We start from the raw sequence: 56804 nt of genomic DNA, 5'->3' as shown, positions 1-56804 counted from the left end.
GGACGGTCGCGGTCGCCACGCCCCGGCCTGCGACATGCTGCGCGACCCGGTAGCCGAGCTCTGCACTGTGGTCCTCGATGTCGACCAGGTTGAACCTTCCCAGCACCGAGCCGTCGTCGGCGACGAGCACGTGGAAGGCGCAGATGCCGGCCTCCTGCTCGGCCAGCAACGCGTCGTACCGCTCGGTGAACTGCTCGAAGTAGTCGTCGCCGCGGTCGGAGATCGAGGCGGCGAAGTAGGCGCGGTTCGCCAGCTCGAAGGCCAGGACCGCCGGGGCATGACCGGCATGCAGCCGTTTCAGCTCGGGCATCTGCCGACCCTACTCAGGTGGTACGCCGAGGCCACCAGGTTTTCCACCGGCGGCCAACGGCGGCACCATGCGAGGGCGCGGGCGGCCTCAGCCGACGCCGTACGCCCCGTACACCGTCTCCACCGAGCGGTCCCCGGCGGAGTCGGTCACCTCGGAGCGCAGGGCGACAGCGCCGGAGGCGGGGTTGTGGACGGACGCCTGCCAGGTCGAGCCGACGTGCTTGACGGTCGCCGCCTGCCAGGTCCTGCCGCCGTCGGCGGACGACCAGACCCGGACGGACTTGGCGGTCACATTGGTGAACCGCACATCCGGCCCCTGGGACCCCCGCCCGGCACTCACGTCGACCGTCGTGGTGCCGTTGGCCGCGGCCTGGTTGTGGCTGTTCAGCCCGGTGGGCAGGAAACGGGTCAGGAAGACGGGGGCGACGACCGACGCGGCCGGGTCGGCCACCTTGAAATACCAGTCGAGGGTCGCGCGCGACGACAGCATGCCGGCGGGGAAGGTGATGCCCGGACGGTAGCGATGGGCGTCGACGGTCAGGCGGTACCAGCCGGCCGAGCGGATACCCGCGGAGAACTCGGCGTCGCCCGTGCCCCAGTTGGTCAGGGTCTGCTTCTTGACGGTGGTGCTTCCCTTGGACAGGACCACCGTCTCCTTCGTCGGGTCGGCCCCGTTGACGCCGACGTCGGGGTCGCCGATCAGGGCGTCCGGAAGGAAGGTGACGGACTTCCGCCCGAGCAACGGCAGATAGTGCATCGGACTCCACACGGCCCGCCCGAAGGACTGGGTGAAGCTCTGCCCCGCCTTCAGCGTCCTGACCTTCGGGAAGCCGCCGCCGACGTCGTCGCCGTTGCTCGCGATGATGTCGTCACGCGGCTGCCAGGTCCCGGGCGTCACATGGACGGTGGCGCTGTACGGCGCGTTGTCGTCGCGGACCGTGGCCATCAGGTCGGTCGTGCAGTCGTCGGTCTTCGGCTGCGCCTGGAGCGCGGTGTCGTTCTGACCGGCCATCTGTGTACCGCTGCGTACCGAGAAGCGCATCGTCGCCAGACCCGACCGCTTGAACGACCCACCGGGCGCGGCCGGAATACCCGTCGTGTTCTTAGCGGCGACGTAGCTGTCGTTCCCCGACCACTGCGCCAGATACCCGAACTGCAGCAGCCGGGACGAGTTCGGGATGGCGTAGAGGGCCCCCTCGTCGTTCCAGCCGCCCGCACGGAAGGCGGAGGGCATGTTGCTGACGGTGGCGGCGCACACCTGCGCCATGATCCGCGGCGGCTCGGTCACGTCGGCGGGCGTGTCGAGCGACACCTTGACGGCCTTGCCCTTGCGCGCGTCGAGCGTCACCGACTTGCTGCCCGAGACCTGTACGACCTGCGCGCCGATGGTGTCGGTGCCCAGACCCTCCGTGCCCTGCTCCCAGATGTCGGTCATCGCGATGTAGCGTCCCGCCGGCAGGCTGATCCGCTTGCCGGACTTCACGCTGTACGTCTGCCCGGACGGCACGGCGACGACACTGACCGTCGTCGAGACCTTGGCGCCGTGCCGCCCCAGCGTGGTGACGGCCAGCGAGGCCGACGCCGCCTGCGCGGAAGCGGCGAAAGCACCGGAAGCGACCAGCGGCACCAGCGCGGCCACACCGACGAAAGCGAGCGATCTCCGTCGCACCATCATGCTCAAGTCCCCCTCTGACCCCCGAAGTCGGCCAATCGTAGCCATGTCACGGACATGGCAGACCAGGGGGCCCGGATCAGCGTGGTTCGCTGTTCCGTGCGGGGTGGCCCTTCAGGTGGTCGATGAGGGCGGCGAAGGCGGCGGGCGGGAAGGAGAGGGTGGCGCGGGCGGGGGCCTTGGAGTCGCGGACGTCCGTCGGTCGCCGCCAGGAACACTCCGCCTCGGCGCGTGGGACGCGGACCCCGAGCCGCCGGAGCCGCCGCGACCGCTGGACCGCCTCGCCGACGCCGAGAACAGCCGCGGCCTCGCCCTGGTCCGCGCCTGCGCCGACGTATGGGGCTGGCAGCCGCAGTCCAGAAACGGCAACCGCGGCAAGTACGTGTGGTGCGAACTGGCCGCGGTGTGAGCCGGCCACCACGACGAACGCGGTGCGGAAGCCGGAGCCGGTCGCGGAATCGTCCGGGTACGGTGAAAGCGACACTGCGAAAGGGAGCCGACGCCATGACCACGCAACCGGCAGAGTCCGGCCACCCCCACCTCCCCCCCATGCGCACCATCGGGGAGCTCCGCGCCGCCCTGACCATGGGCTACGGCTTCCCCGGCGACGCAGACGACTTCGAGGCCGAGCTGGCCCGTGAGATCAACCATGCCGATCCCGCGGATCTCTCCGGGGTCGTCCGCCTCGTCGAGGAGTTCCGCGGCCGGGTCGCCGCACGTCAGGACCCCGACTTCGACTCTGCCGTCGCCGCGGCCGTCGCCGAAATCCGCACGGCACGGGAAAACGGTCGGTGAGCGACGACCAGCAGCCGGTCGTCGCCGAGATCACTCGCGAGGCTCACGCCCGCTGCCTAGGCATCGGCGGCGGAGCGCTCGAGGCCGTCGAGGCTCTGCGAGCCGAACTGGAGAAGAACCCGACACTCGGCCGACGAGCACAAAGCGCGGTAGGCGACATGAAGATCTACACGACGCGCCTCGAAGGCACGGCCGCCCGCACCGTGCTCACCGTCACCTACGTCTACGACGCTCCTCCTCCCGAGCCCGGCCTGATCCGTATCGCTCTCGTATCCCCCGCACGGTTCGCCGGTGGCGGCGCCGGCTTCTGACCCGGCGGGCACGGACCTGGCTCTCAGCCCGGCGTAACCAGCCGCGCCTCATAAGCGAACACCGCCGCCTGGGTCCGGTCCCGTAGGCCCAGTTTCACCAGGATCCTGCTGACGTGGGTCTTGATCGTCGACTCGGCGACGACCAGCTGCTCGGCGATCTCCGCGTTGGACAGGCCCTGGGCTATGAGGACCAGGACCTCTGTCTCGCGTTCGGTGAGGTCGCCGTAGGCCTGGTGGGTGGAGTGCAGGGCGCGGGGGACCTCGGAGAGTTTGGAGAACTCCGTGATCAGGCGCTTCGTCACCGAGGGGGCCAGCAGGGCCTCGCCGGAGGCCACCACCTTTACTCCGTCGGCCAGTTGGCGGGCCGAGGCGTCCTTGAGGAGGAAGCCGGAGGCACCTGCGCGCAGGGCCTGGTAGACGTACTCGTCGAGGTCGAAGGTCGTCAGGACCAGGACCTTCGCCGTGCTGTTCGCGGCGACGATCTCCCTCGTCGCCTCGATGCCGTTCAGTTCCGGCATGCGGATGTCCATCAGGACCACGTCGGGGGACAGTTCGCGTACGCGGTCGACCGCCTCGCGGCCGTTCACCGCCTCGCCGACCACCTCGATGTCCGGCATCGCGTTCAGCAGGACCGAGAAGCCCTCGCGCACCATCATCTGGTCGTCCGCGATCAGGACACGGATGGTCATGCGTCACCTTCGCCGGCGTGGGCGACCGGCAGGAAAACCGTCACCTCGTAGCCTCCCTCGTCCGTCGCGACCGCCGTCATCTCGCCGTTCAGCATGGTGACGCGCTCCCGCATGCCGGTGATGCCGTGGCCGGCGCCCGGTGAGGGCTTCACCAGGGACGGCTCGGGCGGCGGGCCGTTCACTATGCGCAGGCCCAGGCCGCCGAGGACGTACGAGACCTCCACCTTGGCCCTCGCGCCCGGCGCGTGGCGCAGGGTGTTGCTCAGCGCCTCCTGCACTATGCGGTACGCCGACAGCTCGACGCCCTGCGGGAGTTCCCGTACCGCTCCGGTCAGCGTCTTGTCGACGCTCAGGCCCGTCTCCCGCACATTGGTGAGCAGGGCGTCCAGATCGGCGAGGGTGGGCTGCGGGGCGTCCGGGGCCTCGTAGTCCTCGGCGCGGACCACACCGAGGACGCGACGGAGCTCGGTGAGCGCCGCCACCGCGTTCTCCCGGATCGTGACGAACGCCTTCTCCAGTTCCGGCGGCGGGTTCTCGACCCGGTAGGGCGCCGCCTCCGCCTGGATGGCGACCACCGACATGTGGTGGGCGACCACGTCGTGCAGCTCGCGGGCGATCGTCGTGCGCTCCTCCAGGAGGGTGCGCCGGGAACGCTCGTGCGCGGTCACCGTGAGCTGGGCGGTCACCTCCTGGCGGGCCTCGCGGCGAATGTGCCTGAGGCAGACGGCGAGGAGGAACATGGCGGAGAAGAACAGCATCTGCATGCTGTTCGAGCCGAAGGGGTTGTAGCTTCTGGGGAAGAGCTCCGCCCCGGCGCCGTAAACCCCCGTCAGGACCCACATCCACGCCGCCGTCCGCGGCCTGGTGCGGATGGCCACGATCGTGAGCACCGCCAGGTGGCAGACAAAGCTGCCGGGCAGCCACGGCCACTCGTCGCCCCAGTCGGAGCCGACCACCGCGGCTACCGGCGTCGCCGCCATCGACAGCCAGAACGCGCCGATCGGCCGCACCATGGTCAGCAGGACCGGGCCCAGGGCGAGCAGACTGAGGAAGAGGTTGACGCCCGCGCCGCGGTAGTCGCTGTGCGACGCGATGAACATCGTGAACAGGCCGGCCGCGGTGATCAGGGCGTGCGGCGTCCAGGTCGCGTACTCCCGCCACCGGCCGGAGAATCGGCGGACGAACGGGGCGTCGCCGCTCATGCGCGGCAGCGGACGGTACGCGAAGGCGTCGTGGAACAGGTCCTGACGCATTCCGCGCAGGGCGTCCGCCGCCGCCCGGATCTCCGGGCTGCGCGGCTTGTACGGCTTGAACGCGTTGTCCGGCGGCTCCAGGTATCTGGTGGGCTCCGGTGGCATCGGCTGCGTGTGGGGAGTCTCGGTCACGTTGAAAACCGTAGGCCGTGGCCGAGGTCGCGGTCGTCACCAGTGAGACGGGTCCTTCGGCCTCCCCCTCAGGTACTACGAGTACGGGTCGTGGGACCCACGGGTCAGTAGCCGGACGGGCGCACCAGTCCCGACTCGTACGCGAACACCGCCGCCTGTGTGCGGTCCCTGAGGCCCAGCTTCACCAGGATGCGGCCCACGTGCGTCTTCACCGTCTGCTCGGCGACCACCAGGCGCTGGGCGATCTCCGCGTTCGACAGGCCCTGCGCGATCAGCGCGAGGACCTCCGTCTCGCGCTCGGTCAGGTCCCCGACGCGCTCCTTCAGCGGGGCGCGGGGGCGGTCGTCCAGGCGGGAGAACTGGGCGATCAGCCGCCGGGTGATCCCGGGCGCGAGCAGGGCGTCGCCGGCCGCCACCACCCTGACCGCCTCGGCCAGCTGGTCCACCGACGCGTCCTTGAGGAGGAACCCGGACGCTCCCGCGCGCAGCGCCTCGTACACGTACTCGTCGAGGTCGAAGGTGGTGAGCACCAGCACCCTGATGTGCGGTGTCGCGTCGGTGATGCGACGGGTGGCCTCGATGCCGCCGAGCTCGGGCATGCGGATGTCCATGAGGACGACGTCCGGGGCGAGTTCGGCGACCTTGGCGACGGCGTCCAGCCCGTCGACCGCCTGGCCGATCACCTCGATGTCCGGCTTGGTGTTGAGCAGCACGGTGAAGCCCTGCCGGACCATCTGCTGGTCGTCGGCGATCACTACCCGGATGGGGGTGTTGCTGCTGCTCGTCATGCGGGGTGGTCCTTCGGGTCGGTGGCCAGGTCGAGGGCAACGGGCAGGTCCGGGCCGTCGGCGCGCGGGTCGACCGGCAGGAATGCGGAGACCTGGTAGCCGCCGTTCGACCGGGGGTGTGCGGACAGGTCGCCGCCGAGCATCGCCGCCCGTTCCCGCATACCTAGCAGACCGTGCCCCGCGCCCGGCGAGGACGGAGCCTCGTGCAGCGGACGCGAGTTGACGACCTCCACGCGCAGTCCGTAGGGGACGTAGGCGACTTCGACGCTCGCTCTCGCGCCGGGCGCGTGGCGCAGGACGTTGCTGAGCGCCTCCTGCACGATCCGGTACGCCGACAGCTCCACGCCCGACGGCAGTGGGCGCCGCTCCCCCGTGGTCCGCGTGGTCACGGTCAGACCCGCGGCCCGGGTGTTCTCGACGAGCGCGTCGAGCCGGTCCAGGGTGGGCTGCGGGCTGTGCGGGTCGTCGCCGCCGTCGGCCGGGGTGTCCGTGCCGGGGTCCTCCGAGCGCAGCACGCCCAGCACCCGGCGCAGTTCGGTCAGCGCCTCCAGCGCGTTGTTCCGGATGCCTTCGAGGTTCTCCCTGAGCTCGTCGGGCGGGTTCTCGACGAGGTGCGGGGCGACCTGGGCCTGGATGGAGATGACGGACATGTGGTGGGCGACCACGTCGTGCAGCTCGCGCGCGATGCGGTTGCGCTCCTCAAGGAGGGTGCGCCGGGCCCGCTCCTCGGCGGTGAGCGTGGTCAGCCGTCCGACCTCCGCGCGCGCCTCGCGGCGGCTGCGCAGCGCGATGCCGAACAGGACGGCGACGGCGGACAGGGCGATCGCGGGCGGGCCCGTCGACTGCTGCGGGCCGGCGGACTGCTGGTGCGGCGCCTCCCACACGGCCTGAAGGACAAGGATGACGAGCACCGTCAGGGCCAGCGCCTCCACGGACACACGGGTGCGCACGCGCAGGGCGAGCAGCAGCAGCACCAGCAGTTGGGAGAGGATCCCGGCCGCGGTCCATGGCCAGGTGAAGTCGTGCGCATCGCCGCCGGTCAGACTGAAGTGCACCATGACGGCCCCCACGACGGAGGCCGTCGTCGACAGCCACCAGGCCGGGATCGGCCGCCACAGCGCCAGCGCCACCGCGCCGCCCTGCGCGAGTGCGATCAGGAAGCCGTAGCTGAAGCCCAGACGTCCGTTGTCCGTGAGCTGCGCCGTGCCGCCGAGCGTGATCCCGAACGCGGCGATGCACAGCACGCCGTGCGGGACCCGCCGCAACCGCCCGAAGGCGGGCAACGGGTCCGCGCGGGCCGTCCACAGGTCGGCGCGGAGCACGCGCAGCCAGCGCAGGACGCGGCCGCCGAACACCCGCTGGATCCCCGTTTCCGTCACCCGGCCCACCCTAGGCACGATGGGCGATCCTCGCTCGTGTCCCGTCCGGGCCGCGGTGGCGGCGGATCACCCGGGAGGGGCCGTTGCCTCTGCGCCGCGGGCCCCGGTGTTCGTAGGAGTGGAAGGCCGTCCAGCAGGCCGTGAGGGCGAGGGCGAAGACGGGGAGCCAGGCCAGGCGGAACGCCACCCAGCCCAGGCCGTCGGGAGAGGTGTGCAGACCGGGCAGACGGCCTGCCGGGAGGGCGGCCGCCGTGGTCGCCATCATGGCCGTCTGGTGCCAGAGGAAGATCGTCATCGCGGAGAGGTTCACGAAGGCCACCGCCGCCCAGACCAGGGGCCGCCGCATCGTGCGGCGCAGCCGGTCGCGCAGGAGCAGGGCCAGGCCGCACTGGGCCAGGCCGAAGGTGACGGCGGCCAGGGTCGGCGGGTTGAGGTTCGAGATCGTCTGCCCCGGGACGCCGACCATCGACGCCGGGTAGCCCGCGAAGGCGACCAGCAGGGCCGTCGCCGCCGCGCCTCCGGTCAGCAGGATCCAGCCCGCGCGGGCACGGTCCAGCTCGCCTCGGGTCCAAGCCGCGCCCAGGGTGTACGGCACCAGCCAGCCGGCCGCCAAATTCACCCAGCCGAGACTCTGCGGGGCTCCCAGGCCGAAACGGAGAAGGTCCACGTGAAGGACGACGGCCAGCGGCCACAGGGGGTTGAGTCGGGTGAGGAGCGGGGTCGCCGCGGTCAACGCCGCGAAGACCAGCAGGAACCACAGGGGGGACAGGGCGAGTTTGACCAGGGTGTGGATCGTGTCGAATTCCGCGCCCGAGAGGAGCAGGGCCGTCGCGGCGATCGTCCAGAGGGCCAGTACGGCGGCCACCGGTTTGAACAGCCGTGACAGACGGGCGGTCAGCCACTGCCGGTACGGCGTGCCCTTGGCCCGCGCCGCCGTGTGGCTACGGGTCGCCACATGGCCGCCCACCAGGAAGAACACCGACAGGGTCTGGAAGGCCCAGGAGATCGGCGCCAGCCACGGCATGTGCTGGAGGGGACTTGAGGCACGCAGGGTGCCGCCGTCCGCCACCAGGGCCGTGACCAGCCAGTGGCCGAGGACCACGCCGAGGATCGCGAAGGCGCGCAGGGCGTCCACGGCACGGTCGCGATCGGCGGGGGTGGCGGCGTCGACACGGGTGGCGAACCGCCGTAAGGCGCTGTGCCGTTCGGCGGCCTGTCCGGCGGCGCCCTGTCCCAGGGCGCTTTCTCGTACGGCGCCCTGTCCTGCGGTCCTTTCACGTACGGCGCCCCCTCGTACGGAACTGTGTCGTATGCCGTCCCAAGCGCGGCGCACGCTCGACTCACGCACGGGTCACCTCCTTTGTGTCGCCCAGGACGATGCGGGTGAGATTGGCCAGGGAGACCGAGCCCGGCCTGAAGTAGTCGCTGTGGCCGCCGGGTCCGGCCGCGAAGACGCGGGCGCCGAAGGCCGGTGACACGGGGTCCGTGCCGAAACCGACCGTCCAGCCGAACAGGTCCGCCCTCACGTGCGGGACCTCCTCGATCCAGTCGTCGGCGCCGCGGGCCGCCCAGACGCGGGCCCGTGTGTGCAGGGCCGCCGCCGTGTCCGCGCCGGTGCCGGGGCTGCCGACGAAGGCGATGTCCCGCACGTCCAGGCCGGCGGCGGCGCGGGCGCAGACGACCGTGCCGTAGGAGTGGCAGAGGAGGGAGATGGCCGCCTTCCGGCCTGTTGTGTGGCGCAGTTCGCCGATGAACTCGCGCAGGTGCGGGGCCGCTTCGTCGGCGCGGTCCGTGCTGAGGACCGTGGTGCTGATCGTGCCGGGGGTCTGGTAGCCGAGCCAGGCGACGACGGCGGTGCGGGTGCCGTTCGGGGCCTCCCGGAGCAGGCGTTCGTGCAGGGCGGCTGCCGTCGCGCGGAAGCGGTCGTAGGTGTCCAGGGAGGTGTCCGATCCGGGGACCAGGACGGCGATGCTGGTGGCGGTGGCGAGGTCGCCGAAGACCTCGGTGGCCTGGCCCTCGCCTCGGCCGTCGAAGGAGAGGAAGCGGCGGGTGGGGGAGGCCATGGAGCGGTCCGCTGCGGCGCGCTTGTGGTCACCGTGGGCTGCGGCCATGCGGGCCGCTTGCGTGGCGTTGGAACGGTTGGCTTTGTAGGCCGCGTCGAGGGTGGTCGCCGTCAGGGGGGCGAGGGTTGCCGGGGGCGGGGCGGGGATCCGCGGTCGGGCTGCGCCCGAGAGCGGGGCGACCACGGCGGCGGTGATGAGGGCTGCGAGGGTGGCGCGGCGCCATCTTTGGGTGCGGCGGCGCCGGGGCTGGGGTGGCGGGCTGTCGCTTGCCGGCACTGGCCGGGTGCCGGCTTTCCCTGGGTCGGGAGCCGCCCCAGGCGGCACGAATGCCCGCAAGCCACGTGCCGTATCCCGTACCCCCGCTTCGACCCCCATGGTCGGGTCCCCCTTCCAGTTCGCCCGGCCATCGGGCTTGTCTGGAAGGGAAGTTACGGACGGTGACTTGTCGTCCGCGTCCCGCCAGGGAGCTGTCCTGGGACGTAGCTCTCAGGTACTACGGGTATGAAGGGGGTACAGGTCAGGGGCGGTTCGGGGGCGGGTCACCAGGCCAGTTGGGCGATCTCCTCCGCCACCACCGCGCACGCGTCCGCCGCCGGGTCGATCAGGGGGAAGTGGCCGACGTCCTCCAGGAGCGTGAGGCCCACGACCTCGCCGGCCTTCGCCGCCGCGTCGGCGTACGACTCGGCGACCGCCTGCGGGACGGTGACGTCGGTGCGGCCCTGGACCAGGGTGGTCGCGATACCGCTGGGGAGCAGCAGGGACGGGTCGGCGTACGGGCGCCGCTCGGCGAACTTCTCGTCGCCGCCCAGCAGTTGACGCGAGGCGCCCCCGCACACGTCCAGTTTGTCTGCGACCTCGAAGTCGGCGATCGGGGCCAGGGCGACGACGCCGCGCAGCGGTGCGGGACGGCCGGTGCGCCAGGGGGCGTCGGCGGGCAGCAGATGGCGGGCCGCTCCCCACAGGGCGAGGTGCCCGCCGGCCGAGTGCCCGGTGATCACCATGCGGCGCGGGTCGGCCCCGGGAAGGGACTCGCGTACAAGGGCGGGCAGCGCGTCCAGCGCGGCCGCGACGTCGTCGAAGGTCTCCGGCCACCGGCCCGCGACGGCGCTGCCGCCCTGGGCCGGGAGCTCACTCCCCCGCCGGTACTCGACACTGGCCACCGCGAAACCCCGCCGGGCCAGGAAGTCCGCGAACGGCGAGATGTGCCGGCGGTCGTACGGAGCCCGCCACGCGCCGCCGTGCAGGACGACGACCAGCGGGGCGAGGGCCCCGGGCACCGCCTCGGCGCGCGGGGCGTAGAAGTCGATCAGCTGGTCGGGATGGTCACCGTACGCGGCGGTGGAGTCGGGATCTACCGCCGGGTGCGAGAAGGCCGACTCCTCTTCGGCAGCGGCCCGGGCAGCTGCGGCGTCGTCCGGCATGCTCCAACCTCTCAGCGACGTATGGGTATTGACTTGTGGCGGACCGGGGAGGGAAACCGGCCGTTGGCGGGGACGGTATCAGGCCCGTGACGTGCGCCGACACGGGGATGTCACGCTCGGTGAGGGAAAACGGTTCTGTGGCCCTCGGGCCGGGCGGTTCCGCGGCCACCGAAGCCGCCGCGCACCGCCCGCCCCGCACACCGCAAGCCCCGGGAGTCCCGGGAGCGATCCGGCACGGGCCCCGGGCTATCCGGCGAGATCGCCGAGCGTCTCCGCCAGCACCCGGGCCGCCCGCTCCACGTCCCCGAACCCGACGTACAACGGCGTGAACCCGAACCGCAGGACGTCCGGGCGCCGGAAGTCCCCGACCACCCCCCGCTCGATCAGCCGCTTCATCACGCCCCCGGCATCGTCGCAGCGCAGCGCCACCTGGCTGCCGCGCTCCTCATGGGCGACCGGAGTCAGCGACTCCACCCGCCCCTGGGGGACGTACGCCGACACGCACTCCAGGAAGAAGTCCGTCAGCGCCAGGGACTTGGCCCGCACCGCCTCGATCGAGACCCCGTCCCAGACCTCCAGCGCGGCCTCCAGGGCGAGCATGGAGAGGATGTCCGGCGTGCCGACCCGGCCGCGCAGGGCACCGGACGCCGGTGCGTACTCGGACCGCATGCCGAAGGGCTCCGCGTGGGAGTTCCAGCCGGGGAGGGGGGAGTCGAAGCGGTCCTGGAGGTCCTGGCGGACGTACAGGTACGCCGGTGAACCCGGGCCGCCGTTCAGGTACTTGTACGTGCAGCCGACCGCCAGGTCGACGCCGTGCTCGTCCAGCCCGACCGGCAGCGCGCCCGCGCTGTGGCACAGGTCCCAGACGGCCACCGCGCCCGCCGCGTGCACGGCGGCGGTCAGCGAGGGCAGGTCGTGCAGGCGGCCCGTGCGGTAGTCGACATGGTTGAGCAGGACGGCAGCCGTACGGGCGGACAGCGCGTCCGGCACCTCCGCAGGGGTCACCGGACGCAGCGTGCATCCCGTCAGACGGGCCGCCGACCCGGCGATGTAGCCGTCGGTGGGGAAGGTCGTCGCGTCCACGAGGATCTCGTCCCGCGTCCGGTCCCCGTGCTCGCCGGAGACCAGCCGTACCGCGCCCACAAGTGCCTTGAAAACATTGACACTTGTCGAGTCACCGACGACGATCTGACCGGTCGCCGCCCCGACCAGCGGAGCGATCCGGTCACCGATCCGCTCGGGCGCCGTCCACCAGCCGCTCTCGTCCCAGGAACGGATCCGGAGCGCACCCCACTGCCTGCGTACGACGTCGTCCAGCCGCCCCGGGACCGCCGCCGGAAGGGCGCCGAGCGAGTTCCCGTCCAGGTAGACGCCCGCGGCGTCAGCCGCATGATCAGACACAGCGTCGAGGACGAACTGCTTGCGGATCCCGGCCAGTTCGTCGGCGGCGTCCAGCTCTCCCGCCCTCACGTTCAGTTCGGACACCTCAGACATGAGACCTCGCCGTCCACAGCTCGGGGAACACGTTCTTCTGCGCGCGCTTCTCCAGCCAGGCGACGCCTGCCGAGCCGCCCGTGCCGGGCTTGGCGCCCATCGCGCGGCGGGTGGCGACCAGATGGTCGTTGCGCCATCGCCACACCAGCTCGGCCACGTCGGTCAACGCCTCGCCCAGGCGGGCGAGTTCGGTGGTCTCGTCGCCCGCGTAGACCGCGGTCCAGGCGGCCTCGACGGCATCGGACGGCTCGTACCTGCTTGAGACGTCGCGGCGCAGCACGGACCCGGGGATCGCGCAGCCGCGTCGCGCCATCAGCCGCAGCACCTCGTCGTAGAGGCTCGGCTCGGCGAGGGCCTTCTCCAGCTCGGCGTGGACACGGGGTGCGCCGCGGTGCGGGACCAGCATGGACGCGGACTTCTCGCCGAGCAGGAACTCCATCCGGCGGTACATCGCGGACTGGAAGCCGGAGCCCTCGCCCAGCGCGCTCCGGTAGGCGTTGAACTGGGCCGGGGTCAGCTGCCCGAGCGGCTTCCAGGAGGCGTTCAGCGCCTCCAGCTCCCGTACGGAACGCTTCAGCGCGGCGACCGCGGTCGGCACGTCGTCGGAGCGCAGGGCGTGCGCCGCGGTCTCCCACTCGTGGACGATCACCGTGAACCACAGCTCCATCACCTGGGTGGTGACCAGGAAGACCATCTCTCCGGGATCGTCGGAGAGGGTGTGCTGGAGGTGGGTGAGCACGTCCGCCTTGACGTAGTCCTCGTAAGGCGTCGTACCTGCGAAGTCGAGATGCGGAGTCTCGGGCTCCGAAGCCTCGTGGGGCTGAGCCTGGTGGGACATCGCTGTCTCCTGTTGTTACTCCGGGTAGCGGTCCGCCCCTGCCGTTACCGACACGGGGGCCCCGGTCCCCGCCGGGCATCCTCTTCGATGGTCCGCCCGGTACGCAAGGCCCGCCTGCTCACACAGGGCGGGCCCGTACGAGAGGGCAGACCCCGGGGCCTGTCGGCGGGTCGAACCCGACCCTGAGTCTGGGCCGCCGTCGGTGAGGAGTCCTTCAGGAACTGGGTGCAGCGCTCGTACTCCTCCTGCTCGCCGATGGATCCGGCGGCGCGGGCGAGGGCGCGCAGGGCGCGCAGGGAGCCGCGGTTCGGCTCGTGGTCCCAGGAGGATGGCGGGATACGTAACTGGGAGCATGAGGGACGGTATGACCGAGCAGGAGTGGCTGGGCGATCTCGCGGCCCAGTTGCCAGAGCGCGACCCGGAGTGGGTGCTGGACCTTACCCGGATCTGCTCCACCGAGTGGGCGGGCGACAAGCCGCCGACATGAGATTCGGTCCAGATGGACACCCGTCCGGCTGCTGATATTTGCGCAGGTCAAGGCGTTGGCAGTACCGGCTTTCGCGTGGTTCTGCAGGGGCTCGGGGAGCCGGTCCGCCCTGCGGGAAGACGCCCATCGCCTACTTCAGGATCATGGAGACTCCCCTGAGCGTCACCAACGTCCTGGCCTCATACAGCTGGTCGTCGATGCCGATGACGGACAGGCCGCAGAGAATCCGCCAACGACCATCACCGCCGGCGTCCAGATAGGAATCGGTCAGCGCAGCACCCAGGCAACCAGACCGCCTGTCTCGGTATCGGATGGGGCTGCTGATGTTCGGCACCCACACACGGACCCCGGGACGGGTTCTCTCGTGGGAGTCGAGGGACTCCATCACCACTAGCAACTAGTCACTGCGTTGGCCGTTGTAAAGCAACGCACTCTGGCCACTATGTCAGAGAAGGGGCCGTCGACCCGTTGGCTGCATCCCCCGCCTCATCAATGAATACTAGAACTCCGTGAACGTACCGCATGGGGTGAGAATTTCTCTCGCGGTTTGCAAATTTCTCCAAGAGTTCATAGCCGACGCACAGCACAACTTCATTCCCTCGATATGATTCCAGGTTAATCACGGCAGCCTCTAGAGAGCCAACCTCGGTGACGAGCAAAGGAATGCTGCGGGACCCTTTGATCGATGCCAATCCAACTCGAGCATAGAGCGAAGGTACCAGTAGGTGCCCGCTGGCATTGGCGATCACAGCCCCATCGGCGTCGCTCAATTCAGAAATGCGATCGCGGGCATGCTCGAAAATTTCCACAAGGGCTACTATTTCTTGAATAGTAACCGCAATCACGTCCGAGGCGGCTGGCGCCGGGGGATCGGACTGGCCGCTACGGCGTGGACGCATTTATGCGCTCCCGGAAGTTCTGCAGCAAGGAACGGGCTGCCTCCAATACGCCCAACTCCCTCGTAGCAGAGCTGGGTTACCCGGGAGTCAGGTGATATCGAGAGTACTGTAAGCGCTTTCTCGGCTGGCCATACAGAGTGAATTATGTGACATTCATCACCGCTACGTAGCTGAGGCATCACTGCCAACACCCTCAGTCCGTGCCGTGCAGCCGAAGGCAGCGGCCAACGCTCTTACTGATGACAGCAGGCCGGCTTCGCATGAAGCTGACCCGCTGCGGCTCTTCAGCTACGCGCGACGCCTCTTTCGAGTTCTACGCAGGATGTCCCCCACGTACGTTGCACTTCCCGCCGCAAAGAGAACGGCGAGGATCGTTTCCCCTTGCAAGGCCAGCCACAGAGTAAAACTGGCTAGCAGGATCGCCATCACGGCTTCACCTATTGTTTGGATCTCGCCGGGTCTGAGATTTCTCAACCCGCCTCCTTCACTGGGAAGTACCTCACCTGCCTGAGGAAGCCGCAGTCCGGAGCGGCGTCCCGAACGTCCGCACCCAAGTGGCAGACTGCTTCCATGACGACGCACAAGAACCTGCTCGGCGGCCCGGACCCGACCTACCTGCCGGAGAACGAAGACGCGTACCGCCTGCTGGGTGAGGAGTCCCAGCCCCCGGCCGAGGTCGCGGCGAAGCATCCGACGTTCTCGCTCGCCTGGGCGATGCTCGCGGACGACGCCTTCGAGGCGGGGCGAGTGGTCGAGTCGTACGCCTACGCGCGCACCGGCTATCACCGCGGTCTGGACTCGCTGCGCCGTGCCGGGTGGAAGGGCCATGGCCCCATCCCTTGGGACCACCGGGCCAATCGCGGGTTCCTGCGCTGCCTCGCGGCCCTCGCCCGTGCCGCCGGCGCGATCGACGAGAAGGAAGAGACGGAGCGTTGCTGGCAGTTCCTCAAGGACAGCAGCGCCGAGGCGTACACCGAACTGAAGCGGTAGTCACCGCAGTTGAGACGTCTGTGCCGCCGTCACTCAGGCAGCGGCGGCACGGAATGCGGAAACCGAACGATTACATGTAGCGCCATTCTCCCGGGCACCGGGCCGTGGCCCATCCAGCCGCTGCGGCGCAGGACGTCCAGGCCGCGGTGGTAGCCCGTACGGGCGTAGGCGTACGACTCCACGACGCTGCCCCGCTCGAACGCGTCGTCGGCCGGCTGGGCCCAGGCCAGCGAGGACGTGGGGCACTTTGGCGGCGACGTCCGCGGGCGCGGTCCGGCCCGCGAGGAGGTCGCGGGGCGCGGGGTCGTCGGGGAGGCGGGTCGTCGGGGAGGCGGGTCGTCGGGGAGGCGGGTCGGGGGCGGGCCCCCGAAAAGGTTCTCGTGAACCGACAGGGGTTCCAGCCGTCGGCGGTGGTCTTTCCCGTGAGGGGACATCTGACGCATTTCTGTCAGCGGTCGTCGTCATCGCAGGTCCGACCGCGATCCCCCGGTCAGGAACGCTGGAAGAACTCCACCTCCGCCAGGGCGAGATGCCGGCCCGGTGTCAGGCCGGTGGCCGAGCGCAGGACCAGGCGTACCGTCTTCACGTCGCTGATCCCGGTGACGATCGTCTGGGTGCCCGCCTTGTCGCTGAGGGTCAGTTCCTTGTCGTGCCGGTCGCCGTTCTGTGTGGTCACCTCCAGGTCCATCCGGAGTGCGCGCCCCTCGCGGGCGTACTCCTGCGGGTCCTTGGACGCGCCGTTGGTGATGATCATGTCGACCATGCGGAACGGCTTGCCGAAGGTGTACGTCACCGAGGCGCCCGGTCCGGGCACGCCCCAGTAGCGGTTGGCCAGGCCGTCCGTGGTGTTCGTCACCGGGTGCCCGGGGATCTCGGCGGTGGCCACGGTATGCGACGGGGTCATGGGCTTGGGGTCGGACAGCTTGTCCAGGGTGTCCTCGTACAGGGCGCGTCCGGCCGGCAGCAGCAGGACGGCGCCCGCGCACAGGGCCGCCACCACGGCCAGGATCACCAGGAGCCGCACCAGCCGGCCCGAACTCGCCCGCACCCGGCGGCGGAACGGCCACACGGTCCGCCACCACGGCAGCGGGTCGGCCTTCGCGCTGGGCGTCAGCGGCGCCGCACAGCGCCGGCAGAACCGGCGCTCCGGCGAGTTGGGCGTGCCGCAGGAAGGACAGGGCCTCCCCGCCCCTTCCTCCGCCACCGCCACGGGCCGTACGACGGGGCGCGGGGCCACCGGCTTCGCGGGCAGCACGGGCCCGACGGGGTCCGCCGCCGGTGCCTCGGGGGTGGGGGCAGCAGAGGGTACCGGCGGGGCCTGGGGCGGCCGTGGCGCCGTAGCGGATGCGGGGGGTGCGGGCCCGTCTCCTGCGGCGGGCCTGGAGGGTTGTTCCGGTGTCGCCGTCGACGCGGGTGGCGTGGCGGGGGGTGCGGAGCGGGCGGCGTCGGGTTCGGCCGCCCTGGGCGCAGGAGTCGCCGCCTCCGGCCGGTCGGCGGCGGCGTTCGCAGTGTCCGTCCTGTCCGGTTCTCTCACCTCGCCGCGGGCGCGGCCCGTCAGCCGGGTGCGCAGTGACGAGGGCGCCGGGGCCGGATCCGGGACGGCCGGGGGCTGCGAGGGTGCGGGCGAGGCCGACGGCTCGGCCGTCGGAGGCGCGGACGTACTCGCGCCTGGCGGCTCAATCGGCGCAGGCGCGGGCGCAGGCGGGGCCGACGGCTCAGTGGCCGCGGGAGTGGCTGCGGGCGTGGGCGTGGTCGGCGTCGGCGTCGAGGTCGGGTTCGACGTGTCGTCCGACCAGCCCAGATACGCTCCGCAGTTGCCGCAGAAGTCGTCCGTGGGGCTGTTGGACGCTCCGCACGCGGGACATGCGCGCATCACGTCACCTCCGTTCGTCGGCGGGCGGGCCGGGCAGGACCTCCACCCGGCAGACGCTGTGCACCGGGCACATGGCCCGGACGATCTCGCGGACGCCGGCGACGTCCACGTGCGCCGCGCGGTCCGGCCACACCCGGACCAGGGGCGCGTCGGCGGGCGCCGGCGGCAGGTCGGTTCCGGCGGTGTTCGACCACCACGAGCCCCCGTCGTCGTGCACCTCGGCGCGCACGCCGAGGGCGAGCCGCAGGGCCTCGACCAGGCCGCGCCGGGTGCCGCGCCACCGGTGCAGCTCCACCGCCCGGACGACCGCCTCGCGGCGCAGCTCCACCGGCCACTGCGGATCGTCCGCGGCACCCACCCAGGACGCCAGCCAGGCCAGGAAGTCCGTCGGGGTCACCCGGGGATCGAGGTAGGCGGGCAGGTTGTCGAGGGTCGCGAACACCGGGGCGAGAACGGTGTCGAGACCCGCGGTGAACCGCTGCGCGAAGTCGTCGTCGGCGTACAGCGCGGGCAGCTGCTCGCCGATCGGGTGCCGGCTCGGCAGTCCGGGTACGGCGGCACGGCTCATCCCCGTGCCTCCGGCTCCATCGCCGTGACGACCACCTGGTGCTGGTAGGAGAAGACCAGCGCGCCCGCGGCCAGGTCGATGCGGTCCGCCGGGGCTCCGCGGCGGCCGGTGATCGGGTCGGCGGGGAACAGCCGGATCTCCTCGACCACCGCGTTGCCGGTGGCGCGTTGCAGGACGCCGAAGATCTCGCCGTACTGCACCGGCCGTCCGAACGGCCACCCCGTGCCGTCCGGGCCGCCGCTGAGCGGGTTGAGGTGACGGAACAGGGCCGCGAGTGCCGCTTCGCGCACCTTGTCCGTGTCGCCGGGCGCCGTCGCCAGCCGGGCCACCACCGTCACGCCCTGGTAGACCGGCGGCTCCACCACGAGACGGGTGCCGATCAGGCGGCGTTCGTCGAGGCTCGCGGTGATCGTCTGCAACACCTGGTCGGAGGGGATGAGCTGCTCGAAGCGGAGCCGGTCGTCGCCCTCGTCGGCGACCGCGTCCGGCACCACCAGGACCCGTACCGCGCCCGCGCCGTCCGCGGCGGGCAGACAGCGCACCCGGCGCACCGAGGGCGCCGCCTGGCGGCTGATGATCTCGTAGTCCTCGGCGGTCACCGCGCGTTCCTGCATCCGCAGCGCGTCCGGCGCCCGCAGCTTGGCGTTGTCGAGGGTCTCCCCGGCGACACCGCCGCGCGCCGCCTCCCGGTTGGTGACCCTGGCGATGTACGGAACGGAGCTGAGCAGCACGGAGATCGCGCCGCGGGCGACATTGCCCGCCGGGCCGCCGCCGGTGCGGTAGCGGGCCACCCGGATCTGCGCGCCCTTGGGCGGTACGGCGCCGCACTGGCGCAGCGTGCCGTCGGGCTCGCGCAGCACCGGGGGGAACGTGAACTCGCCGGTGGTGGGCTCCACTTGGACGTGCCGGTCGGCGGGCCCGGAGCGGCCGAAGTGCTCGACCACATCCCAGCGCTGCCAGCCCTCGGCCGAGGACACCTCCAGCACGGGGGGACCGCCGTCGAGGAGGACGGGCGGACGGCCGAGCCGGAACGTCTGTCCCGCGACGCCCTCCGAGGTGCCGAGCGGTACGTCGGTCACGGTCTCGGCGTGCTCGACGGACATGGTGCCGCCCACGGTGAACACCGAGGCCTCGCGCACCGTCGGGGACTCCGAGTAGAACGGCTGGCCCGGCGCCGCCTCGGTGACGCGGCAGCGCAGCCAGCCGGCCCGGGTGCCGCCGATCACCGACGCCGTGTGCCCGGCGGGTACGTAGACGATGATCTCGCCGGGCCGGTTCAGGCCGCCGGTGGTGTCCTCGCCGGTCTCGCACACCTGCCAGCGGCCGCCGTCCCAGGCCTCCCACACCAGCGGGGGCTGGCGCGGGTCCACGCCGACGCCCTCCACGCGGCTGTCCAGTTCCACCGCGACCATGCAGCGCGGCACCGCCGTCGGCAGGCCGAACAGCAGCGCGTCGCCCGGTTCCGGTGCCGCCTGGAAGGCGGGCACGTCGTGGCCCTCCGCCAGGGTCCCGGTCCGGTCGGTCTGCTCACCGGTCCGGGGCGCGGTCACCAGACGTATCAACTCGCTGGGCACGATGCGCAGTTCGTCCGTGGTCGCGAACACCACGGCGTCGTCGGTCCCGCCGTTCTCGCCGCTCGCGGTGGTCACCTCGGTGCCCGCGGTCAGCGTCACCGTGTCGGGCTGCGGCGCCGACAGCCAGAAGTCGACCTCGGCGCCGGCCGCGGCCGGCGGGAACAGGCGGATGCCCAACAGGTCGAGGAACGCGGTGTAGTTCTTGTCCGGGACCCGGTTCAGCCGGTACAGCAGCTGGTCCACGAGATAGGCGAACGTCTCGATCAGGGTGACGCCCGGGTCGGAGACGTTGTGGTCGGTCCACTCCGGGGCGCGCTGCTGCACGTACCGCTTCGCCTCGTCGACGAGTTGCTGGAACCGCCGGTCGTCCAGGTTGGGGGAGGGCAGGGCCATCAGTCGGCGACCATTTCCTCGGCCCCCTCCTCGGAGGGGATCGTGTAGAAGGGAAAGACCAGGTTGCGGCGGTCGTTGGTGGAGCGCAGCGTGTAGTGCACGTCGATGTAGAGGGTGCCGGCCTCGACCGCGTCGAAGGCGACCACCACGTCGTCGACCTGGATACGCGGCTCCCACCGCTCCAGGGCCTCCCGCACCTGCTGTCCGATACGTCCGGCGGTGGCACCGTCGCCCGGGGCGAAGACGTAGTCGTGGATGCCGCAGCCGAACTCGGGACGCATCGGGCGTTCGCCGGGCGCGGTGCCGAGCACCAGGCGGATCGCCTCCTCGATCTCCTGCTCCCGTTCGACCATGCCGATCCCGCCGGTCGGCCCGACCCGCATCGGGAACCCCCAGCCGCGCCCGATGAACCGCTCGCTCATCACACACCCCCGATCAGGACGTTCAGGGCGCCGCCCGAGATCATCGCGCCGCATGTCGTCTGGTCGCGCATCCGCGCAGCCGGCAGCCCGCCGATGAGGACCAGGCCGGAGGTGAGCCCCGCCGGGTTGGGCATGACCACGTTGCCCGGCCCCAGGGCCAGGTGCGGCGGCACCACACAGGCGTGCACGCTGCCCACGACGGCGGCGGGACGGCCGCCGATCAGCACGCGCGCCACCGCCGCGGCGGCGCCGGGCGGCGGGGTGGCGATCACACCGCCGTGGTTCGTGGGGTCACCGGTACGGGCTGCGGCTGGCATGTGGTGCTCCTTCGGAGATCGGGGACGGTGGGCGGGCGGCAGGGGCCAGGTGTCATAGGTCAGTTGATCCGGATCAGCTTGGCCTTGAGGACGGCGAGCAGACCGCCGTCGACCGTGACGTCCGACGAGCCGTTGATGCTCACGGAACGGCCGCCGATCTTCACGCCGACCCGGCCGTTGATGTCCACGTTCCGGCCCGACACGCTCACGTCGCCCCGTCCCGCGTCCAGGGTGATGCCCTTCTTGTCGAGCGTCACGGAGGTGAGGGGCTGTCGACCGCCCTTGCCGGCGAACACCTTCAGCTCGATCCGGTCCCTGCGGTCGTCGAGGAACACTTCGAGGCGCTCGTCGGCGGACCTCAGCCGCACCCCGGACGGACCCGGCGCCCGCGCGTCCAGCAGCTCCACCCGATGCCCCGAACGCGACACCAGGGAACGGCGGTTGACCTTGCCGTTGGTCTTGTCGATCAGCGGGACGTCGTGCTTCGAGGGCTTGTCCACGCCGTTGTAGAGCCCGCCGATGACATACGGGCTGTCCAGCAGGCCCTGCTCGAAGCCGACCAGGACCTCGTCGTTGACCTCGGGGCTGACCACGCCTCCGCCGCCCTTGCCGCCCCACTGCACGGTGCGCACCCAGTCGGTGACGTAAGTGTCGTCCAGCCAGGGGAACTTGAGCCGTACGCCACCGCGCTCGGCCCCGGCCGGTTCGCGTACGTCCGTCACCACGCCGATCGCCAGACCCGGCATGCGCGGGCCGCGGCCCGGTGCGTTGGCCCCGGTCACCAGGCCGGTCAGGGAGCGGTCCGGGCTGGCGCTGACCCACACCGTCGTCCGGTACCCGCCGTGCGGTTCGAGGACGTGTTGCACCGCCGTCGCCGTGTACTTGCCGGAGAACGCCTGGCCCACGTTGCCGAGCGCCACGGGCTTGCCCGCCCGCAGCCGCGGATTCCCCTCGGCCAGCACCTCCAACTCCCCGAAGTGCGCGCTCACCTGGTCGGCCACGGCGTCGGCGACCGCGGTCGTCTCGGCCTGGGTGCGGTAGGGGGTGTCCGTGACGGTCAGCTTCGCCGACTTGCCGAACCGGGAGGCCGCGAGCGCCGGGCTCAGTCCCGGCACCACCGTGTCGCTGGTCACCGACGGCTTCCGGGCCACCAGCGGCTTCTTGGTGGTGACGTCCCAGCCGCGCACCTCCACCTGCGAGGCCCCGTCCGCGGCCGACAGCGAGGCCCGCAGCGCCAGCAGGTTGCGCCCGTACTCCAGCACCATCGGGTTCCGGGTGGCCGGGGTCGAGGGCGCGGGCGCGCCGGACGCCTTGTCCGGCTTGGTGAACTGCAGCACGCCCTTGTCGTCGACGCGCACCTGCGCGCCGCTCTCGCCCGCGAGGAACTGCAGGAACTCCCAGTCGGACACGTTCGCCTGCGAGAGCTGCTTGTACGTGACCGGCGCTGCCTCCACCTTCCCGCAGGTCAGCCCGGCCCCGGCGGCGACCTTGCGGACGATCGCCGAGGCCGTCATGTTCCGGTACGCCACCACCTTGCGGCCCCGCTGCAGACGGTGCGCCTTGGAGTAGGCACGCACCACCGTGAACGAGCCCGTGCTGTCCCGGTCCACCTCCAGGGCCGTCACCTCGCCGTTGAACAGCCGCTCGCGCGCCTGCCCGGACACGGTGACCACCGACACCTTCAGCGGGGTGCCGATGGTGATGCCGGTCGCCTTCAGGAACTCGTGGTCGGGGTCGCGGAAGGTGAGCTGTGCCGCGTCGGGCAGGCCCACGTTCTCGTCCACCACACAGCTCACCAGCTGCGCGGCCCAGATCGGCGGGAGTTCGCCGGGCGACTCCACGATGGGGTCCGCCGCGAACGAGCGGCCGCCCTGTGCCTCGGGTGTGGTCACCGTTCCTCCTCAGCGCCCGCGTCGGGCAGTCCCGGCAGCACCAGTTCGGTGCCGGGTACGAGCGCCATCGGGTCGTCGATGCCGTTCGCCTCCGCGATGACCCGCCAGGCCGTCGCGTCGCCGTACTCCCGCCAGGCCAGCAGCGCCAGGCTGTCGCCCGCCACGAAGGTGTGGGCACTGCGGGCGGTGCGCGAGCCGGACGTCGGGTTCTGGCCCGGCGGGTCGACGCTCGCCTCCTCGATGGACAGCGCGCAGGTGGCCCGCAGCGGCTTTCCGTCCACGTCGAACAGCGTGTACGACACCGACAGGCTCGACAGCACCCCGTCGAACGACGTGGTCCGCGAGGTGCCCCACTCGAACCGCACCCACGGGCTGGCCGGCTTCTTGCGGCCCAGGCTCGCCTTGGTCGGCACGCACCCCTTCATCAGCTTCTCCACCGCCCGCTCCACGGAGTTGTCGTGGGTGGCGGTGGCGTCCAGGAACACCTCGAGGCTCAGCGTGCGCGGCCCGCTGCCGACGAACTCGGGCAACGCCGACTCCCCGGCCATCCGGGACGGGGTGCGCCGCCACTCGGTGGTCTTGCTCAACTGCAGGGTGGAGGGGTTGAACTGGAGGTCGAGCCGGGTGATCGTCCCGCCGGGCTTCGCGCCGACCGAGGCCGGGGGTTCCTTCAGGGTCAGCCGGGCCCTGGTCCGGGTGGAGCGGGTTGCAGGGGACATACCGGGGCCTCCTTTCCGGGGGCGTAGAGGCGGATGAGAAGCGGCTGGCGACAGTTGACGGGGAGGGTCAGGACGGGCGCAGCCCCTGGTGGGCGATCTCCAGGGTCTCCACCGCCGCCTGCGAGTTGCCCGGGTCGAAGGAGGGCCCCTGCCAGCGCACCGGGACGATTCCGGACACCTGCCAGCTGATGATCCGGGTCAGGTCCGGTTTCAGCGCCACGATCTCGCCGTCCTTGGGCTCCACCCGCTTCAGCGTCTCGTCCAGCCAGCGGGCGATCTTCGCCGTGTCGGCGGTGACCGGCCGGGTGAACGTGATGTTCGACCAGCTCACCCGGCTGGGCAGTTGCCAGGTGAAGCCGTTGTTGCCGCCCTCTTCGTAGCTCTCCATCTCGACCTCGGCGCCCATGCCGGAGCAGGTGTGGAAGGCTCCCAGGTCGTTGCCGCCGATGGCGAGCCGGAAGAACACGCTCGTGGCGAAGATGTTGTCCGTCATGCGTCTGTCATCCGTTCCATGGCCTGACGATTCCTGCCCTCACATTGCCTGCCCTGCCCTCAGCGGCGTCCGTCGAAGGGGCGGCCCGTGCGGTCCCGGCCGCGCCGCAACTCGGTGCGCAGCAGCCGGGCCATCGGGTCGAGCAGACGGCGTGCCAGGTCGTCGAGGTCGAGGCCGGGGTCGTCCTGCGGGGTCCCAGCCGCGGCGGGGGTGCGGCCGGACGACGCGGAGGCCGACCGCGAACGACCGCGCGCCGGCACCGCCTTCACCGGTACGCCACCGGGCAGGGCGGTGTCGTCAGCGCTGCCGGAGGCGTACGACGAGGCCTGCCGCGAACGGCTGCGGTCCTTGAGCAGCGCGCTGTCGTCGACGGCGCCGGAGACGGTGCGCTGCACCGGGGTCCCCGTGGTCCGGCCGTTCCCGGCGCGGGCCGGCCGGACCACGGGGACCTGCTCCGCCGGTGCCGTGGGGTTCGCCGGGCGGTCCGCGAGCGGCGGTGCGTGCGGGGCGGTGACCGGCAGGGAGCGCGCCGGGACGGCCGGGGCCACGGCGGCCGCCACCTGCCCGGGCGGCGCGGGCCGGACGACCGGGACGCGCTGAACAGGGCTTGGGGAACCAGTCGTTCCAACGCCTGCGGCACCCGTGGCACCCGATGCGGAGTGCGCGGTCGCGGCCCGTTGGACCTGCGGGGTCGCCAGGGCGGCGGCCTCGGACGGGCCCGGACGGTGCGCTGTCGGCCGCGCGGGCGCCCCGGGCGTCGGTGCGATGGCCGGCGTGATGCCGTCCTGCGCGGCAGCCGGTGCGCCGGGCCAGCGGGCCGCGACCACGGGACGGCCGGCGGCCGGCGGCGCCGTCGTCCCTTCCTGGGCTCTGGTACTCAGGGTGAGCGGGCGGGCGGCGAGCAGTTGGAGGGTACGGGGGGCGGCCGGGGCGGAGTGCCCGGCGTGCGCTGTGGAGCGGGTGACGGTGAGCGGGCGGGTGCCGGTCGCCGGGGCCGAGGAGGTCGCCGGGGCCGAGGAGGTGGCCGGGGCGGCTGGGGCTTGGGACCGCTGACCGCCTGGCCGCACACCGGGCAGTCGTACGTTGCCTGCCGGGCCCTCCGTGCTTACGGCAGGCGCGGCTGCCGCTGCCGTAACGGGCGTCACCACAGGCGTGGCGGGTCCGCTTCCGTGCTCCGCGGGACTCGGCGAAGTGGCGCCCCCGGCCAAGGAGTGGTCCGCGAGACGGCGCTGTACGCCGCCCGCTCCGAGCAGCGGCGCGGCCGATCCGCCGGTGTCTCCGACTGCCGGGGACGGCAGTGGAGTCGACTGCGTCGAGCTCCGGTCCTGGCGTGCCGGGGCTCGCTGGACGTCCGGGGCGGGCGAGCTGCCCGCGGGGCGGGCGCCGGATGGGGTGGAACCTGCCGGGGCGGCGCTCGGGGGCAGGGCGGACAGCGGGGCGCCGAGGCCGCCGCGGGCACGGGCGCCGGTGCGGCCGGGGCTGTCGGGCATGCTGCGTGCCGTGCCCTTCGTGCCACTGTCCTGCGAGCGTCGAGTGTCGGCCGCGTCGGTCGTGGCGTCCGCCTGGCGCTGGACGACGGGCAGCCCGGATCCGGCGGCGGGCGCAGGAGCCGTGCCGGGGGTGCTCGGCCCCGAGGGAGCCGCTGCCGAGGACAGTTCGGTCGTGGGGGCGCCGAGCGGGGCGCGGCTCTCCATGCGCTGAACGGGTACGTCGGCGCTCGGCGGCAGCGCAGGCAGGGGGCCGCCCAGACCGCCGCGGGCGCGAGCGCCATCGGGGGCGGGGGCGCTCGGTGTCAACGGTGCGGTGGTGGACGGCGATTGGCTCGGCGAGGTGCCGTCCGTGTCCCGCTGGACGACGGGGAGGGCAGGGCTGGGCGCGGGCTGCGCGGCGGTGGAGGGCGGTTGGCCCGGCGAGGTGCCGTCCGCGTCCCGCTGGACGACGGGGAGGGCGGGGTCGGGGGTGGGGCGCACGGCGGCGGCATCCAACGTCAACGGTGCGGTGGCGGAGGGCAGTTGGCCCTGCGGGGTGCCGAGCGGCGCGCGGCTTCCCTCGATCGTGGCGGCGCGCTGCACGGGGGCCGTGGTGCCGCTGCCGGGCGCCGGAGGGGTGGCGGGCCGCAGGGCGGGGACGCGGCGCACCGGTACGGACGACGGGCGTCGGGCGGCCGTCAGGGAAGGCCTCGGCGGGACGGGCCGGACGACCGGGCGGGATGTCTCCGGCTGTCCGCCTGCCCGGGCGGGCTGAGCGGCGGTGCGCTGGACAGCCGTACCGGACGGCGCCTGAGAGGCGGCGGGCCGGGGCGCGCCCCCGCCGGCAGCCGCGCTCGGGAGCACCGACACCCGTCGCACCAGTGGAATCTCCGGAGCGGCCGGCGGGCGGCCGGTGTCGGAGGGGGCCACGACCGGTTGCGCTGCTGCGCCCGGCCGCGCGGCCCGCTGGACGGGCGCAGGCGGCGGCGAGAGTGTGGTCCGTGCAGAGCCGGCGCCCGAACGCCCCTTCTCCGTGATCCTGCTGCTGGTGTTGCTGTCGCCCCCGGATCGGCTACGGGAAGGCCGTGCCGCGAAGGGTGCCGGGCCCGCGCCGTCCTCCGGGTCGCCCGCCTCCTCCCGGCGCAGTGCCCGGAGCAGCAGCGGACCCCCGCCGGCGAGGGTGGCCTGCGGGGTGGCGGGGTGGGTGACGCCGTGCACCAGGCCGGTCGGGGCGGCGGACAGCACCGCGTGGCCGAGGCCGGCGTCGAACGACGGGTTCTGCCAGGAGGTGAGGTCCGCGCGGAAGACGAGCCCGTCGCTCACGCCCAACGGGGCACGGGACAAGGTGAGTTCGGGCGGCGCGGCGCGGCGCCAGCCGCCGTCCCAGTCGCCGGGCACGGAGGAACCCCGGCCGCCGCCGGGGACGCCTTGGTCCGGGCTGTCGCCGGAGGCGGCCTGCTCCGTACGCGGACGGTCCGCGGCCTCCTGGCCGGCGGCCCGGCGGCGCAGCCTGTCCCGCCATGCCATGCGCTCAACCGCCTTCGTTCACACGGGTGTTGATACGGGCGATCTCGGCCACCCACTGCCGGCGCTCGTCGTGGGTCAGGTCGAGGATCTCCTCGCGCTGCCAGTGGAAGTGGTAGGCGATGTACGCGATCTCCTCCCGGAGCCGGGGAAGGGCGTACGTCACGATTCCCCCAGGCGCCCACCCGAGAGGTCGACCTCGAAGCCGCCCTCGCAGTGCGGGCAGGTGACCGCGGCGCGGGTGTGGCCCTCACTGTTGACCCGGCGGTAGAAGTCCTGGAGGAAGGCGACGTCGGTGGCGTACATCCGCTCCACGACACCGGCGTGCACATCGGTGATCGAGCCGATCCGGGTGATCACCTGGCTCAGCAGCACCACGCTCAGGTACGCCGGGTTCTCCTTGACCCTGAGGTCGATCTGCGGACGCAGTTCGTCGCGGGCGGTGGCCAGGCGCATCGCACCGTGGCGGTGCACCGTGCCCGCCTCGTCCACGTAGCCGCGCGGCAGCTCGAACTCGAACTCGGTGCGCAGCCCGTGGTCCTCCCGCCGGGGCGGCGGGGCGGCGGCGGGGGCCGCCGCCTCCTGGGCGGGCTCCGTCATCTGGAGGATCTCGTCCAGGTTGCCCGCGGTGACCGTACGGCGCCTCATTCGACCGTGATCTCCTCGAACACGATCGTCACGGACTCGGTGGCCGGAGACGACTCGCCCGCCTTGAGGGAGGGGCCCTCCCACTTGGACACCCAGCCCTGCATCAGCTGGATACGGCGGACCGTGTTGAGCTCGGAGTCCATGATCTCGATGGTGAGGTTCTGCCGTGCGGAGGAGACGGCGCCCTTGTTCAGGGTCTCCTTGATCCACTTGGTGAACTCGCTGCTCTTGTCGAGTCCCCGGGTGATCGTCACCTCGCCGGCCTGCCGGGCGCCGGGCTGCTTGCGGATGATCTGCTTGCCCTGGTCGCTGACCTGCTTGACCTCGACGACCTCCTCCTCGACGGTCAGCCCGCTGACCTCCTGGATCGACTCGACCCGGTAGCCGCCGAGCTGTACGCCGAAGACGTGGGTGGAAAGAGCATCGCCCTCTGCCATGACTGTCTGTCACCTTTCCTTGCTGAGCCGTTGTTCCTGCGGACCCGGGATCACTCGTCGACGAGGCTGGTGCTGTCGGAGAACTGCGCCAGCCGGAAGATCACGAACTCCGCGGGCTTGACCGGCGAGACGCCGATCTCGCAGACGACCCGGCCCTGGTCGATGGACTCCTGCGGGTTGTTGTCGCGGTCGCACTTCACGTAGAACGCCTCTTCGGCGGTGCGGCCGAACAGCGCTCCCCGACGCCACTCCTCGGTGAGGAACGCGGTGACGTTGCGCCGGATGCTCGACCACAGCCGGTCGTCGTTCGGCTCGAAGACCACCCACTGGGTGCCCAACAGGATGGACTCTTCGAGGTAGTTGAACAGGCGGCGCACGTTCAGGTAGCGCCAGGCCGGGTCGGAGGAGAGGGTGCGGGCGCCCCAGATCCGGATGCCGCGGCCGGGGAAGGCCCGCACGCAGTTCACGCCGATCGGGTTCAGCAGGTCCTGCTCGCCCTTGCTGAGCCGGATCTCCAGGTCCACCGCGCCGCGGATCACCTCGTTGGCGGGCGCCTTGTGCACCCCGCGCTCGGCGTCGCTGCGCGCCCACACACCGGCGACGTGACCGCTCGGCGGGACGGTGGTGTTGCGTCCGGCGGCCGGGTCGAAGACCCGCACCCAGGGGTAGTAGAGGGTGGCGTAGCGGGAGTCGTAACCCGCCTCGTCGTTGCGCCAGGTGCGCACCTGCTGGGCGTTGAAGCCCGGCGGGGTGTCCAGTACGGCGACCCGGTCGCCCATCTGCTCGCAGTGCGAGATGACGGCGAGCTGCACGGTGCGCACGCCCTCGGCGTCGATGTCGCCGCGCTGGTAGGCGCCCATCAGGTCCGGCACCGCGACCATGGTGATCTCGTCGATCGTCTCCAGACCGCCGAACCCGGTGCGGGCCAAGGCGTCGCCGACGTACTCGGCGGGGTCGAGGCGGGCGACCTCGCCGGAGCCGTCCGCGGACGGCGCGCTCGGCGCGTCGGGGACCGCCACGGTCTGGGCGGCGGGCTTGGACTGGGTGGCGCCGCGCTGCTCGGTGACCTCGATCAGCTTCGAGGCGCGGGCCTGGTTGACCAGGTAGCCCTTGACGTTCTTGCGGGTGGAGACCTCGTACGTCTCCGCGACCTGCTCGCCCCGGCGGACCAGCAGCTTGAAGCGGTCCTCCGGCGGGTTCTCACCGTCGGCTTCGGCGACCTCCACCGACACTCCGGTCACACCGGCCTTGGCCGCGACGAGGAAGCCGCCGAGCTCCACCGGCTCCGCGGCCCTGCGCTGCCGGGCGCCGTCGGCCGCCGGACCGGAGGCGTTCTCGGGGGCACCGCCGATGCGCACCACGTAGGCCGCGCCGCCGCCGTTGGAGAAGTACCCGTAGACCGCGTGGGCAAGGTAGGTGCCCTCGGTGAAACCGCCGAAGGTCTGGCTGTACTGGTCCCAGCTGGTGACGAGCGTCGGCGCGTGGAACGGCCCGTGCTCGGCGAACCCTACGAACGCGGCGACGGCGGTGCCGACCCCTTCGATCGGTCGGGCACCGGACTGCACCTCCTCCACGTACACGCCCGGGGTGAGGTACGTCGGCATGCTGGCTCCTTCACGTCCTTGCGGGGCACCTGTGTCCAGGGCGAGTCTGCGCGGCGGGCGGGGCGGGCGGGAGGGACCCGGGGACCTGGTCGGGGGCAGGCCTGCTGCCTTTCCGTACCTCGCTCACGGACCGTCCGGACATCACCCACCTTTGCCCTCGCACTGCCCGTGCGGACCTGGACGGCCGGTCGGCGCGCGTCGTCCACTGGGGGCCGCAGCATGGGTGCGCCGAACGAGGAGGCTGTAGATGCAGAGGTCAGGACGGCGTACCGAGGGGACCGAGGCCGAGCAGCCCGTGCGCGGCGCAGCCGCCGCCCGACGGGAGACATCCTCGGCCGGCGCCGCTGTCCCGCCCCCGCTCACCGCCGACGTGCTACGGACAGCGCAGGGCGGCGCAGGCAACGCCGCGGTCACCGGCATGATCGCCCGCCGCGCCCGCACGGCGCCGGCACCGGAGCAGCTCGACACCGGGGTGCCCGAGGTCCTGAACTCGGGTGGCAAGCCGCTTCCCGCACCGGTGCGGCAGGACATGGAGTCCCGGTTCGGCGAGGACTTCTCCGACGTCCGTGTGCACAACGACAGCGCCGCGCGCGATTCGGCCGCCGAAGTCGGCGCTCGCGCCTACACGTCCGGCAGCCATGTCGTGATCGGTGACGGCGGGAACGACCAGCACACGCTCGCGCACGAGCTGACCCACGTCATCCAGCAGCGCCAGGGGCCGGTGGCCGGAACCGACAACGGCAGCGGGCTCAGGATTTCCGACCCTTCCGACCGGTTTGAACGCGAAGCCGAGGCGAATGCCCACCGGGTCATGAGTGCCTCGCCCGCCCGTACGGTGCAGGACGCCGGGCAGGAAACGGCGACGGCCCCGACCGACGGAACGCCCGCGGTGCAGCGGGTGAGCGCGGGGGAAGAGGAGGAGGCGGCATACGAACGGATGCACCGCAACCCCGCGGGGCCCGCCCTGCGCGTTCGCGGCCCGTACAAGTCGAAAAAGGACGGCAGGACCAACAACCAGGTCACCGACCCCGCCGTCTGGGCCGGCTTTCCGGCCGAACACCGCGAGGCCGCCGGCAGAAAACAGCGCATGGAAATCCATGACGACCCCCAGACCCTGCACGAGACGGACAGACCGCTGCGCGACGCGCTCTCGAACGCGGGCCGGTCCATGGAGCCGGACTGGCAAGCCATGCAGCACCCCGAGGTTCTGGAGGCGATGGGCCGCAGGGACCCGCAGACGCGGGGCTACTGGGCACAGCAGGATCAGCGCGACGCGGACCTGACCCGGCAGTCGGCCGAGCGGGTCACCCAGTACTGGAGCTCCCCGGAGGAACAGGCACGGCGGCCGGCCCCGCAGGAGGTGGACGCCACCGTGGCCGACGCGCCGCGCACCGCCGACGGCGCGCCGTCGGCCGCGAACCAGCTGAGGGCTCTGCTGGACAAGCACGAGGGCGTGATCCTCGCGGGTGAGCACGCCCAGTCAAAAGTGTGGGGTTTCGTGATCGACAACATGCAGATGCTCAGGGATGCGGGGGTCAGGACCATCTATCTGGAGAGCATAAAGAGGGACGACGCGTACCAGTCGCTGGTGGATGACTACCTCTCCTCCAGCTCCACCGAACTACCCCCGAAACTTTCCGTCTTCGCCCAGTCGTACGACAGGAGCATGACCCTGGGGGACCGTGGCATGGTCGCACTCCTCGCCGCCGCCAAGCAGCACCGCATGAGGGTGAAGTCCGTCAACGGACGGCCCGCCCGCACCATGGCCGGGGAGGAGATGTACATGCGGGCGGCCAGAATGAACACCTACGCCGAGCCGGTGGTGCGGCGCGAGCAGGCCCGCGAGGGCGCCGGAAAGTACATCATGGAACTCGGTGGAGCCCACGCGGTGCTCCACCCGGCGCCGAAGAATCCCCCGATCACGTCGCACGGCGTCCAGTTCGACCAGCCGTTTCCCGGGCTTGCCGAGATGCTCGGCATCCCGCCCATGGGACTGGAAGAGGACGAGCAGTCAGCGGACAGGCTGCGCCTGCAGCAACGGCCTGACCACGGAAGCCCGTGAAAGGGGGCGGGCCCCGCGGCCCGCCCCTCACGCGCCGGTGGCCTCCGCCAGTTACCGGCCGAACTCCCCCTCCAACACCAGCCGCCCCAGCTTCCGATACTCCTGCGCCACCGCCGTCACCACCTGCCGCATGGTGAGCGGCTCTCCGTTCGAAGCGGGCGGCGACGAAAACCCAGCGGGTGCGGAGTCCAGGTCGCGCACCGAGCGGACCGAGGCGCGAGGAAAGGTACCGCCATGCACGCGAAGGAACAGCCGGAGAAGGCGCACGCCGCACGCCGCGCGCCGAACCCGCCACGGCGCACCGGTGCGGAAGTGCCACCTGCTGTCGGGCACATGTCTCCGCAGGCGGCCGCGACCTTGCAACGCACCGTCGGAAACACGGCGGTGGCACGGATGCTCGAAGAGCGGCGGGACGGCACCCGCGCGGACGAACAGCCGGTGCGGCGGCCGGCCGTGCAAGCAGCGGAGGCCGGGGCACGGGCGTACACCACCGGCAACCAGGCGGCGACGGCGAGCGTCCAGCGAGCCGAGGAAGGCGTGATGGAAGCGGACGCCCCCACGAGGGCGAGCACGCCGCCGGCCGACGAGGCCGCCCTGCTGGTCTCCACGGACCTCGATGCGGTGATGGTCCGGCTCAGCGCGTCGCTGGAGGCCAACGCACTCCAGAAGACGCGGAAGTTCAACCCCTGGGAGCCGCACAAGAAGTGGCCGGAGGACTGGCTGCTGGAGAATACCCGGCTGAAGTGGGTCCTGGAACGGCGGCTTGTCCTCGGGAAGGCCTTCCAGCAGGACGAACTCAGGGACATCGAGATCCTTTCGGCGAAGAAGGCGAGCTGGCTGAACGATGTGGGCATAGGCACGCTGGAAGAGGCCAGGCAGATCGCCGCGGGCAAGAGCGGGACGGCCGACGCGGGCAGGAAAGCGAGCGCCAAGGGCAAGGAAAGGGCCGGGCAGGCCGAGGAGAGGGAGCGCGCCGACTACTCGGCCTGGCTGAAGCTCACCCCGGGACGGCGCATCCTCGCCGCGACCCTCGCCTTCCAGACACAGGCGCCGGCCCCCGGAACCGCCACGCCGAACAATCCGGCGTACACCCTGGGCCGATTCATGCGGACCAACGAGCTGAAGACCGACGATCCGGAACGGGAGACGCTGGAGAACGAACGGAACGAGCAGATCCGGGAAACGGCCGTCGACACCCTGTTCCCGGACGGCCTGCGCGAGGAGCAGAAACACGAGTCGGCCGGCGACCACGCGACGGAGGAGATGCAGGGGCGGGACGCCTTCGCCCGGAACATCCTCACCAACGTCCTGCTCGTCCTGCGGCACGGTCTCCAGGTCATGGGCAAGGACGGCAACTTCGTCGACTACAAGGAGGGCGACGTCATCCGGGCGCTCGCCCACGGCGGACGCGTCCACATCCGCATCCCCGCCCTCCGCAAGGGGGAGAGCCCCCATCAGCTGCTCGACTTCCTCGGCGCCACCGACAACGGCACCCCGAACCAGCACATGCTGAAGCGCGACTACGCCACGCACCGGTCCTCCGTCGGCAAGAACAAGGAGGGTGAGCCCGGCAGCTTCAAGGAGAAGGGCGGTGTCGGTGCGGCGCTGAAGAACAAGATCTCGGAGTACGTCCCCGGCATGACCACCCCGGACCTGCTGGCGGCCAACGTCTCGGGCGGCGGCTTCGGAACCAAGGACTGGAACGGCGACGTCGTCCTGCCGAACGGCTCCTACGGCCACCTGCTGCTGGTGTTCACCGCGCCGACCGCAGAGCGGGACGGCGCCCTCCAGGTCGGCCTCGAGACGGTGGCGCCCGGCGCCCGCAGCCCGGTCGGCTATCACCACGGCGTCAGGTCCACGGAGGCGACCGCCAACCCCGAGTCCGTGCTGCACGGCCACAAGCAGGACAAGATCGGTACCACGAGGGTGGAACTGGGGAAGACGGGCGGAGAGGACTGGCACGACTTCCTGCGGACGATCCAGCAGGACTGGGTGGCCAAGCTAGAGGCAGCCAAGGACACCGTCCAGAAGAGGAAGCTGTACGAGGAACTGGTCGGCCCGCGAGCCTAGAACGCAACGCGGGCCGCCCCTCAGGCGCCCGTGGCCTCCGCCAGATACGGTCCGAACTCGCCCTCCAGGACCAGCCGTCCGAGCTTGCGGTACTCCTGCGCGATCGACGTCACCAGCTGCCGCATGGTGAGCGGGCCGGCGCACTCGGCCGCGAGGTAGGCCGCCGTCACCGCACACGCCCGGATGGAGCCGCCGGCGAGTTCGAAGCGGTCCGCGCAGAAGGCGAGGTCCAGGTCGTCGGCACGGGGCAGCCGCTCGCCCAGGCAGCGTTCCCACAGGGCGAGGCGCTGGCCGGAGTCGGGCACCGGGAAGTCCGCCACCACGTCCAGGCGGCGCGTGAACGCCTCGTCGAGGTTGGCCCGCAGGTTGGTGGTCAGGACCGCGATTCCGTCGAAGGACTCCATGCGCTGCAGCAGATACGCCGACTCGATGTTGGCGTGCCGGTCGTGTGCGTCCTTCACCTCCGAGCGCTTGCCGAAGATCGCGTCGGCCTCGTCGAAGAGCAGCACCGCGTTGACCGCGGACGCCTCGGTGAAGATCCGTTCCAGGTTCTTCTCGGTCTCACCCACGTACTTGTCCACAACTGTGGACAGGTCCACCACGTACAGGTCCATGCCCAGGTCCGCCGCGACGACCTCGGCGGACATGGTCTTGCCGGTGCCCGACTCCCCGGCGAACAGCGCGATCACACCGCGCCCCCGGCCGCCGCCGGGCCGCATCCCCCACTGTCCGAGCACCTGCTCACGGTGGCGGGCGCGCAGCGCGAGTTCGCGCAGCCGCCGGTGCGTGGTCGGCGGCAACACCAGGTCGTCCCAGCCGACGCCCGGCTCCACCCGGCGGGCGAGCCGGTCGAGCCCCGCGCCGTTCTGGGCGCGTACGGCGGCGCGCAGGTCGTCGGGGCAGACCGGGCGGCCCGCGAGGGCAGCCGTGCGCACCGCCACGTCGGCGGCCCGGTGCAACTGCCCGGAGTCCAGGCGGTGCGCGGCGACCGCCTCGGCGAGCGCGTCGACGTCATCGGAGCCGTGGCTGCCGGCGGTTCGCTCCAGGGCGTGCCGCCAGCGCGCCGCCTGCCGTTCGGGTGACGGAGCCGGCACGGTCAGCACCACGGGGGTGTCCGCCGCCCACGCGGGATCCCAGCCGCCGGTGCCGTGCGTGAGCAGGGGGATCCCCCGCAGCGCGGCGCACAACGCCCGTAGCGTCCGGGCCCGTTCGGAGGGTTCTCCGGGCAGCGCCTCCAGGGGGCCGAGGACGACCCCGGCACCGGTCAGGCGGGCCTCGACCGCGGCCACCCGGGCGAGCGCCGGTACGTCACCGGGGCGCCGGGCGAGCGCCGCCGCGTCCAGGACGAGCGGGTGCAGCCCGGCCGCGTGCAGGGCCGCGACGGCCAGCCCCTCGGCGTCGCCGCCCCGGCTGCGCAGCTGGACGAGGCCGGTGCCGCTCAGGGCCGCGGCAGCCGTCCGCCGCACCTGCGCCGCCTCGGCGGTCGGATCCTCCCGGGCCTCGCCGAGCACCCCGGCGAGCCGGGCGTCGGGCTGCGCGCTCCCCAGGAGGTGCGCGGTGACCCGGTCGGGAACCGTCAACACCCGTGACAGCGGCGGTCGTTCGGGCTCGGCGACTGCGACCAGGCCGCCCGCGACGAGCGGCGCTCCGGGGGCCAGCCGGAACCGCGCGGACGCCGCCCCGGCGAGCCCGCACAGCTCCAGGGCGAGCCCGACCGTGGGCCGCCGGCGCGTCAGGTCGTCGTTGAGATAGCCGTAGAGCCGCTCGAACCGTGCGTCCAGGTCGGGTGCCACCGCGATCAGGAGCAGGTCCAGGTCCAGCGGGGTCAGCCCGAACCGTGCGGCGAGAGTGCCGAGCACGGACCCGGCCGGCGGCTGCCACGCGTCGGGGCCGGGCAGGTCGAGGCCGCCCGGCTCGTCCAGGATGCGGGCCACCGCCTCGGGAGTGAGGTACTGGCCGCGGTACGGGTCGTCGGGATCGGGGTCGGCTGCGCGGCGGACGGCCACGGCGTGCCGCACCCGCTCCTCGATCAACTTCAGCCGCGCCCACAGGTGTTCTGTGTCCATGGCGTTCGTGGCGTTCATGGCGTTCGTGGCGTTCATGGCGTTCATGGCGTTCATGGATACGAGATCGGCGGCAGCGACGGGTTCTGCGGTGTGCGTCATGGCTGGCGGTCTCCACGGCGGCGTCGGGCCGGGGCGGACGGGCGCTCGCGCGGGCCGGCGTAGCCGCCGTCCGGGCCCGGGTCGCTCACTTCCGTGTAGCGCAGGCGGCGTCCCGGATCCGCCTCCCCGCCCCGGGTGGTGGAGCGTACGACGAGTCCCTCGGTGACCGGCGGTGCGGCGGCCCTGGTGATTCCGGCGAGCGGCGCCCGCACCCGCACCGAGAGCGAGGCCTTCAGCTCGCCGCCCAGCGCCGACCACACGTCGGAGGCGGCCGCCGCGTCGAACCCGGACCCGGCGGTGTCCACGCCCACCGTCAGGCCGAGCTCGGCGAGCGTGCCGGTGAGCAGGCGGGCGGGCAGCGTGTCGGTGGCCACCAGCGTGGCCAACGCCTCGGAGAGCAGCCGGTGTTCGTCCTGCGGGCGGCTCGCCCACGCCGTCACCAGGTACGTCAGCTCGAACCAGCGCGGCGGGCTGCGCCGCGCCACGAGGTGGCCGTCCTCGTCGTACACCTCGCCGGAGCCGCTGCCGCGCCGGGCGGCGTCCTCCCGGATGTCGTAGAGGAAGACACAGACGGTGGGGGCGCTGCGGCGCGCCGCCCAGTCCCGGGTGGGGGCGTCGAAGACGACCTCGACGCCCGACGCCTGAAGGCCGGACTCCCCGAACAGGCGGCGCAGCCCCTCGTCGACCTCGTGGATCACCGGCGGGTCACCTCGTCCGGCGGCTGCACGCTGCCGGAGACCACCAGGAAGTCGGTCGTCACCGGGGAGAACCCGGGGCCCTTGGCGGTGATGATCCGCGGCCCGGTCTCGTCCTTGGCGAGGATCAGCAGCTGGCCGATGAACGTGCCGTCCGGCAGCGGAACGGTCGGTGCCGCCGCCGCGGTGATCCCCGGCTTCCAGGTGAACCGGACCGGCACTCCCGGCGGGAAGTCCTTGCCGCGCACCGAGGTGACGAAGCCGGGCTTGCCGATCGCCGGTACGGCGATGATGCGCGGCTGGAGGATGCGCAGCCGCTGCCGGGCGGTGTTGTCGTTCTTGTCGGCATCCGTGCCGGTGGTGGTGAGCTTGCCGGTGACGTGGGTGGTCAGCGCCCTGTCGGGGCTGAGGACGACCCGGACGACGGTCTTCGCGCCCGGCTCCAGGTCCGGCAGTGCACACACCCAGGTCTCGTCGCAGCCCTCCGGCGGCCCGCTGTTCGGGATGCTCCTGGGCAGGCCGAGGGTCAGCCGCAGCCCGGTTGCCAGCGCGTTGCGGCCGTTGCGCACGGTGTACGTCACCACGACGCGTCCGCCGACGTAGCCGGGGTCGGGCTGGGCGGTGAGCTTGAGTCCGGGCCCGGCGTCGGGCTCGCCCGGGTCCGGGGGCACGGGCGGGGTGGGCGTCGGGGTGGGTGTGGCCTCGCGGACCGGCACCACGGTCCGGCCCGTGTTGTCGCCCGGCTGCGGGTCCAGGACGGTGCCGGTGACCGACCAGTCGATGGGTGCGTCGCCGGCGGTGACCCCGGTGACCGTCACGGTCACCGGAACGGTCTTGCCGGGCTGCACCACGCCGACGTTGCACTGCAGGGAGGCGGCATCGCAAGTGCCCCCCGGATAGGTCAGCCCGGTGATCTGCACGCCGGTCGGCGGAGCGACGGTCAGTGTGGTGCCGGGCGAGGCGGCGGGGCCGTTGTTCACCACGTTCACGCGGACCGTGGTGGACTTGCCGACGGTGACCGCCGGGACGGTGCCGGGCGCCTGCACCGCGAGGTCCACGGACTGCTGGACGCTGGGTTCCTTCTGCCGGCCCGGGAGTTCCGCGGTGAGCGGGGTGAGCTCGCCGGACGCGATGTCCAACCGGCGCAGTTTCTCCGGGCTGTTGGCGGCCACCGCCTCGCGGGAGCTGAGCACCAGCGCCTTGCCGTCGGCGGTCCAGGCGGCGTCGCGCGGCTGGAAAGGCCCGGTGAGCGTGGTGTCCGGCAGCTGCTGGTCGCAGGCGTTGTTGCGGGCGGCGCGGGGCAGCAGCACCTTGCAGTCGTCGCCCGTCAGGGACGCGAGCAGGATGCCGGCGCGCTCGTCGACGGCGCCGCCGCCGCTCTTGCGGTTGAAGGCGATGCTGGTGCCGTCCGGGGAGAACGCCGGACTGTCGTCGATGACCGCGCAGCCGCAGATCGTGGCGCTGAGGTCGTGCTGCTGGTCCAGGTGGTTCACCGGCACGGTCCAGATGTGCTTGTTGGCGCCGTTCCCGTTGATCACCTCGTTGCGGGTGAAGGCCAGGGTGGTGCCGTCGGAGGACCAGGTGGGCTGGGCGTCGCCGCCCTGCTGCTGCCCGGCCGGCGGGGTGATCCGGCCGGTGATCGCGCCGGTCTCCACGTCCGCGATGAGGATGCGGCTGGGGCCCGCGGCCTGTCCGACGCCGCCCGGCGAGGTCCGGGTGAAGGCGAGGTACTTGCCGTCCGGGGAGAACGTCGGGTCGGTGTCCCAGTCCTTCGCGCCGCGTCCCGCGAGCGGCATGGCGTGCGCGTCGGTGCCGTCGGCGTCCACCATCCAGATCCGCTCGATCCGCTGTCCGTCGACGGTCTCGAAGCGGGTGACGACGATCCGGCGGCCGTCGGGCGTGTAGTTCTGCCGCTCGGTCCACGGGTCGTGGTTCGCCGAGGGCTGGAACAGCGGGTCCTTGGCGGGATCGGTGTTGGTGTCGGCCGCCGGGTCCTCGTTGAGGATCGTCAGCCCCAGGTCGCGAGGGTCGGAGCCGTCCGCCCGGACGTCCTGCAGGGTCACCACGCTCGCGCCGGAGAGGTCGTCGTCGGGGTCGTGGGTGGGGTCGTCCGCCGTGGTGCGCTCCACCACCACGCCGCCGCCGTCGAGCGGGCCGAGCCAGGTGGGCGACAGCACCTCCCGGTTCTCGTTGAGCACCAGGGTGGGTTCCACGTCGGAGTGCGCGGTCGACGTGAACACGTGGTCGTAGTCGCCCTCGCAGCTACACGTGATCTCGGGGCTCAGGAACACCAACCCGTCCCCGTCGGGCTTCCAAGCCGCCCCGTGAGCACGCCAGTTCGCGTACGTGCCCGCGAACAGCGGCTCGTCGCTGGTCCCGTTCGTGATCCGCAGTCGGGGCTGGGACGTCCCGTTGACGGTGGTGGTGGCGGTGTACGCGATCCAGTCCCGGTTCACGTCGTCGTTCACCGGGTTCCAGGCCGGCTCGGAGGCCGTGCCGTTCGCCGGGGAGGTGATCCGGGTGGCGGTGCCGCCGGTCAGGGGCCGTACGTAGATCTGCTCACCGACCAGCACATCGCTGTCACTGGAGTACGCCAGGCGCTGCCCGTCGGGGGAGACCGTCGGGCACTCCTCGTTCGCGGGGGTGTCGGTGAGCCGCGTCAGACCGGTGCCGTCGGTACGCACCAGCCACAGGTCGCGCTGCGTCCCGCCGCCCGTGCCGCCGGGACCTGCCGAGTCGAACACCACGGACTGCCCGTCCGGGGTGAGCCGGGGGTGCGCCGCGTCCATGCCGCTGGTGAGCCGGCGTACCGAACCGTCGGCGGCCCGCAGATAGATCTGCGGGTTCTTCTCGTCGCGGCGGCTCGCGAAGACCATCTGGTTGCCGAGCGCGGACGGCTGGATGTCGTAGTGGGCCGGGCCCGCACCGAACAGCGGGGTGCTGGAGGTGGTGCCGGCGACCGTGCCGAGGCTGCGGTGCCGGGTGCCGGCGTACGCGATCCGGGTGCCCGCGGTGTCGGCGGCGGCCGCCGCCCGTGGAGCGGACACGGCGCTGCCCGCCCCGGAGGCAGCCGTCACCCCGAGCAACGGGATCAGCAGCAGCAACGACGTTCCGAGTCTCCCCAGGCGGTACCGCCCGCCGGGGCCGGCCGGTCCCATCACGGTCCCCTTCACGGTTCCCTCCGCAGTCTGGTGCGGCATCCGGATGTGCCCATCCGGACTGCCCCCGCCACCTTGTACCGCGCGGGCGCGGCGTGGCAGGGCGGTGGGGCCGTACCCGGGGGAAGCATGTGGTGCGCTTTCGGGCAACGCCGGTGTCAGATGAGGCCGTTGCGCAGTGCGTAGCCCACCGCGTGGGCCCGGTTGTGCAGTTGCAGCCGCGTGATGATCTCGTGCAGGACGTTCTTGACGGTGCGTTCGGAGTACGCGGTCTTGCGGGCGATCTCCGCGGTGTCCAGGCCCTCGGACACCAGGCGCAGCATGTCGGCCTCGCGCGTGGTCAGCGTGGACAGGGACAGGCCCCGCGGGTCGAGCGCCGAGCGCTGGATGCTGCTCACATGGCTGAGCAGCTTGCCGAGCAGATCGCCGGGGAGCACGCCCTCGCCGTTGGCCACTGCCAGGATCAGGTGCAGTAACTGGTCCTGGTCCGCCTCCGTGCGCCGCAGCACCGCCGAGACGCCGCACTCTATGACGCGTTGCAGCGCCCCGGACCCGAGGGTGCCGACGACGAGGCCGGTACGGGTGCCGGTGTTCAGCCGCAGCCGCTCCAGCAGGGCGGCCACGTCGTCGTCCACGTGGTCCACGACCACCAACGACACCTGGGCCCGCTCGGCGTCGGCCTCGTCGAGCAGGTCGATCTCGGGACGCTGGCGCAGCTGGTGGACGACGCCGACCCGCAGCACCGGATCGGCGGCGTACACGACCACGGTCACCCGGCCGCCGCGACCGGGCGAACTCTTCTCCTGTGCACTGGACATGGGGGTATTGCCTGCTTTCTGATTCGTGGGGGAGGTGGTGCGCGAGGGCACGTCGACCGGCGGCGGCGGCGCACGGGAGGTGACGGCAGACACTAACGACCCACGGTTACACGGGAGTTGCCGGTGGCTGTCCGGGCAGCGCGACTGCCCCGGTCTTGCCCTCGCGTTCCTCGTGGCAGCCCGGGGAGTGCTCCTAGCGTGGTGGCGTGACGCCTTCCCCAGCCTCTTCCGGCCCCGGTGCGCCCGGCCTCGACATTCCGGCCGTGACAGTGGCGCCGGGTGATACCGCCACGACAAGTCTGACCGTCCGCAACGACAGCGACATCGTCGAGGCATACAGCCTGGAGGTCGTCGGGGACTGCGCCGGCTGGACCACCGTCGAACCCGCACGGGTCTCGCTCTATCCCGGCACCTCCGAAACGGTGACGATCCGTCTGGAGCCCCCCCGCTCCGCGGAGATCCGGGCCGGCGAAATGCCGCTCGGTGTACGGGTTCTGCCGGCCGAGCACCCCGAGTCGGTGCGGGTCCTCGAAACCACCGTGCACATCGAGGAGTTCCGCGAGCTGCGCACCGAGCTGGCTCCGCGCCGCCGGCGCGGCTGGCTGCGCGGCCGCTACCGGCTGGCGGTCCAGAACCAGGGCAACACCCCGGTGCAGGTGGGCTTCACCGCCGGCCAGGCGGGCGAGGAGCTCGGGTTCACCTTCAACCCGGCGAAGCCGAAGCTGGAGCCCGGCGAGTCGACGGAGATCGGACTGCGCGTCCGCACCGGCAAGCCGGTGTGGTTCGGCGCCCCGGTGGTCTGGCCATTCACTGTCGAGACCACCGACGACCGCGAACAGGACGACCGGCCGAGCCCGTACGAGACTCCCGTCCGGGCGCCGCTGGACGCCGAGTTCGTCCAGATCCCGATCTTCCCCAAGTGGCTGCTCGCGCTGCTCGCCGCGCTGATCGCGCTGCTGCTGCTCTGGTTCGCGCTGGTCCGCCCTGCGGTGCGCAGCGCCGCCAAGGACGCGGCCGACGAGGCCGTCAAGGCCCGTCCCACGCCCGGCGCACAGCAGACTCCCGGCGACGGCGGCAGTTCCGTCAGCCCCAACGGTCAGGGCTCGGGCGGCGGTTCGGCCGGAACGGGCGGCGACGGCGGCTCCAGCGGTGGCGGCGGCTCGGCCGGTGGTCAGCAGAGCTCGCAGACCATCGACGTACAGTCGACGAGCGGCGAGACCAAGACCGGTACCTACAAGGTGCCCAAGGGCAGCATCTTCGGTGTCACGGACATCGTGGTCGCCAACTTCCAGGGCGACGAGGGCGTGTTGACGATCACCTTCGGCGACCGCAAGATCACCACGATCGCCATGGAGACCTTCCGCAACCAGGACTATCACTGGGTGACCCCCATCAAGATCCCCGAGGGCGACTCCGTGGCCATCGAGGTGACCTGCAACAAGCCGGGCACCCCGGCCACCGGCCGGCGGGCGAAGGGCTGCCACGAGGTCCTGAACGTGAGCGGTGTGCTCAGCAGCACCAAGCATTGACTCTGATTCGAACTCTTCACTTCTGACTCATTGTTGATCGGTGTTGACGCCAACTACAAAGCGGCGCATCGCTTCCAGAGCGGATCCGTCCGGAAACCGACAACAAGGGTCTGAAAACCAGCACGCGAACCGCACCGACGATCACACGGCAACCCCAGGCCATTGACCTGGGGTTGCCGTGTGTCCGGAGTGGGTCGCAGAGCGGTGCCGCGCTCTATGCGATCCGCCGCCGCGCCCGCTGCCCCTCCAGCGGCGGAGCCGTGACCGCCCCATGCGTACGGCACTCCGGGCGGCGGCAACCGGGCGGCAGCGGTCGTACGGTCGCGAAGGCGACGCCCGAGCCGACCACCAGGGCGCCCGCGCACAGCAGCATCGCCCGGTGGAAGGCGTCGTCGAAGGCGCTCGCGGAGAGGTAGGCGTCCGGGCCCATCCCGGCGAGCAGCGGCAGCGCGGCCACGGCGATCAGGCCGGCCGCGCGGGCCGCCGCGTTGTTGATTCCGCTGGCCAGGCCCGCCCGCGCGGTGTCCACGGAGGCGAGGACGGTGGCCGTCAGCGGTGCCACCAGGGTGACCATGCCGGCGCCGAGGACCAGTACGGCGGGCAGGACGTCGAGCACGTACGAGGCGCCCGGGCCGACCCTCAGCATCAGCAGCATCCCGGCCGCGCACAGGAGCGGTCCGGCAGTCAGGGGGATACGGGGGCCGATCTGGTCGGCGAGGGCGCCCGAGCGGGCGGAGAACAGCAGCATCAGGACCGTCGTCGGGAGCAGGGCCGTACCGGCGGCGAGCGGCGACCAGCCCACGGCGACCTGCAGCTGGAGCGCGGTGAGGAAGAAGAAGCCGCTGAAGGCCGCGTAGACGCACAGCGTGACCAGGTTGACGGCAGTGAACTGGCGGGACTTGAAGACGTCCAGCGGCATCATCGGGTCCGGGCTGCGCTTCTCCACTTGGACGAAGGCCACGCCCGCCGCCAGCCCGGCGACCGCGGTGACGGCGACCACGAGGGAGCCCTGGCGGGCCTCGATCAGGGCGTATGTGACGAGTGCGAGCGCCAGTGCGCCGAGGACCGCGCCGAGCACGTCGAAGCGGCCGTGCGTGCGGCCGTCCGCCGACTCGGGGACGTGACGTACGGCGATGGGGGCGCACAGCAGGGCCAGCGGGACGTTGAGGAGGAAGACCCAGCGCCAGCCGGGGCCGTCCACCAGCCAGCCGCCCAGGAACGGGCCGACCGCCGCGCCGATCCCGCCGAAGCCGGACCACAGGCCCACCGCCCTGCCCCGGTCGTCGGCGTGGAAGGACGCCTGGATCAGCGCGAGGGAACCGGGGGTGAGGAGCGCCCCGCCGACCCCCTGCAGCGCGCGGGCGGCGACGAGCACGCCCGCGCTCGGCGCCAGACCGCACAGCAGGGAGGCCCCCGCGAACCACACCACCCCGATCACGAACACCTTGCGGCGGCCGTAGCGGTCGCCGAGGGAGCCGCCGAGCAGGATCAGCCCGGCCAGCGTGAGCATGTACGCGTTGACCGTCCACTGGAGGGCGGCGAGGTTCGCGTCCAGGTCGCGGCCGATGCGCGGCAGGGCGACATTGACGACGGTCGAGTCCAGCAAGGCCATGCTGGAGCCGAGCACGGTGGTGAGCAGGATCCACTTGCCCTGCGAGGAGGCGATCCGGACGTCGGGCATGCCCCCAGGTATACAGCGAGCCCGGCGCCGTAGACAGACGCCGGGCTCGTGCTCCCCAAGGGGTTACTTGATCTTCGTGCCGGTGGAGCGCAGGTTGGCGCAGGCCTCGGTCACGCGCTGGGCCATGCTCGCCTCGGCCAGCTTGCCCCAGGTGCGCGGGTCGTAGGTCTTCTTGGAGCCGACCTCGCCGTCGACCTTCAGGACGCCGTCGTAGTTGCGGAACATGTGGTCCGCGACCGGGCGGGTGAAGGCGTACTGGGTGTCGGTGTCGAGGTTCATCTTCACGACGCCGTTGTCCAGCGCGGTGGCGATCTCCTCGGCGGTGGAGCCGGAGCCGCCGTGGAAGACGAAGTCGAACGGGGACTGCTTGCCGTACTTGGACCCGACACCCTCGTTGAGCTCCTTCAGGAGCTCGGGGCGCAGGACGACGTTGCCCGGCTTGTACACGCCGTGCACGTTGCCGAAGGACGCGGCCAGCAGGTAGCGGCCCTTCTCGCCCAGGCCGAGCGCCTCAGCCGTACGGATGGCGTCGTCGACCGTCGTGTACAGGGAGTCGTTGATCTCGTGCGAGACGCCGTCCTCCTCGCCGCCGGTCGGGGTGATCTCGACCTCGAGGATGATCTTCGCGGCGCGGGCGCGCTCCAGGAGCTCCTGGGCGATGGCCAGGTTGTCGGCGAGGGTCTCCGCGGAGCCGTCCCACATGTGCGACTGGAAGAGCGGGTTGCCGCCGGCCTTCACGCGCTCCTCGGAGACGGCGAGCAGCGGACGTACGTACCCGTCGAGCTTGTCCTTGGGGCAGTGGTCCGTGTGCAGGGCGACCGTGACCGGGTACTTCGCGGCGACGATGTGCGCGAACTCGGCCAGCGCGACCGCGCCGGTCACCATCTCCTTGCTGTACTGACCGCCCAGGAACTCGGCCCCACCCGTCGAGATCTGGATGATGCCGTCGCTCTCCGCCTCCGCGAAACCGCGCAGGGCCGCGTGCAGGGTCTGGGTCGAGGTCACGTTGATCGCCGGGTAGGCGAACTTGCCTGCCTTCGCCCGGTCCAGCATCTCGTTGTAGACCTCGGGAGTTGCGATGGGCATCTGACCGCTCCTTGGTATGTGCGGGTTGGCGTTCTGCTGCTACGGCCCTGACCTAGACCTTGGGGGTGACGTCGTCGTCGGCGCCATCTTTCCAGACCTGACCGGATGCTTTGCCCGCCCTGTCCGGCTTGTGGACAACGCGGTCGGGGTACCCGCGAGTAGCTCGGGCGCGGCCGTCAGTCGAGGCCGAGGTCGTCCTTGGAGTAGGCGAAGACGTACGGTACGCCCGCCTGCTCCGCGATCGCCTCGGCGGCGCCCGTGGCACGGTCCACGATCGTGGCCACCGCGACGACCTCCGCGCCGGCCTCGCGCAGCGCCGCGACCGCGGTCAGCACCGAGCCGCCCGTGGTCGAGGTGTCCTCGACGGCCAGCACCCGCCGCCCCTTGACCTCGGCGCCCTCGATCCGGCGCTGCAGACCGTGTGCCTTGCCCGCCTTGCGGACGACGAAGGCGTCGAGCACCTTCCCGCGCGCGGCGGAGGCGTGCAGCATCGAGGTCGCCACCGGGTCGGCGCCCAGGGTCAGGCCGCCGACGGCCTCGTAGTCGATGTCGGCGGTCAGGTCGAGCATGACCTGACCGACCAGGGGGGCGGCCACGCCGTCCAGGGTGATCCGGCGAAGGTCGATGTAGTAGTCGGCTTCCTTGCCCGACGACAGGGTCACCTTGCCGTGCACCACGGCCTTGTCCTTGATCTGCTGCAGCAGTTCGCCACGTACGTCCGTCATGCCGCCCAGCTTAGAGGCGGTGCCAGGTCCAGGTGGTCGCGGCTTCCAGGGGCTCCAGCAGGGTGACCAGACGAGGGTGGCTGTTCAGGCCGTCGGGCGGGCCCGTCTGCGGCTCCACGCACACGGCCTCCTCCTGCTCGTCGTAGACGACGACCCACTCCTCGCGGCTGGCCACCTTCAGCTCCAGCTGACCGGGCCAGGTGAGGGTGACGTCGACGCCGCCGGGCATGCCGAAGCAGTCGTCCCAGGGGGCGGGGCGGGGGTCGACGCGGTTGCCGGTGGGCAGGTGGTCGTCGCCGCGCTCCTCCTGCCAGGCGGGTGTGAAGGCGAGCTGGACGTCCTTGCCCCCGAGGTTCCGGTTGAACCAGGGGTGCCAGCCGATCTGGGCCGGGAAGGAGGAGTCGAGCGTCTCCACGGACATCGTCAGGGTCAGGGCGTCCGGCGTGAGCGCGAACTGCTGCGTGACGCGGCCGGCGTAGGGCCAGGGCTCGACCAGGTCGTACGTGAGGACGGCCTCTTCGGCGTTGACGCGCGCGGTGCGCCAGGCGCCGTCGCGGACGGTGCCGTGGATGGCGTGCGGCGGGGCGTTGAGCGGCATCTGGTGGACGGTGGCGCCGTCCCGGAAGCGGCCGTCGCGGATCCGCCCGCACCAGGGGACCATCGGGAAGCAGCCGAACCGCTCGCCCTGCCGGAGCAGTTCGATGCCTCCGACGCGCAGTCCTCCGACCCGGCCGCCGTTGCCCGGCTGCACGGTCACCTCCGCGTCGCCCGCGGTCAGCGTGATGTCTTCGTTACTCACGGGACGACCCTACTGGGACGATCAAGACCGCCGTCAGTGGCGCCTGCGCAGCAGCCGGCCCACGACGATCGCCGACGCGACCACGAGGGCCGCCGCCGGGGCCGCCCAGCGCAGGGGGGAGCCGGCCGACACCGTCTGCGGGGCGGGGACCGGGGCGTAGCGGCCGCGGGGCGGGGCGTGGTCGACCTCCTCTGCGCTGCGGCCGATCATCGTGCGGCGGGCGTGGGCCGCTTCGGCGGGGGGTGTGCCCTCGGCCGTGTCCTGCGGGGCCTCGGCGAGCGGGTCGAGGGACGAGGGCGGGACCTCGGTGTCGTGGACCGGGATGTGCTCCGTGGGCTCGGCGGCGGGCGCGGGGGCGGGCGCGTCGTCGGCGTCCGGGGTCGTTTCGAAGTCGTTGGTCGCCTTGGCCTCGAACTCCTGGGTGACGAGGGGTTCCGCCTCCTCGGCCTCCGCCTCCTCGGCCTCCGTCCCCGCGGCCAGGTTCTCCGCGAAACGGTTCAGCAGGCGGGTCGCGGCCGACGCGACCTGCTCGGCGGGCAGTTCGGTGAGGCGGCCGTCGGCGGAGGCCGTGCCCTCGAAGGCCAGCCGGCAGCCGCCGTCGGCGTCCTCGACGCGGAGGGTGAGGGCGAGCTTGACCGAGCCGGTGCCGCGGGTCTCGGTGGCGTCGCCCTCGGCGGTGTACGAACCGTCGTCCTGCGGGGTGACACGGACGGTGCCGCGGTAGGTGACGGAGTGGCTGCCGACGCGCATTTTCAGCCGTCCGGTGAGGGGTCCGGCGCCCGCGTCCTGCTGGAGCCCGGGAACCGCCCGGGCCACCTGCGCGGGGTCGGCGAGGGCCTCCCTCAGCCACCGGGCCACAACCGGAACGAACACCTCATGCTCCATGTCGGCCGAGCCTACCGTTCCTGTCGAGATCAACCAGGGTTGTTGGCCGACTCCCGGCTGCCCGGACTCTTCGTCGGGTTGCCTCGCGAACGGTCCTTGAGGCCGGCGCTGTGCCGATATGCGGCTCCGCCGCGTGGGCACGAGCCGGTCACCTCGGCACAGCCGGGCCCTGCCGCCCCATGGGCATGCCCGCTGTCCTGGGTGGGATCGCGGTCCCACACGCGCGGACGGTCACACCTGGCCGACGCCGGGTCCCGTGTCCGAGAGCGCGTCGTGCGATGGCCACCGGGGCGCCATGGTGCCGCGTGGCGGTGGTCTTCGACTGGTTTTCGAGAGTTTTCCGCCAGTGGCTCGAGCATCGTCGAAACCGAGGTCCTCGACGGCGCCCCCGACACAGCCTTCGATCACCCGTACGAGTGCTACGGGAACGCCACCGGCAAGCCCCGTCTTCGCTTGCTCAGTACCGTGGGTGCACCAGTGTGGACGGCGGCAGGTCCGTGACCCTCGTGCGGGTCGCCGCCCGGGCGTCCATCGCCAGGGACGCCGGGGCCAGGGTCTGCGGAGGCGGTGCGTGCGGGTCGAGGCCCAGGGAAGGGGCCGTACGGGCCGAGGCCAGGACGAAACCCCAGTCGCGTGCGGCCCGGGACTCGTCGGCCGTGCGGTCGGGGCCGGCCGCGAAGCCGGAGTCGCGGCCGCCCACACGGTAGGGGGTGGTGTGCAGGCCGGCGGCGCGCAGGGTCGCGACGACCGTCCAGAACACGCGCGGGCGGGTGGCGAACGGCCCGGCGTGCACCATCAGGCGGCCACCGGGCGCGAGGGCGCGCCGGGCGAGGCCGTAGAACTCCTGGGAGTACAGCTTCGTACTGGCTGTGATGCCCGGGTCGGGCAGGTCGGAGATCACCACGTCATACGTGGAGGTGGGCGCCGTGCGCAGCCAGCGGAAGGCGTCGGCCGTCGTCACGTGCACGCGGGGGTCGTCGTAGGCGTGGCGGTTCAGCTTCGACAGGGCCGGGTCGTGGCGGGCCAACCGGACGACCGCCGCGTCGAGTTCGACGACGTCCACGCGCCGCACGCCCGGGTGGCGCAGCACTTCGCGGGCGGCCAGGCCGTCGCCGCCGCCGAGGATCAGCACGCGCGCGTGCCGGCCGTTCATCGCGGGGTGCACCAGGGCTTCGTGGTAGCGGGTTTCGTCGCGGCCGACCCTGAGGCGGCCGTCGAGGTAGAGGTCGAGGGGGCGGCCGCCGGTGCCGCCGGTGAGGACGATCTCCTGGGTGCCGGTCTGCAGCGCCACGCGCACGTCGTGGCCGTACACCGCGTGCCGGGCCGCCTGCTCGAAGTCGTCGACCAGGACGGCCGCCGCCGCGAGGACGCCGAGCACGGCGAGGTTGGCGATCAGCAGCAGCCATCGGGCGCGGCGGGTGAGGTCGCGGCGGAACAGGCCGAGGACGAGGGTGCCGCCCGCGACGGCGTTGACCGCGCCGGTCAACAGCGCGCCGGTCAACTGGCCGAGGAGGGGCAGCAGCAGGAACGGGAAGGCGAGACCGCCGACCAGCGCGCCGACGTAGTCCGCGGCGAACAGGTCGGCCACCGCGCCGCCCGCGTCCTGCCGCCGGATGCGCTGGATCAGCTCCATCAGCAAGGGGACTTCGGCGCCGATCAGCAGACCGATGGTGAGGGAGAAGGCGACCAGCAGCCAGCGCGGGCCGCTCGCCCACAGGCCGCCCCAGTCACCGGTCCACGCGAACACGGCGTACAGGGCCATCGCGCTGCAGCCGCCGACGAGCGCGAGCGTCGCCTCGATGGCGCCGAAGCCGGCCGCGGCACGCCAGCGCAGGCGCTTGGCGGCGAGCGAGCCGATGCCCATGGCGAACACCATGACCGACAGGACGACCGAGGCCTGGGTGACCGAGTCGCCGATCAAGTACGAGGCCAGCGCGACGAGTTCGAGCTCGTACACGAGTCCGCAGGCCGCGCAGACGAAGACGCAGGCGAGCACGAGGAACCGTCCGGTGCTCGGCTGGACGGGCAGCCGCGCGGGGCCCGCCCAGGGGGTCGGGGTGCCGGGTGGTGCTGGCGCGTGCGGCTCGATCACGACTGCGACGTTACGTCACTGCAACTTCACGCTTCGTCACCCACACGTGTGGAACTGCCGGCCACTTCGTCACCGCGTGTTTGAGGCCGCGCGTTCGGGTCAGGCGGCCGGCGGACCGACCTGCGGCACGGGAACCCGGGCTCCCACCCGCGTCCGCGTCGCCACCAACTGCCCGTCCTGCGGGTACGCGTGCCAGGTCCGCCAGTGGACCTGGCCCTCGTGCCACTGGGCGAGCAGCGCGGTGAAGGCGTGCGGGCTGCCGGGGAAGACCCCCGCAAGGCCGTGCGGATGGTCGGAGACCAGTGCGAGCAACTCCTGCGCGCGCCCCGCGAACGAGCCCGGGGACAGGACTTCCACCCGGGCCGCGAACTCGTACTCCCAGTCGCCCATCCGTTTGGCGACGCCCAGCGGCAGCGGTGTGCTGCTGCCCGGCATGCACGCCACCGTCTCCGAACAACTGCCCCGCCGCTCCTCCAGGAGCACCTGGTGGGACGCGCCGAGGAGTCTCAACTGAAGCTTGGCATCGGCCAGTTCGAGGTCGAGCGTGGCCAGGGCGGGAAGCGGCTCACGCCCCAGGGCCCAGGCGAGGTCGGCCGCGCGCGTGTCGGTGTATGAGGTGTTCAGGGTCGTGAGCATGGGTCGGCTCTCCGCAGGCACACAAAGAAAGTCAAGGAGGAAGGTGTGGGGGTCCGGCACACCGGGCGACGCCGGGGGATCGGCCCGGACGGCCCGGTCGGCCCAGTCGGGAGGTCAGGGAGGTCAGGGAGGTCTCAGCAGGACGTCCGAGGACCGCACCGGTGTTTTAGAGGGAATCATGAACGGTGGCGCCGTCACAGCGTTTTTACCCAACTTCGTGGGGTTTCCATCCCTCAGAGGGCTCCACTGCTCACCTGTTCAACCACGGCGTACGCCATGGCGGCCGCGGCGCACGCCGGAGCGCACGAGCACCCGCCGGTGCATGGGCTCCGGCGGGTGCTCAACGGGTGTGACAGGCAAGTATGCGGTTCCCCCTCGGAGCCCGGCCGCCCCGGCTCAGCTGCCCCCGCCGCATCCCCCGCCACCACCGCAGGACGACCCGCCACCACAGGAGGAGTGCCCGCCCCCGCAGGAGTGGTGACCGCCGGAGTGGTGACCGCCGGAGTGGTGCCCGCCGGAGTGGTGCCCGCCCGACGAGCCGCTGTCTCCCCCGCCGGCCCACCAACTGCTGCTCCCGCCGCTGCGGTCGCCGCTGTACGAGCCGCTCCGGCTCCCCCCGCCGAACGACTTCGACCCGTCCCTGCCCGCTGCCTTCGCGACGATCGCCACGAACGCGATCGCGACCGCCACCACGATGAAGCCGATGACCATGGCGCCACCGTCCTTTCGTCGTCCCCCGAAGCAGCCCCCCGTGGGTGCCTCGCTTCTTGCGTGAACGGGGGATGCCCGGCGCTCTCGGCGGTCAAAGCAGAGTTGAGGAACTTCAGAGGGTTCTCACGTACAAACGGCCCCTGACCTGCATAGAAGGGCAGGTCAGGGGCCGTCTGTGGGCCGTGATCTTCGGGAGGGTTGGACTGAAACACGGTGTCGATGGCACGCCGGGCGCGCTCGCGGCTTTCGGGCATCAGGTGGGCGTACACCCGCAGGGTCAGCGCCGGGTCGGCATGCCCCATGTACTCGCTGACGGCCTTGATGTTCTCGCCCGCGTCCAGCAGAGCCGAGGCGTAGAAGTGCCGGAGGGCGTGCATGCCGTGCTCGCGTGCCGACTCGTACTTGCCGTCATCGTCGGCTTCCGGGATGAGGCCCGCGGCCGCGAGAGCGGGCTTCCACTCCTTGCCGTTGAAGTTGCTGCGCCACACCATGCCCCCTTGCTCAGCCGTGAAGATCAGCCGGGCGGACACCTTCGGCCCCTCCGGCACGTCCCACGGCAACGTGATCTCTACGGGCTTGCAGGCCTCCATGTGCGCCCGGAGCGCTGCCGCCACGGAGTCGGGCAGCGGCACGTCCCGCTTCTTGCCGCCCTTGGGGAGAGCGAAGACCGGCCGCCCTTCCACGTGCTTGATCTGCCGGACGACATGGAGCGTGCGCCCGTCGATGGCGTCCTCGGCCAGTCCGAACACCTCGCCCTGCCGCAGCCCGCATCCGGCGCCGACATCGACCATCGCCTGGTACCGCTCCAGAAGGGCCGCACGAACGGCGAACACCTGGGCGGGAACCCACGGGACCACGGGATGTGCGTCAGGCCTGGGCCGCCGGATGCTGCGTGCGCCGCAGGGGTTGCGCGACAGCAACGAGTCATCGACGGCGGCCGACAGAACCGACTGAACGTCCGCGAAGATGTTCCGGGCGTAGGAGGGGCCGACGCCGGGCTTCGCCTCCAGGGCGGCGAGGAACTCCCTGATGTGCTCCGGCCGGAAGGTCCCGACCGGCCTGGAGCCGAGCACCGGGTAGGCGTGCAGCCTCAGGCGCCGGCCGAGTTCCTTCCGGGCAGTCTCGCTGGGGGCTTCTCCTACGCCATCGACTACCTCGCCTGGGCGGCGTTCGCCTTCGATTACGGGGTGCGGCTCTATCTCGTGCAGGATCGCCGACGCTTCGTCGTTACCCACCCCTTGGACCTGATCGCGGTTCTGGTGCCTGCGATCCGGTCACTTCGGGTCCTGGCCATCTTCGGACGGGTTACCGTCATCGCGCAGCGCAGTCGGTCCGAGCGGTTGCTCATAGCGACGGCGCTAGTGGGGTTGACCGTGGTCCTGGTCGGGGCAGGCGCCGTGCTGGATGCCGAGAGGAACGCCGTCGGTGCGACCATCCACTCGTACGCCGATGCCGTGTGGTGGGCGCTGACAACGGTGACGACGGTCGGCTACGGCGATCAGGTCCCGGTCACACCGGAGGGCCGCGTCGTGGGAGGGATCTTGATGGTGGTCGGCATCGGCACGGTAGGTACGGTCACCGCGACGCTGGCCTACCGCTTCATCACCAACCCCGACCCCCAGGACATGCCAGCTTCTGATCACGAGCGCCTGAAGCGGATCGAAGCCAGCCTGGCCGAACTCACCGAACTGCTGCGAGAGCGCTGAAGCGCGCACGCACCAGGCCGTCTCAGTTTCCGTCTCATTCAGCACCGTTCACGTTCGTTCAGGCGAGACCCCGAGTCGTCTCCACGTCAGTGGCCAACCATGAACGCAGGTGAACGGCCCTGAATGACGCCCAGGGCCCCACCAACACAGTTGGAAAGCGTGTTGACCGTGTCCGTCAGTAGGCGTCGGGTTGTGCCGTGCCCGGCTGGGTCCGCCGGACGCCGGTGCATGCCACCCGCGTGCTGCCATCCTCTCTTCGGCTCTCCCAGCTTGGGGGAGCGTCCGCAGCGTCGGTACGCCCTGCGACTCGCAAGAGCCCGCCCTTCGGGAGGGACGGGATCGCGTTACACACGGCTGCCCATCCCCTTGAACACGCCCAGGCATCCCGCACGAGATGAATAACTCAACGTATCGGTTCCGCTTCGAGGTGTGAAGATGATCACCTAGAAACCCCTTGCATCTGCAATTATCAGAAGGAGAGCATGAGTAAACCCACAGGAGACACACAGAAGTATCTGCACCGAAAAGAGAAAACGTGCGCGCCACGCATTTCCGCAAATCCACAGCGACGTTCATCGCGGCAGCAGGAGCAGCTGTCCTGCTCACCACACCTACAGCTGCGAACGCATCCGACGAGATGCCCGCAGCCGCCACAGCACACGTTTCGACCAATGACGCGGCAGCCGTAGCGAGCGCATCAGATCCCTGCCAGAGGCAGCACTACTCAAAGGTCGCCTACACCTACTGGATCGGCCCGAGCAAGATGCCCCTGCGCTGCGGAACGAAAACTTGGGGCTACAACCACATAGTTGAGCGCGGGCGCTGGAGCACCAGCTTCAGCAACAAGATAAGCGACACACTCTTCAACGGTTACGAGAGGTCGCCCGGGGTGTACTACCGGTACAAGGTAGGCGCCGGTTGCTCCTCCAAGCCGCCAACGAAGAACTTCAAGGTGGTTGTCAACAAGGGGCCCCTTGGAGGGACGCCGGGCGGTCTGACACCGCAGGGAATCATTACGGCCACGGTAGAGTACACAACACCAGCCATAGCCGCAGCTTCAGCGGGCGCAAAGTGCTGAAAGGACCTAAATGGCCACCCAGGAGCAAGTGAGGGAAGCGCTCACCCAAAGGCTTTCGGGGCTACAGAGCGAGGGAGGGGGATCCTCTCTTGAAGTCCTTGAGGTAAAGGTGCCGTCTACCTTCCCGAAGTTGCTTCTGAAAATTCAGGTCAGCATCTCAGGACAGCTCTGGGAAGTCTCACTTGACTACCAGGGTCATGAAGCGAGTCTGGTGAGCGGAGACCTCACCGAGGACACCCTGAATTACCTCGGGTTCCTTGTGCGCACCCACCTGTTCGAGTGGTGGCACACGAAGGACACAGAGAAGTTTTCGGCGCGCATGGGGAAGAGACTGAACTGAGGCGCCTTCCGCTTACCGCTCGGTGGGCTTCGTCGTCGCCGGTAGTGCGCGTTCGCTCCGGTGATGCCTGGAGTGAGGCGCCGTGCCCCCTTGGAAAGCCCACAGGACAGCCTTCCAAGGGGGCGCGATCCGGCCCGGCCCGATACAGGCTCTTCGAGGTCCTGCGCCGGGCCGTCTGTGGGCCGTCCGACAGCGGCCAACGCCGACAGACGACGGCACTTGCCGACCGCTCTCCCCCAGCTCAGAGGGAGCACGTCGGGTGTCGCCGCAGCTGCTCACCCCCGTAGGTGAGTTGAGGAACTTCAGAGGGTTCCGAGCGCAGGGGAACACCCCTGCACCCACCCCGCCACGGACGGGAGCCGGTCAGCCGTAGTAGCCCTCCGAGGGCGTGTGTACGAGGCATTTTGGGGGGCAACAGCGCAACAGAGCCCAGTCCCCGCCCTGACGAAATGGTGAGCCAGCCATGGCCTTCTTTGCGGTCTCCCGATCGCAGCCCCTGAAGATCCTGTCCGCCACCGATCTGGCCGTGGAGAACGAGCGCCTGGAAGTGGAGCGCGCCCAGCTGGAGCAGGCCGTCAGCTCGCACGCGGTCGTCGACCAGGCCATCGGCGCCGTCGTCGTCCTCGGGCGGATGGCGCCGGAGGAGGCGTGGCGGGTCCTGCGCGATGTCTCGCAGCGCACCAACACGAAGCTGCGCGCGGTCGCCGAGCATGTCATGGCGTTCACCCAGGGGGTCGAGCTGCCGGAGCCCGAGCGGATCGAACTGCGGCACGCGATCGCCCGGTACGCGTCGTGGAGCGGTGAGTTGAGGAACTCCGGAGCTTCGGCGCAGGATGACCGGCATGACCTCCAGCACCCGCCCCCTCCTCAACCGCCGCCTCGCCGAGTTCGGGACGACGATCTTCGCCGAGATGTCGGCCCTGGCCGTGCAGACCGGCGCCATCAACCTGGGACAGGGCTTCCCCGACACGGACGGCCCCGAGGAGGTCCGTGAGGCCGCCGTACGGGCGCTGCGCGACGGCCGCGGCAACCAGTACCCGCCGGGCCCCGGCGTCCCCGAGCTGCGCACCGCGATCGCCGCGCACCAGGAGCGCCGCTACGGCCTGTCGTACGACCCCGACACCGAGGTCCTGGTCACCGCGGGCGCCACCGAGGCCATCGCCGCCGCCCTCCTCGCCCTGCTGGAGCCCGGCGACGAGGTGATCGCCTTCGAGCCGTACTACGACTCGTACGCGGCCTGCATCGCCATGGCGGGCGGGACCAGAGTGCCGGTCACGTTGCGGCCCCACGTCGACGAGGGCGCCGGCTTCCGCCTGGACCTCGACGAACTGCGCGCGGCCGTCACCGACCGCACCCGCCTCCTGCTCATCAACACCCCGCACAACCCCACCGGCACGGTCCTCACCCGCGAGGAGCTGACCGCGATCGCCGAGCTGGCGGTGGAACGCGACCTGCTGGTCGTCACGGACGAGGTCTACGAGCACCTGGTCTTCGACGAGGCCGAGCACCTCCCCCTGGCCACCTTCCCCGGCATGCGCGACCGGACGGTCACCATCGGCTCGGCGGGCAAGACCTTCTCCTTCACCGGCTGGAAGGTCGGCTGGATCACCGCGGCCCCGGCACTGGTCTCGGCGGCCCGCTCCGCGAAGCAGTTCCTGACGTACGTCTCCTCCGGGCCCTTCCAGTACGCCGTCGCCGAGGCGCTGGCGCTCCCCGACAGCTACTTCACCGCCTTCCGCGAGGACATGCTGGCCAAGCGGGACCTGCTGGCGGCGGGCCTGGCGGACGCGGGCTTCAAGGTCTTCCGGCCCGCCGGCACCTACTTCATCACCACCGACATCCGCCCCCTCGGGACTGTGCTGTCCGAAGGAGGCGACGGCTTCGCCTTCTGCCGTGCCCTCCCGGAGCGCGCCGGGGTCGTCGCCATCCCGAACGCCGTGTTCTACGACCACCGCGAGGCCGGCGCCCCGTTCGTACGGTTCGCGTTCTGCAAGCAGACGGCGGTCCTGGAGGAGGCGGCGGAACGGCTCCGCAAGGCATTCACGCGCTGACCGCCGTGCTATGCGGGGGGCGTCCACTCCTCGTCGCCTGCCGTACCTCACCCGCACCCGGAATGTTCGCACCGAAGGCCGCCCGGTCGCTGCCGGCATTCTGATGCTTGCCTCACCTCAGGAAATCGACGTACAGTTTCTTGTACGTCAAAGGAGGCCGATCGTGAAGACCATGACGTATTCCGAGTCGCGCGCGCGGTACGCCGAGGTGCTCAACTCCGTCACCGACGACCGCGAAGAGGTCGTCATCACCCGGGCCGGACACGACCCGGTCGTCATCGTCTCCCTTGAGGACTACCAGTCCCTGAAGGAGACGGCGTACCTGCTGCGAAGCCCGGCGAACGCCCGGCGCCTGCTCGCCTCCATCGACGAGCTGGAGAACGGCGGCGGCACCGTACGCGAGCTGGCGACCGACGAATGAGAGCCGCGAGTTGAAGATCACCTTCTCCTCTCGCGCCTGGGAGGACTACCTGTGGTGGCAGCTTCAGGACCGGAAGATCCTGAAGCGCATCAACACGCTCATCGCGGACATCGCCCGGAACGGCAACGAGGGGATCGGCAAACCGGAACCGCTCAAGCACGGATTCCAGGGCTACTGGTCGCGCCGCATCAACGACGAGCACCGACTGATCTACAAGGCCACCGAGGACGCCGTCCTGATCGCACAGTGCCGCTACCACTACGAGAGCTGACAGGACTGTAGGGATCGGTCACGTTCCTTTCCGGCCCGCGTCGTGCGGAGATCACGCAGGCCGGCAACGGTTGAGGCCGCGTTCTGGATCCTCAGCCGATCGCAGCGGGGACGCGGTGGTCAGGTCCTCCCCGGGTGAGGAGCCATCCCCCGGCTGTCCACAATCCTGGCGTGGTCCTACCCTCTTCTCGACTCCATCAGGAGCCGCTGGAGTGTCAGGCCGTGGGCGCGGGATTCGATGCCCCCGGCCGGGGGGGTGCCTCTATGTCTTTCGTCAAGCGAGGCGTGGGGTTCTGGGTTCGTAGAAGGTGCCGTCGCGGAGCATGGCGAACAGCACGTTGATCCGTTGTCGGGCCAGGCGGAGAAGTGCTTG

52 protein-coding genes and 4 pseudogenes (1 of these 56 running past the window's edge) are annotated in these 56804 nt (G+C 71.4%); 15 read left to right on the top strand and 41 right to left on the bottom strand.

The window, feature by feature from the left end; all coding sequences use genetic code 11:
- The 3 genes and pseudogenes from LJ657_RS16050 to LJ657_RS16040 all read right to left on the bottom strand — a co-directional run.
- On the bottom strand, positions 1 to 310 hold the 5' portion of the coding sequence (locus tag LJ657_RS16050) for a GNAT family N-acetyltransferase (RefSeq protein ID WP_232649283.1). The gene continues 191 nt to the left of window position 1, outside the view; only the first 310 of its 501 coding nucleotides appear in the window; its start codon is at positions 308 to 310; its stop codon lies beyond the left edge, outside the window.
- A gap of 87 nt (positions 311 to 397) precedes the next feature.
- A complete protein-coding gene (locus LJ657_RS16045) occupies positions 398 to 1984 on the bottom strand; it encodes a hypothetical protein (RefSeq protein ID WP_232649282.1) in 1587 nt (528 codons plus the stop codon).
- Between the two features lie 76 nt (positions 1985 to 2060).
- Positions 2061 to 2141 (bottom strand): annotated as a pseudogene (locus tag LJ657_RS16040) (hypothetical protein); the annotation flags it as partial.
- 51 nt (positions 2142 to 2192) lie between these two features.
- Between LJ657_RS16040 and LJ657_RS16035 the strand changes: the two are divergent.
- The 3 genes and pseudogenes from LJ657_RS16035 to LJ657_RS16025 all read left to right on the top strand — a co-directional run.
- A pseudogene (locus LJ657_RS16035) lies at positions 2193 to 2390 on the top strand (ATP-binding protein); the annotation flags it as partial.
- 95 nt (positions 2391 to 2485) lie between these two features.
- A complete protein-coding gene (locus LJ657_RS16030) occupies positions 2486 to 2776 on the top strand; it encodes a hypothetical protein (RefSeq protein WP_232649281.1) in 291 nt (96 codons plus the stop codon).
- Positions 2773 to 3087, top strand: coding sequence for a hypothetical protein (locus LJ657_RS16025; RefSeq protein ID WP_232649280.1), 315 nt, complete (start codon positions 2773 to 2775; stop codon positions 3085 to 3087). The genes LJ657_RS16030 and LJ657_RS16025 overlap by 4 nt, the downstream gene beginning before the upstream one ends.
- A 23-nt stretch (positions 3088 to 3110) precedes the next feature.
- On the opposite strand, the gene LJ657_RS16020 is transcribed toward LJ657_RS16025, so the two are convergent.
- From LJ657_RS16020 to LJ657_RS15975, 10 genes and pseudogenes are all read right to left on the bottom strand, one after another.
- Complete coding sequence (locus tag LJ657_RS16020; RefSeq protein WP_232649279.1) at positions 3111 to 3776, bottom strand: response regulator; 666 nt, start codon at positions 3774 to 3776, stop codon at positions 3111 to 3113.
- A complete protein-coding gene (locus LJ657_RS16015; RefSeq protein WP_372487924.1) occupies positions 3773 to 5161 on the bottom strand; it encodes a sensor histidine kinase in 1389 nt (462 codons plus the stop codon). Before LJ657_RS16015 ends, LJ657_RS16020 begins: the two co-directional genes overlap by 4 nt.
- A 104-nt stretch (positions 5162 to 5265) precedes the next feature.
- Positions 5266 to 5949: a response regulator gene (locus LJ657_RS16010; RefSeq protein ID WP_232649278.1), complete on the bottom strand. Its 684-nt coding sequence runs from the start codon at positions 5947 to 5949 to the stop codon at positions 5266 to 5268.
- Positions 5946 to 7328, bottom strand: a complete 1383-nt coding sequence (locus LJ657_RS16005) for a sensor histidine kinase (protein WP_232649277.1) — start codon at positions 7326 to 7328, stop codon at positions 5946 to 5948. The genes LJ657_RS16010 and LJ657_RS16005 overlap by 4 nt, the downstream gene beginning before the upstream one ends.
- A 10-nt stretch (positions 7329 to 7338) precedes the next feature.
- Positions 7339 to 8565: an acyltransferase family protein gene (locus tag LJ657_RS16000; RefSeq protein ID WP_232649546.1), complete on the bottom strand. Its 1227-nt coding sequence runs from the start codon at positions 8563 to 8565 to the stop codon at positions 7339 to 7341.
- Between the two features lie 103 nt (positions 8566 to 8668).
- Positions 8669 to 9574, bottom strand: a complete 906-nt coding sequence (locus LJ657_RS15995; protein ID WP_372487923.1) for an alpha/beta hydrolase — start codon at positions 9572 to 9574, stop codon at positions 8669 to 8671.
- A 356-nt stretch (positions 9575 to 9930) separates the two neighbouring features.
- Positions 9931 to 10812 (bottom strand): alpha/beta hydrolase, encoded by an 882-nt coding sequence (locus LJ657_RS15990; RefSeq protein ID WP_232649275.1) that lies wholly within the window; start codon positions 10810 to 10812, stop codon positions 9931 to 9933.
- 246 nt (positions 10813 to 11058) lie between these two features.
- Positions 11059 to 12306, bottom strand: coding sequence for a kynureninase (kynU, locus tag LJ657_RS15985; RefSeq protein WP_269786534.1), 1248 nt, complete (start codon positions 12304 to 12306; stop codon positions 11059 to 11061).
- On the bottom strand, positions 12299 to 13144 hold the full coding sequence (locus tag LJ657_RS15980; protein ID WP_232649273.1) for a tryptophan 2,3-dioxygenase family protein: 846 nt from the start codon (positions 13142 to 13144) through the stop codon (positions 12299 to 12301). Before LJ657_RS15980 ends, kynU begins: the two co-directional genes overlap by 8 nt.
- A 179-nt stretch (positions 13145 to 13323) precedes the next feature.
- A pseudogene (locus LJ657_RS15975) lies at positions 13324 to 13476 on the bottom strand (DUF3151 family protein); the annotation flags it as partial.
- 20 nt (positions 13477 to 13496) lie between these two features.
- Here LJ657_RS15975 and LJ657_RS48105 point away from each other — a divergent pair.
- Entirely contained in the window at positions 13497 to 13631 is a 135-nt protein-coding gene (locus LJ657_RS48105; RefSeq protein ID WP_269786533.1) for a hypothetical protein, read from the top strand.
- Between the two features lie 440 nt (positions 13632 to 14071).
- Here LJ657_RS48105 and LJ657_RS15970 read toward each other — a convergent pair whose 3' ends face one another.
- A complete protein-coding gene (locus LJ657_RS15970; protein WP_232649272.1) occupies positions 14072 to 14530 on the bottom strand; it encodes a hypothetical protein in 459 nt (152 codons plus the stop codon).
- Positions 14531 to 15100: 570 nt separating this feature from the next.
- Between LJ657_RS15970 and LJ657_RS15965 the strand changes: the two genes are divergently transcribed.
- Entirely contained in the window at positions 15101 to 15520 is a 420-nt protein-coding gene (locus tag LJ657_RS15965; protein WP_232649271.1) for a DUF3151 domain-containing protein, read from the top strand.
- Positions 15521 to 15549: 29 nt separating this feature from the next.
- Here LJ657_RS15965 and LJ657_RS15960 read toward each other — a convergent pair whose 3' ends face one another.
- From LJ657_RS15960 to LJ657_RS15890, 14 genes are all read right to left on the bottom strand, one after another.
- Positions 15550 to 15954 (bottom strand): DUF3151 family protein, encoded by a 405-nt coding sequence (locus LJ657_RS15960; RefSeq protein WP_269786532.1) that lies wholly within the window; start codon positions 15952 to 15954, stop codon positions 15550 to 15552.
- A gap of 56 nt (positions 15955 to 16010) precedes the next feature.
- On the bottom strand, positions 16011 to 16775 hold the full coding sequence (locus LJ657_RS15955; protein WP_232649270.1) for a zinc ribbon domain-containing protein: 765 nt from the start codon (positions 16773 to 16775) through the stop codon (positions 16011 to 16013).
- 622 nt (positions 16776 to 17397) lie between these two features.
- Positions 17398 to 17961, bottom strand: coding sequence for a phage tail protein (locus tag LJ657_RS15945; protein WP_232649269.1), 564 nt, complete (start codon positions 17959 to 17961; stop codon positions 17398 to 17400).
- Positions 17958 to 19928 carry a putative baseplate assembly protein gene (locus tag LJ657_RS15940; RefSeq protein WP_232649268.1) on the bottom strand — a complete coding sequence of 657 codons (1971 nt, stop codon included), beginning with the start codon at positions 19926 to 19928 and terminating at the stop codon, positions 17958 to 17960. The genes LJ657_RS15945 and LJ657_RS15940 overlap by 4 nt, the downstream gene beginning before the upstream one ends.
- Positions 19928 to 20350 carry a GPW/gp25 family protein gene (locus tag LJ657_RS15935; protein ID WP_232649267.1) on the bottom strand — a complete coding sequence of 141 codons (423 nt, stop codon included), beginning with the start codon at positions 20348 to 20350 and terminating at the stop codon, positions 19928 to 19930. The genes LJ657_RS15940 and LJ657_RS15935 overlap by 1 nt, the downstream gene beginning before the upstream one ends.
- Complete coding sequence (locus tag LJ657_RS15930) at positions 20350 to 20667, bottom strand: PAAR domain-containing protein (RefSeq protein ID WP_232649266.1); 318 nt, start codon at positions 20665 to 20667, stop codon at positions 20350 to 20352. Before LJ657_RS15930 ends, LJ657_RS15935 begins: the two co-directional genes overlap by 1 nt.
- Before the next feature lie 59 nt (positions 20668 to 20726).
- Positions 20727 to 22559: a VgrG-related protein gene (locus LJ657_RS15925; RefSeq protein WP_232649265.1), complete on the bottom strand. Its 1833-nt coding sequence runs from the start codon at positions 22557 to 22559 to the stop codon at positions 20727 to 20729.
- On the bottom strand, positions 22556 to 23278 hold the full coding sequence (locus tag LJ657_RS15920) for a CIS tube protein (protein WP_232649264.1): 723 nt from the start codon (positions 23276 to 23278) through the stop codon (positions 22556 to 22558). The genes LJ657_RS15925 and LJ657_RS15920 overlap by 4 nt, the downstream gene beginning before the upstream one ends.
- Positions 23279 to 23345: 67 nt before the next feature.
- Positions 23346 to 23771 (bottom strand): phage tail protein, encoded by a 426-nt coding sequence (locus tag LJ657_RS15915; RefSeq protein WP_232649263.1) that lies wholly within the window; start codon positions 23769 to 23771, stop codon positions 23346 to 23348.
- 59 nt (positions 23772 to 23830) lie between these two features.
- Positions 23831 to 26767, bottom strand: coding sequence for a hypothetical protein (locus tag LJ657_RS15910; protein ID WP_232649262.1), 2937 nt, complete (start codon positions 26765 to 26767; stop codon positions 23831 to 23833).
- Positions 26768 to 26771: 4 nt separating this feature from the next.
- Positions 26772 to 26930, bottom strand: coding sequence for a DUF6760 family protein (locus LJ657_RS15905; RefSeq protein WP_020938517.1), 159 nt, complete (start codon positions 26928 to 26930; stop codon positions 26772 to 26774).
- Entirely contained in the window at positions 26927 to 27412 is a 486-nt protein-coding gene (locus LJ657_RS15900) for a zinc-ribbon domain-containing protein (protein WP_232649261.1), read from the bottom strand. The genes LJ657_RS15905 and LJ657_RS15900 overlap by 4 nt, the downstream gene beginning before the upstream one ends.
- A complete protein-coding gene (locus LJ657_RS15895; RefSeq protein ID WP_232649260.1) occupies positions 27409 to 27849 on the bottom strand; it encodes a phage tail protein in 441 nt (146 codons plus the stop codon). Before LJ657_RS15895 ends, LJ657_RS15900 begins: the two co-directional genes overlap by 4 nt.
- 50 nt (positions 27850 to 27899) lie before the next feature.
- Entirely contained in the window at positions 27900 to 29453 is a 1554-nt protein-coding gene (locus LJ657_RS15890; protein WP_232649259.1) for a phage tail sheath family protein, read from the bottom strand.
- Between the two features lie 247 nt (positions 29454 to 29700).
- Here LJ657_RS15890 and LJ657_RS15885 point away from each other — a divergent pair, with 247 nt between their 5' ends.
- Together LJ657_RS15885 and LJ657_RS15880 are read left to right on the top strand one after the other, a co-directional pair.
- Positions 29701 to 31515 carry an eCIS core domain-containing protein gene (locus LJ657_RS15885; RefSeq protein ID WP_372487922.1) on the top strand — a complete coding sequence of 605 codons (1815 nt, stop codon included), beginning with the start codon at positions 29701 to 29703 and terminating at the stop codon, positions 31513 to 31515.
- A gap of 234 nt (positions 31516 to 31749) precedes the next feature.
- Positions 31750 to 33585 (top strand): PE-PGRS family protein, encoded by a 1836-nt coding sequence (locus tag LJ657_RS15880; protein WP_232649258.1) that lies wholly within the window; start codon positions 31750 to 31752, stop codon positions 33583 to 33585.
- 20 nt (positions 33586 to 33605) lie between these two features.
- Here LJ657_RS15880 and LJ657_RS15875 read toward each other — a convergent pair whose 3' ends face one another.
- From LJ657_RS15875 to LJ657_RS15860, 4 genes are all read right to left on the bottom strand, one after another.
- Complete coding sequence (locus LJ657_RS15875) at positions 33606 to 35687, bottom strand: AAA family ATPase (RefSeq protein ID WP_372487928.1); 2082 nt, start codon at positions 35685 to 35687, stop codon at positions 33606 to 33608.
- Between the two features lie 59 nt (positions 35688 to 35746).
- Positions 35747 to 36448: a Pvc16 family protein gene (locus tag LJ657_RS15870; protein WP_232649257.1), complete on the bottom strand. Its 702-nt coding sequence runs from the start codon at positions 36446 to 36448 to the stop codon at positions 35747 to 35749.
- Positions 36445 to 39549, bottom strand: a complete 3105-nt coding sequence (locus LJ657_RS15865; protein WP_232649543.1) for a hypothetical protein — start codon at positions 39547 to 39549, stop codon at positions 36445 to 36447. The genes LJ657_RS15870 and LJ657_RS15865 overlap by 4 nt, the downstream gene beginning before the upstream one ends.
- Positions 39550 to 39761: 212 nt before the next feature.
- Positions 39762 to 40421 (bottom strand): helix-turn-helix transcriptional regulator, encoded by a 660-nt coding sequence (locus LJ657_RS15860; RefSeq protein ID WP_232649256.1) that lies wholly within the window; start codon positions 40419 to 40421, stop codon positions 39762 to 39764.
- A 206-nt stretch (positions 40422 to 40627) separates the two neighbouring features.
- On the opposite strand from LJ657_RS15860, the gene LJ657_RS15855 reads away from it, so the two are divergent.
- Entirely contained in the window at positions 40628 to 41950 is a 1323-nt protein-coding gene (locus LJ657_RS15855) for a COG1470 family protein (protein ID WP_232649255.1), read from the top strand.
- 214 nt (positions 41951 to 42164) lie between these two features.
- On the opposite strand, the gene LJ657_RS15850 is transcribed toward LJ657_RS15855, so the two are convergent.
- The 9 genes and pseudogenes from LJ657_RS15850 to LJ657_RS49495 all read right to left on the bottom strand — a co-directional run.
- Positions 42165 to 43631, bottom strand: coding sequence for an MFS transporter (locus LJ657_RS15850; RefSeq protein ID WP_232649254.1), 1467 nt, complete (start codon positions 43629 to 43631; stop codon positions 42165 to 42167).
- A gap of 63 nt (positions 43632 to 43694) precedes the next feature.
- On the bottom strand, positions 43695 to 44717 hold the full coding sequence (gene fbaA, locus LJ657_RS15845) for a class II fructose-bisphosphate aldolase (RefSeq protein ID WP_232649253.1): 1023 nt from the start codon (positions 44715 to 44717) through the stop codon (positions 43695 to 43697).
- Positions 44718 to 44893: 176 nt separating this feature from the next.
- Complete coding sequence (gene pyrE, locus LJ657_RS15840) at positions 44894 to 45442, bottom strand: orotate phosphoribosyltransferase (protein ID WP_232649252.1); 549 nt, start codon at positions 45440 to 45442, stop codon at positions 44894 to 44896.
- A gap of 10 nt (positions 45443 to 45452) precedes the next feature.
- On the bottom strand, positions 45453 to 46241 hold the full coding sequence (locus LJ657_RS15835) for an aldose epimerase family protein (RefSeq protein ID WP_232649251.1): 789 nt from the start codon (positions 46239 to 46241) through the stop codon (positions 45453 to 45455).
- Between the two features lie 33 nt (positions 46242 to 46274).
- On the bottom strand, positions 46275 to 47126 hold the full coding sequence (locus LJ657_RS15830) for an SRPBCC domain-containing protein (RefSeq protein WP_232649250.1): 852 nt from the start codon (positions 47124 to 47126) through the stop codon (positions 46275 to 46277).
- A 457-nt stretch (positions 47127 to 47583) separates the two neighbouring features.
- Positions 47584 to 49218: a polyamine aminopropyltransferase gene (locus LJ657_RS15825; RefSeq protein ID WP_232649249.1), complete on the bottom strand. Its 1635-nt coding sequence runs from the start codon at positions 49216 to 49218 to the stop codon at positions 47584 to 47586.
- Positions 49219 to 49317: 99 nt separating this feature from the next.
- Positions 49318 to 49854, bottom strand: a complete 537-nt coding sequence (locus LJ657_RS15820) for a DUF2617 family protein (RefSeq protein WP_232649248.1) — start codon at positions 49852 to 49854, stop codon at positions 49318 to 49320.
- A 396-nt stretch (positions 49855 to 50250) separates the two neighbouring features.
- Complete coding sequence (locus LJ657_RS15815) at positions 50251 to 50565, bottom strand: hypothetical protein (RefSeq protein ID WP_232649563.1); 315 nt, start codon at positions 50563 to 50565, stop codon at positions 50251 to 50253.
- A 194-nt stretch (positions 50566 to 50759) separates the two neighbouring features.
- Positions 50760 to 51665: pseudogene (locus LJ657_RS49495) on the bottom strand (tyrosine-type recombinase/integrase); the annotation flags it as partial.
- Between LJ657_RS49495 and LJ657_RS48585 the strand changes: the two are divergent.
- From LJ657_RS48585 to LJ657_RS15775, 7 genes are all read left to right on the top strand, one after another.
- Positions 51597 to 52271, top strand: a complete 675-nt coding sequence (locus LJ657_RS48585) for a potassium channel family protein (RefSeq protein WP_232649247.1) — start codon at positions 51597 to 51599, stop codon at positions 52269 to 52271. The pseudogene LJ657_RS49495 and the gene LJ657_RS48585 overlap by 69 nt on opposite strands.
- Positions 52272 to 52806: 535 nt before the next feature.
- Complete coding sequence (locus tag LJ657_RS15800; protein ID WP_232649246.1) at positions 52807 to 53349, top strand: hypothetical protein; 543 nt, start codon at positions 52807 to 52809, stop codon at positions 53347 to 53349.
- 10 nt (positions 53350 to 53359) lie between these two features.
- On the top strand, positions 53360 to 53689 hold the full coding sequence (locus LJ657_RS15795) for a hypothetical protein (RefSeq protein WP_232649245.1): 330 nt from the start codon (positions 53360 to 53362) through the stop codon (positions 53687 to 53689).
- A gap of 463 nt (positions 53690 to 54152) precedes the next feature.
- Positions 54153 to 54683, top strand: coding sequence for an ANTAR domain-containing protein (locus LJ657_RS48580; RefSeq protein WP_308117039.1), 531 nt, complete (start codon positions 54153 to 54155; stop codon positions 54681 to 54683).
- Positions 54589 to 55740: a pyridoxal phosphate-dependent aminotransferase gene (locus LJ657_RS15785; RefSeq protein ID WP_308117056.1), complete on the top strand. Its 1152-nt coding sequence runs from the start codon at positions 54589 to 54591 to the stop codon at positions 55738 to 55740. Before LJ657_RS48580 ends, LJ657_RS15785 begins: the two co-directional genes overlap by 95 nt.
- Positions 55741 to 55903: 163 nt before the next feature.
- Complete coding sequence (locus LJ657_RS15780) at positions 55904 to 56161, top strand: type II toxin-antitoxin system Phd/YefM family antitoxin (protein WP_232649243.1); 258 nt, start codon at positions 55904 to 55906, stop codon at positions 56159 to 56161.
- 10 nt (positions 56162 to 56171) lie between these two features.
- On the top strand, positions 56172 to 56432 hold the full coding sequence (locus tag LJ657_RS15775; protein WP_046730454.1) for a Txe/YoeB family addiction module toxin: 261 nt from the start codon (positions 56172 to 56174) through the stop codon (positions 56430 to 56432).
- Positions 56433 to 56804 lie beyond the last annotated feature (372 nt).

Source organism: Streptomyces guryensis (genome assembly GCF_021261325.1).
In the GTDB taxonomy this organism is placed as follows: domain Bacteria; phylum Actinomycetota; class Actinomycetes; order Streptomycetales; family Streptomycetaceae; genus Streptomyces; species Streptomyces guryensis.
This window is presented reverse-complemented; position numbering and strand designations above follow the sequence as displayed.

Coding starts and splice junctions, on each gene's coding strand:
- LJ657_RS16045 (WP_232649282.1), bottom strand. CDS start 1,984: ATGATGGTGCGACGGAGATCGCTCGCTTTCGTCGGTGTGGCCGCGCTG.
- LJ657_RS16030 (WP_232649281.1), top strand. CDS start 2,486: ATGACCACGCAACCGGCAGAGTCCGGCCACCCCCACCTCCCCCCCATG.
- LJ657_RS16020 (WP_232649279.1), bottom strand. CDS start 3,776: ATGACCATCCGTGTCCTGATCGCGGACGACCAGATGATGGTGCGCGAG.
- LJ657_RS16010 (WP_232649278.1), bottom strand. CDS start 5,949: ATGACGAGCAGCAGCAACACCCCCATCCGGGTAGTGATCGCCGACGAC.
- LJ657_RS15990 (WP_232649275.1), bottom strand. CDS start 10,812: ATGCCGGACGACGCCGCAGCTGCCCGGGCCGCTGCCGAAGAGGAGTCG.
- kynU (WP_269786534.1), bottom strand. CDS start 12,306: ATGTCTGAGGTGTCCGAACTGAACGTGAGGGCGGGAGAGCTGGACGCC.
- LJ657_RS15980 (WP_232649273.1), bottom strand. CDS start 13,144: ATGTCCCACCAGGCTCAGCCCCACGAGGCTTCGGAGCCCGAGACTCCG.
- LJ657_RS48105 (WP_269786533.1), top strand. CDS start 13,497: ATGAGGGACGGTATGACCGAGCAGGAGTGGCTGGGCGATCTCGCGGCC.
- LJ657_RS15970 (WP_232649272.1), bottom strand. CDS start 14,530: ATGCGTCCACGCCGTAGCGGCCAGTCCGATCCCCCGGCGCCAGCCGCC.
- LJ657_RS15965 (WP_232649271.1), top strand. CDS start 15,101: ATGACGACGCACAAGAACCTGCTCGGCGGCCCGGACCCGACCTACCTG.
- LJ657_RS15960 (WP_269786532.1), bottom strand. CDS start 15,954: ATGTCCCCTCACGGGAAAGACCACCGCCGACGGCTGGAACCCCTGTCG.
- LJ657_RS15945 (WP_232649269.1), bottom strand. CDS start 17,961: ATGAGCCGTGCCGCCGTACCCGGACTGCCGAGCCGGCACCCGATCGGC.
- LJ657_RS15940 (WP_232649268.1), bottom strand. CDS start 19,928: ATGGCCCTGCCCTCCCCCAACCTGGACGACCGGCGGTTCCAGCAACTC.
- LJ657_RS15935 (WP_232649267.1), bottom strand. CDS start 20,350: ATGAGCGAGCGGTTCATCGGGCGCGGCTGGGGGTTCCCGATGCGGGTC.
- LJ657_RS15930 (WP_232649266.1), bottom strand. CDS start 20,667: ATGCCAGCCGCAGCCCGTACCGGTGACCCCACGAACCACGGCGGTGTG.
- LJ657_RS15920 (WP_232649264.1), bottom strand. CDS start 23,278: ATGTCCCCTGCAACCCGCTCCACCCGGACCAGGGCCCGGCTGACCCTG.
- LJ657_RS15915 (WP_232649263.1), bottom strand. CDS start 23,771: ATGACGGACAACATCTTCGCCACGAGCGTGTTCTTCCGGCTCGCCATC.
- LJ657_RS15910 (WP_232649262.1), bottom strand. CDS start 26,767: ATGGCATGGCGGGACAGGCTGCGCCGCCGGGCCGCCGGCCAGGAGGCC.
- LJ657_RS15900 (WP_232649261.1), bottom strand. CDS start 27,412: ATGAGGCGCCGTACGGTCACCGCGGGCAACCTGGACGAGATCCTCCAG.
- LJ657_RS15895 (WP_232649260.1), bottom strand. CDS start 27,849: ATGGCAGAGGGCGATGCTCTTTCCACCCACGTCTTCGGCGTACAGCTC.
- LJ657_RS15890 (WP_232649259.1), bottom strand. CDS start 29,453: ATGCCGACGTACCTCACCCCGGGCGTGTACGTGGAGGAGGTGCAGTCC.
- LJ657_RS15885 (WP_372487922.1), top strand. CDS start 29,701: ATGCAGAGGTCAGGACGGCGTACCGAGGGGACCGAGGCCGAGCAGCCC.
- LJ657_RS15880 (WP_232649258.1), top strand. CDS start 31,750: ATGCACGCGAAGGAACAGCCGGAGAAGGCGCACGCCGCACGCCGCGCG.
- LJ657_RS15875 (WP_372487928.1), bottom strand. CDS start 35,687: ATGAACGCCACGAACGCCATGAACGCCACGAACGCCATGGACACAGAA.
- LJ657_RS15860 (WP_232649256.1), bottom strand. CDS start 40,421: ATGTCCAGTGCACAGGAGAAGAGTTCGCCCGGTCGCGGCGGCCGGGTG.
- LJ657_RS15850 (WP_232649254.1), bottom strand. CDS start 43,631: ATGCCCGACGTCCGGATCGCCTCCTCGCAGGGCAAGTGGATCCTGCTC.
- fbaA (WP_232649253.1), bottom strand. CDS start 44,717: ATGCCCATCGCAACTCCCGAGGTCTACAACGAGATGCTGGACCGGGCG.
- pyrE (WP_232649252.1), bottom strand. CDS start 45,442: ATGACGGACGTACGTGGCGAACTGCTGCAGCAGATCAAGGACAAGGCC.
- LJ657_RS15830 (WP_232649250.1), bottom strand. CDS start 47,126: ATGGAGCATGAGGTGTTCGTTCCGGTTGTGGCCCGGTGGCTGAGGGAG.
- LJ657_RS15820 (WP_232649248.1), bottom strand. CDS start 49,854: ATGCTCACGACCCTGAACACCTCATACACCGACACGCGCGCGGCCGAC.
- LJ657_RS15815 (WP_232649563.1), bottom strand. CDS start 50,565: ATGGTCATCGGCTTCATCGTGGTGGCGGTCGCGATCGCGTTCGTGGCG.
- LJ657_RS15795 (WP_232649245.1), top strand. CDS start 53,360: ATGGCCACCCAGGAGCAAGTGAGGGAAGCGCTCACCCAAAGGCTTTCG.
- LJ657_RS48580 (WP_308117039.1), top strand. CDS start 54,153: ATGGCCTTCTTTGCGGTCTCCCGATCGCAGCCCCTGAAGATCCTGTCC.